Source organism: Microlunatus spumicola (assembly GCF_039536445.1).
GTDB classification, from domain to species: Bacteria; Actinomycetota; Actinomycetes; order Propionibacteriales; family Propionibacteriaceae; genus Microlunatus; species Microlunatus spumicola.
The window spans coordinates 1-57671 of sequence record NZ_BAAAYR010000006.1 but is presented as its reverse complement, the minus strand read 5'-3'; the positions used below and the strand labels follow the sequence as shown (position 1 = coordinate 57671).

Annotated in this window: 57 protein-coding genes (1 of these 57 running past the window's edge); 24 read left to right on the top strand and 33 right to left on the bottom strand. The window is 74.7% G+C overall.

Annotated elements, in window-relative coordinates; all coding sequences use genetic code 11:
• Nucleotides 1-349: the 5' portion of a VOC family protein gene (locus tag ABD665_RS19785; protein ID WP_204912863.1), read on the bottom strand. The gene continues 95 nt to the left of window position 1, outside the view; only the first 349 of its 444 coding nucleotides appear in the window; the start codon lies at nucleotides 347-349; the stop codon falls past the left edge of the window.
• Between the two features lie 63 nt (nucleotides 350-412).
• On the opposite strand from ABD665_RS19785, the gene ABD665_RS19780 reads away from it, so the two are divergent.
• Both ABD665_RS19780 and ABD665_RS19775 read left to right on the top strand, forming a co-directional pair.
• Nucleotides 413-1573, top strand: a complete 1161-nt coding sequence (locus tag ABD665_RS19780; protein ID WP_344742861.1) for a DUF3866 family protein — start codon at nucleotides 413-415, stop codon at nucleotides 1571-1573.
• Between the two features lie 11 nt (nucleotides 1574-1584).
• Complete coding sequence (locus ABD665_RS19775) at nucleotides 1585-2064, top strand: GNAT family N-acetyltransferase (protein ID WP_204912864.1); 480 nt, start codon at nucleotides 1585-1587, stop codon at nucleotides 2062-2064.
• A 247-nt stretch (nucleotides 2065-2311) separates the two neighbouring features.
• Here the strand turns inward: ABD665_RS19775 and ABD665_RS19770 are convergent, their stop codons facing one another.
• From ABD665_RS19770 to ABD665_RS19745, 6 genes are all read right to left on the bottom strand, one after another.
• Nucleotides 2312-3349, bottom strand: coding sequence for an FKBP-type peptidyl-prolyl cis-trans isomerase (locus ABD665_RS19770; RefSeq protein ID WP_344742858.1), 1038 nt, complete (start codon nucleotides 3347-3349; stop codon nucleotides 2312-2314).
• A 226-nt stretch (nucleotides 3350-3575) separates the two neighbouring features.
• Nucleotides 3576-4949: a Pup--protein ligase gene (pafA, locus tag ABD665_RS19765; protein WP_204912865.1), complete on the bottom strand. Its 1374-nt coding sequence runs from the start codon at nucleotides 4947-4949 to the stop codon at nucleotides 3576-3578.
• An 18-nt stretch (nucleotides 4950-4967) separates the two neighbouring features.
• Nucleotides 4968-5756: a pseudouridine synthase gene (locus ABD665_RS19760; protein ID WP_204912866.1), complete on the bottom strand. Its 789-nt coding sequence runs from the start codon at nucleotides 5754-5756 to the stop codon at nucleotides 4968-4970.
• A complete protein-coding gene (gene scpB / locus ABD665_RS19755; protein ID WP_344742854.1) occupies nucleotides 5753-6478 on the bottom strand; it encodes an SMC-Scp complex subunit ScpB in 726 nt (241 codons plus the stop codon). Before scpB ends, ABD665_RS19760 begins: the two co-directional genes overlap by 4 nt.
• On the bottom strand, nucleotides 6475-7350 hold the full coding sequence (locus tag ABD665_RS19750; RefSeq protein WP_425562190.1) for a segregation and condensation protein A: 876 nt from the start codon (nucleotides 7348-7350) through the stop codon (nucleotides 6475-6477). Before ABD665_RS19750 ends, scpB begins: the two co-directional genes overlap by 4 nt.
• Nucleotides 7341-8333: a ParA family protein gene (locus ABD665_RS19745; protein WP_204912867.1), complete on the bottom strand. Its 993-nt coding sequence runs from the start codon at nucleotides 8331-8333 to the stop codon at nucleotides 7341-7343. The genes ABD665_RS19750 and ABD665_RS19745 overlap by 10 nt, the downstream gene beginning before the upstream one ends.
• A 258-nt stretch (nucleotides 8334-8591) precedes the next feature.
• On the opposite strand from ABD665_RS19745, the gene ABD665_RS19740 reads away from it, so the two are divergent.
• The 11 genes from ABD665_RS19740 (at nucleotide 8592) to ABD665_RS19690 (ending at nucleotide 17709) form a co-directional block, all read left to right on the top strand.
• Nucleotides 8592-10190, top strand: a complete 1599-nt coding sequence (locus ABD665_RS19740; protein ID WP_204912868.1) for a molybdopterin-dependent oxidoreductase — start codon at nucleotides 8592-8594, stop codon at nucleotides 10188-10190.
• A gap of 181 nt (nucleotides 10191-10371) precedes the next feature.
• Nucleotides 10372-11034, top strand: coding sequence for a fasciclin domain-containing protein (locus ABD665_RS19735; RefSeq protein ID WP_204912869.1), 663 nt, complete (start codon nucleotides 10372-10374; stop codon nucleotides 11032-11034).
• Nucleotides 11035-11068: 34 nt separating this feature from the next.
• On the top strand, nucleotides 11069-11689 hold the full coding sequence (gene sigK, locus ABD665_RS19730; RefSeq protein ID WP_204912870.1) for an ECF RNA polymerase sigma factor SigK: 621 nt from the start codon (nucleotides 11069-11071) through the stop codon (nucleotides 11687-11689).
• Between the two features lie 11 nt (nucleotides 11690-11700).
• Complete coding sequence (locus ABD665_RS19725; protein ID WP_204912871.1) at nucleotides 11701-12441, top strand: anti-sigma factor; 741 nt, start codon at nucleotides 11701-11703, stop codon at nucleotides 12439-12441.
• 445 nt (nucleotides 12442-12886) lie between these two features.
• Nucleotides 12887-13294 carry a hypothetical protein gene (locus ABD665_RS19720; RefSeq protein WP_204912872.1) on the top strand — a complete coding sequence of 136 codons (408 nt, stop codon included), beginning with the start codon at nucleotides 12887-12889 and terminating at the stop codon, nucleotides 13292-13294.
• A 60-nt stretch (nucleotides 13295-13354) separates the two neighbouring features.
• The gene (locus tag ABD665_RS19715) at nucleotides 13355-13954 is read left to right on the top strand and encodes a hypothetical protein (RefSeq protein WP_204912873.1); all 600 of its coding nucleotides are present in this window, start codon (nucleotides 13355-13357) and stop codon (nucleotides 13952-13954) included.
• Between the two features lie 48 nt (nucleotides 13955-14002).
• Nucleotides 14003-14437: a hypothetical protein gene (locus ABD665_RS19710; protein WP_204912874.1), complete on the top strand. Its 435-nt coding sequence runs from the start codon at nucleotides 14003-14005 to the stop codon at nucleotides 14435-14437.
• A 78-nt stretch (nucleotides 14438-14515) separates the two neighbouring features.
• Entirely contained in the window at nucleotides 14516-15016 is a 501-nt protein-coding gene (locus ABD665_RS19705; protein ID WP_204912875.1) for an EVE domain-containing protein, read from the top strand.
• Nucleotide 15017: 1 nt separating this feature from the next.
• Complete coding sequence (locus ABD665_RS19700) at nucleotides 15018-15719, top strand: alpha/beta fold hydrolase (RefSeq protein WP_204912876.1); 702 nt, start codon at nucleotides 15018-15020, stop codon at nucleotides 15717-15719.
• Nucleotides 15720-15817: 98 nt separating this feature from the next.
• Complete coding sequence (locus ABD665_RS19695) at nucleotides 15818-16711, top strand: SDR family oxidoreductase (RefSeq protein ID WP_204912877.1); 894 nt, start codon at nucleotides 15818-15820, stop codon at nucleotides 16709-16711.
• Nucleotides 16708-17709 (top strand): SDR family oxidoreductase, encoded by a 1002-nt coding sequence (locus ABD665_RS19690; protein WP_204912878.1) that lies wholly within the window; start codon nucleotides 16708-16710, stop codon nucleotides 17707-17709. Before ABD665_RS19695 ends, ABD665_RS19690 begins: the two co-directional genes overlap by 4 nt.
• A gap of 35 nt (nucleotides 17710-17744) precedes the next feature.
• Here the strand turns inward: ABD665_RS19690 and ABD665_RS19685 are convergent, their stop codons facing one another.
• A complete protein-coding gene (locus tag ABD665_RS19685; protein WP_344742847.1) occupies nucleotides 17745-18110 on the bottom strand; it encodes an ArsR/SmtB family transcription factor in 366 nt (121 codons plus the stop codon).
• Nucleotides 18111-18190: 80 nt separating this feature from the next.
• Here ABD665_RS19685 and ABD665_RS19680 point away from each other — a divergent pair, with 80 nt between their 5' ends.
• The 9 genes from ABD665_RS19680 (at nucleotide 18191) to ABD665_RS19640 (ending at nucleotide 26280) form a co-directional block, all read left to right on the top strand.
• Nucleotides 18191-19225 (top strand): cation diffusion facilitator family transporter, encoded by a 1035-nt coding sequence (locus ABD665_RS19680; RefSeq protein WP_204912879.1) that lies wholly within the window; start codon nucleotides 18191-18193, stop codon nucleotides 19223-19225.
• A gap of 49 nt (nucleotides 19226-19274) precedes the next feature.
• Complete coding sequence (locus ABD665_RS19675; protein ID WP_204912880.1) at nucleotides 19275-20237, top strand: ATP-binding cassette domain-containing protein; 963 nt, start codon at nucleotides 19275-19277, stop codon at nucleotides 20235-20237.
• On the top strand, nucleotides 20234-21109 hold the full coding sequence (locus ABD665_RS19670; RefSeq protein ID WP_204912881.1) for an ABC transporter permease: 876 nt from the start codon (nucleotides 20234-20236) through the stop codon (nucleotides 21107-21109). Before ABD665_RS19675 ends, ABD665_RS19670 begins: the two co-directional genes overlap by 4 nt.
• 2 nt (nucleotides 21110-21111) lie before the next feature.
• Nucleotides 21112-21666, top strand: a complete 555-nt coding sequence (locus ABD665_RS19665; RefSeq protein WP_204912882.1) for a hypothetical protein — start codon at nucleotides 21112-21114, stop codon at nucleotides 21664-21666.
• 64 nt (nucleotides 21667-21730) lie between these two features.
• Nucleotides 21731-22417: a response regulator gene (locus tag ABD665_RS19660; protein ID WP_204912883.1), complete on the top strand. Its 687-nt coding sequence runs from the start codon at nucleotides 21731-21733 to the stop codon at nucleotides 22415-22417.
• Nucleotides 22414-23922: an ATP-binding protein gene (locus tag ABD665_RS19655; RefSeq protein WP_344742842.1), complete on the top strand. Its 1509-nt coding sequence runs from the start codon at nucleotides 22414-22416 to the stop codon at nucleotides 23920-23922. Before ABD665_RS19660 ends, ABD665_RS19655 begins: the two co-directional genes overlap by 4 nt.
• A 14-nt stretch (nucleotides 23923-23936) precedes the next feature.
• Nucleotides 23937-24500, top strand: coding sequence for a Chromate resistance protein ChrB (locus ABD665_RS19650; RefSeq protein ID WP_204912884.1), 564 nt, complete (start codon nucleotides 23937-23939; stop codon nucleotides 24498-24500).
• The gene (locus ABD665_RS19645) at nucleotides 24497-25000 is read left to right on the top strand and encodes a DUF2127 domain-containing protein (RefSeq protein ID WP_204912885.1); all 504 of its coding nucleotides are present in this window, start codon (nucleotides 24497-24499) and stop codon (nucleotides 24998-25000) included. The genes ABD665_RS19650 and ABD665_RS19645 overlap by 4 nt, the downstream gene beginning before the upstream one ends.
• Nucleotides 24997-26280: an MFS transporter gene (locus ABD665_RS19640; RefSeq protein ID WP_344742839.1), complete on the top strand. Its 1284-nt coding sequence runs from the start codon at nucleotides 24997-24999 to the stop codon at nucleotides 26278-26280. The genes ABD665_RS19645 and ABD665_RS19640 overlap by 4 nt, the downstream gene beginning before the upstream one ends.
• A 14-nt stretch (nucleotides 26281-26294) precedes the next feature.
• On the opposite strand, the gene ABD665_RS19635 is transcribed toward ABD665_RS19640, so the two are convergent.
• From ABD665_RS19635 to ABD665_RS19515, 25 genes are all read right to left on the bottom strand, one after another.
• On the bottom strand, nucleotides 26295-27251 hold the full coding sequence (locus ABD665_RS19635; RefSeq protein WP_204914712.1) for a tyrosine recombinase: 957 nt from the start codon (nucleotides 27249-27251) through the stop codon (nucleotides 26295-26297).
• Complete coding sequence (gene ald / locus ABD665_RS19630; protein WP_204912886.1) at nucleotides 27248-28363, bottom strand: alanine dehydrogenase; 1116 nt, start codon at nucleotides 28361-28363, stop codon at nucleotides 27248-27250. The genes ABD665_RS19635 and ald overlap by 4 nt, the downstream gene beginning before the upstream one ends.
• Nucleotides 28364-28483: 120 nt before the next feature.
• Nucleotides 28484-29770 (bottom strand): DUF6596 domain-containing protein, encoded by a 1287-nt coding sequence (locus ABD665_RS19625; RefSeq protein ID WP_204912887.1) that lies wholly within the window; start codon nucleotides 29768-29770, stop codon nucleotides 28484-28486.
• The gene (locus tag ABD665_RS19620) at nucleotides 29752-30126 is read right to left on the bottom strand and encodes a YciI family protein (RefSeq protein ID WP_204912888.1); all 375 of its coding nucleotides are present in this window, start codon (nucleotides 30124-30126) and stop codon (nucleotides 29752-29754) included. Before ABD665_RS19620 ends, ABD665_RS19625 begins: the two co-directional genes overlap by 19 nt.
• A gap of 106 nt (nucleotides 30127-30232) precedes the next feature.
• Complete coding sequence (locus tag ABD665_RS19615) at nucleotides 30233-31396, bottom strand: aminotransferase class I/II-fold pyridoxal phosphate-dependent enzyme (RefSeq protein WP_204912889.1); 1164 nt, start codon at nucleotides 31394-31396, stop codon at nucleotides 30233-30235.
• A gap of 78 nt (nucleotides 31397-31474) precedes the next feature.
• A complete protein-coding gene (locus tag ABD665_RS19610) occupies nucleotides 31475-32701 on the bottom strand; it encodes a glycosyltransferase 87 family protein (protein WP_204912890.1) in 1227 nt (408 codons plus the stop codon).
• Between the two features lie 191 nt (nucleotides 32702-32892).
• On the bottom strand, nucleotides 32893-33537 hold the full coding sequence (locus tag ABD665_RS19605) for an NUDIX domain-containing protein (RefSeq protein WP_344742900.1): 645 nt from the start codon (nucleotides 33535-33537) through the stop codon (nucleotides 32893-32895).
• 47 nt (nucleotides 33538-33584) lie between these two features.
• Complete coding sequence (pyrG, locus tag ABD665_RS19600) at nucleotides 33585-35252, bottom strand: CTP synthase (protein WP_204912891.1); 1668 nt, start codon at nucleotides 35250-35252, stop codon at nucleotides 33585-33587.
• Nucleotides 35253-35381: 129 nt separating this feature from the next.
• Complete coding sequence (locus tag ABD665_RS19595; protein ID WP_344742834.1) at nucleotides 35382-36314, bottom strand: phosphotransferase; 933 nt, start codon at nucleotides 36312-36314, stop codon at nucleotides 35382-35384.
• An 11-nt stretch (nucleotides 36315-36325) separates the two neighbouring features.
• A complete protein-coding gene (locus ABD665_RS19590) occupies nucleotides 36326-37558 on the bottom strand; it encodes a HipA domain-containing protein (RefSeq protein WP_204912892.1) in 1233 nt (410 codons plus the stop codon).
• A complete protein-coding gene (locus ABD665_RS19585) occupies nucleotides 37555-37857 on the bottom strand; it encodes a helix-turn-helix domain-containing protein (protein WP_344742832.1) in 303 nt (100 codons plus the stop codon). The genes ABD665_RS19590 and ABD665_RS19585 overlap by 4 nt, the downstream gene beginning before the upstream one ends.
• Before the next feature lie 329 nt (nucleotides 37858-38186).
• Nucleotides 38187-39920, bottom strand: coding sequence for a CDP-glycerol glycerophosphotransferase family protein (locus tag ABD665_RS19580; protein ID WP_204912894.1), 1734 nt, complete (start codon nucleotides 39918-39920; stop codon nucleotides 38187-38189).
• A gap of 86 nt (nucleotides 39921-40006) precedes the next feature.
• On the bottom strand, nucleotides 40007-41137 hold the full coding sequence (locus ABD665_RS19575; protein WP_344742830.1) for a glycosyltransferase family 4 protein: 1131 nt from the start codon (nucleotides 41135-41137) through the stop codon (nucleotides 40007-40009).
• On the bottom strand, nucleotides 41130-42728 hold the full coding sequence (locus ABD665_RS19570) for a lipid II flippase MurJ (protein ID WP_204912895.1): 1599 nt from the start codon (nucleotides 42726-42728) through the stop codon (nucleotides 41130-41132). The genes ABD665_RS19575 and ABD665_RS19570 overlap by 8 nt, the downstream gene beginning before the upstream one ends.
• Nucleotides 42725-43594, bottom strand: a complete 870-nt coding sequence (locus tag ABD665_RS19565) for a hypothetical protein (RefSeq protein ID WP_204912896.1) — start codon at nucleotides 43592-43594, stop codon at nucleotides 42725-42727. Before ABD665_RS19565 ends, ABD665_RS19570 begins: the two co-directional genes overlap by 4 nt.
• Nucleotides 43595-43598: 4 nt before the next feature.
• Nucleotides 43599-44537, bottom strand: a complete 939-nt coding sequence (locus ABD665_RS19560) for a copper transporter (protein WP_204912897.1) — start codon at nucleotides 44535-44537, stop codon at nucleotides 43599-43601.
• On the bottom strand, nucleotides 44534-45715 hold the full coding sequence (steA, locus tag ABD665_RS19555) for a putative cytokinetic ring protein SteA (RefSeq protein ID WP_204912898.1): 1182 nt from the start codon (nucleotides 45713-45715) through the stop codon (nucleotides 44534-44536). Before steA ends, ABD665_RS19560 begins: the two co-directional genes overlap by 4 nt.
• 89 nt (nucleotides 45716-45804) lie before the next feature.
• Complete coding sequence (recN, locus tag ABD665_RS19550; RefSeq protein ID WP_204912899.1) at nucleotides 45805-47517, bottom strand: DNA repair protein RecN; 1713 nt, start codon at nucleotides 47515-47517, stop codon at nucleotides 45805-45807.
• The gene (locus ABD665_RS19545; protein ID WP_344742825.1) at nucleotides 47514-48536 is read right to left on the bottom strand and encodes an NAD kinase; all 1023 of its coding nucleotides are present in this window, start codon (nucleotides 48534-48536) and stop codon (nucleotides 47514-47516) included. The genes recN and ABD665_RS19545 overlap by 4 nt, the downstream gene beginning before the upstream one ends.
• Nucleotides 48537-48579: 43 nt before the next feature.
• A complete protein-coding gene (locus ABD665_RS19540; protein WP_204912900.1) occupies nucleotides 48580-49350 on the bottom strand; it encodes a TlyA family rRNA (cytidine-2'-O)-methyltransferase in 771 nt (256 codons plus the stop codon).
• On the bottom strand, nucleotides 49347-49571 hold the full coding sequence (locus ABD665_RS19535; RefSeq protein ID WP_204912901.1) for a hypothetical protein: 225 nt from the start codon (nucleotides 49569-49571) through the stop codon (nucleotides 49347-49349). Before ABD665_RS19535 ends, ABD665_RS19540 begins: the two co-directional genes overlap by 4 nt.
• Nucleotides 49568-49936 carry a hypothetical protein gene (locus ABD665_RS19530; protein ID WP_204912902.1) on the bottom strand — a complete coding sequence of 123 codons (369 nt, stop codon included), beginning with the start codon at nucleotides 49934-49936 and terminating at the stop codon, nucleotides 49568-49570. Before ABD665_RS19530 ends, ABD665_RS19535 begins: the two co-directional genes overlap by 4 nt.
• Before the next feature lie 9 nt (nucleotides 49937-49945).
• Entirely contained in the window at nucleotides 49946-50956 is a 1011-nt protein-coding gene (locus tag ABD665_RS19525) for an HAD-IIA family hydrolase (RefSeq protein ID WP_204912903.1), read from the bottom strand.
• A complete protein-coding gene (locus ABD665_RS19520) occupies nucleotides 50957-52003 on the bottom strand; it encodes a tetratricopeptide repeat protein (protein WP_204912904.1) in 1047 nt (348 codons plus the stop codon).
• A gap of 1549 nt (nucleotides 52004-53552) precedes the next feature.
• Nucleotides 53553-54296, bottom strand: a complete 744-nt coding sequence (locus ABD665_RS19515; RefSeq protein ID WP_344742898.1) for a DeoR/GlpR family DNA-binding transcription regulator — start codon at nucleotides 54294-54296, stop codon at nucleotides 53553-53555.
• Nucleotides 54297-54579: 283 nt separating this feature from the next.
• Here ABD665_RS19515 and ABD665_RS19510 point away from each other — a divergent pair, with 283 nt between their 5' ends.
• On the top strand, nucleotides 54580-55440 hold the full coding sequence (locus ABD665_RS19510; protein WP_204912906.1) for a DeoR family transcriptional regulator: 861 nt from the start codon (nucleotides 54580-54582) through the stop codon (nucleotides 55438-55440).
• Nucleotides 55437-56849, top strand: a complete 1413-nt coding sequence (gene xylB, locus ABD665_RS19505; protein WP_204912907.1) for a xylulokinase — start codon at nucleotides 55437-55439, stop codon at nucleotides 56847-56849. Before ABD665_RS19510 ends, xylB begins: the two co-directional genes overlap by 4 nt.
• The last annotated feature ends 822 nt before the right edge of the window (nucleotides 56850-57671 follow it).

Here is a 57671-nt window from a genome sequence, read left to right as displayed (position 1 = left end):
CCCCGAGGGCGACGAGCCGGTCCGCGTCGGCCTCGAGTGCGGCCATGCGCTCGTCGCCGACCAACCCGGGCGCGACGCGGACGTCGAGGTGGACGCGGTTCTTGACCGACTTGCCCTCCGGGACCCGCTGGAAGAACAGCCGCGGTCCGTGGCCCCCGGCGGGCGGCACTGCGGCGTCGCGGGAGTCGTGCTCCGACGCCGGGACGCCCCACGCGTCGAGAGCCTCCTCCCAGGTGGCGAAGCCGGGCGGCGGTGCCTGGCGCTCGTAGCCGAGCACCGCGCTCCAGAAGGCGGCCAGCGCCCCCGGAGCGGCGCAGTCGAACGTGACCTGGACCTCTCGCATCTCCATGACGGCACGCTACGAGCCGCGTCCGACACTTTCACCGGCTCCGTGCCTCACTAGGGTCGGGGCGTGATCGTCTGGGCGTCCGGGACCGTGACCGCCGTGACCGGCGGGTGGCCGGGTGCGGTCGAGCTCACCGCCGCGCGCGACGACACCCACGTCCAGGTGCGGGCGCTCGCGTACACCGACCTCACCCCGGCCCCGTCCGCCGGCGACCGCGTGCTGCTCAACGTCGCGGCCCTCGACCGCGGTCTCGGCACCGGCGGCTACGCCCTCGTGGTCGCCGTCCTCGGACCCGACGGTTCCGTGGTCGCGCAGCCACCGCAGCCCGCCGGGCACCTGGTCAAGGCCCGCTACCTGCCGCTGCAGGCGATGGTCGCCGGAGCCGACGAGCAGGGGTCGCCGCACCACGAGCTGCTGGCCGACGCGGACTCGCTCGACGGCCTCCCGGTCGTCGTGGCCGACCTGCACTCCGCCCTCGCGCCCACCCTCCTCGCGCTGGCCCACGACCGGCCCGGCACGCGCGTCGTCTACGTCATGAGCGACCAGGGGGCGCTGCCCATTGCCTTCTCGCGCACCGTCGCCCAGCTCCGCGACGCCGGCCTGCTCGCCGCCACCGTCACCGTCGGGCAGGCGTTCGGCGGCGACCTCGAGGCGGTCACGGTCCACTCGGGCCTGCTCGCCGCCCGCCTCGCGCTCGGCGCGGACGTCGCCGTCGTCACCCAGGGCCCCGGCAACCTCGGGACCGGGACCCGCTGGGGCTTCTCCGGCGTCGGCGCAGGGGAGGCCGTGAACGCCGTGGCCACCCTCGGCGGCCGGCCCGTCGCCAGCCTCCGCGTCTCCGGGGCCGACGCGCGCCCCCGCCACCGCGGCGTCTCGCACCACAGCCTCACCGCATACGGGCGGGTGGCCCTCAGCCCCGCGGACCTGGCCGTGCCCGACCTCGCCGGCGCCGGGGGCCTTCACGGCGTCGCCGACCGCGCCGGTCTGGACGCGCTCGTCGCGATGGCCCCGGACGTCGAGGAGGCCGTCCGCGGCCTGACCCGGCACCACGTCGTCCGCGTCCCGCTCGACGGCCTCGACGACGCGCTGCTCGCCTCGCCGCTGCGCCTCTCGACCATGGGCCGCGGGCTCGACGGCGACCCCGCCTACTTCCTCGCCGCCGCCGCCGCGGGCCGCCACGCCGCGACCCTGCTCGGCCCCGTCCGGCAGGACCGCCCGGTCGCGTAGCGTCTGCCGGCGTGAGCAGCGTCGAGGTCGAGTTCCGTCCCGCCCGCGTCGACGAGGGCGACGGGCGACTGCTGGCCCGGGCCATGGCCGCCGAGATCGCCGTCCTCTACGACGGCCTCGACCAGAACGGCGCCGACATGCCCAAGGCCGGTCCGGCCGAGCTCGGCCCGCCCGGCGGCGGCTTCTGGGTCGGCTACGTCGACGGCTCCCCCGCCTGCTGCGGCGGCGTGAAGGACCTGCCCGACCCGGGCGCCTGCGAGCTCAAGAAGATGTACGTCGTCCCCGCCCTGCGCGGCCGGGGCCTCGCCCGCCGCCTGCTGGCCTTCCTCGAAGGTCAGGCCCGCGACCTCGGCCACACGGTCGCCCGCCTCGACACCGGCCACCGCCAGCCCGACGCGAAGCACATCTACGCGTCCTCCGGCTACGTCGAGATCCCCAACTTCAACGGCAACCCCGTCGCCACCTACTTCGCCGAGAAGACGCTCGCCTGACCGGCGACCCGACCACCGTTGCCGTCGCCCCCAGCGCGTCGAGGCCCGCAGGGGACGGAACGTCGAAGGAGGACCTGAGGCGACCGCGCCGAACGTGGATGGGTCTGGCGGTAGCCCGGGCGTACAAGATCGAGAGCGCACCGAAGAACGCGACGACGCCCGGGCGGATGGTTGTGAGGCGCGGTCGCCTCAGGTCCTCCGGCACCGAGCCGGACCCGCAGGGCCGCAGACGCAACCCCCGCGCTAGCTAGCTTGCGCTGCTCGTGAACAGCACGTCGACGACGAAGACGAGGGTCTCGCCCGGGTCGACCTTGGGCGAGGCGTTGCCCTGCGGGTAGCCCTGCTCCGGCGGCACGACGACGAGCACGCGGCTGCCGACCTTCTGGCCCTCGAGCGCCTTCTGCAGGCCGGGGACGAGCGAGGCGAGCGAGGCGGTCGCCGGCTGCGCGCCGTACGTCTGCTCGAGCACCTGGCCGCTGCTCCAGTCGACCCACGTGTAGTTCAGCGTCACGGAGTCGGCCTTGCCGACGGCCTTGCCCTTGCCCTGGATGAGCGGCTGGACGACGAGGTCCTTGGGCGGGTCGGTCTTCGGCACCGTCACGACGGGCTTGCCGTCGGTCTCCGCGACGGTCGGCAGGCCGGCCTTCGGGGCGACGGTCGTGCCGGCGGGCGCGGTGAGCGGCACCTCGACGATGTCGACGACGAAGAGCAGGGTGTCGCCGACGTTGATCCCGGCCTGCGGGCTGCCGCCGCTGGCGTCGTAGCCGTCGGAGCCGGGCATCGCAATCAGCACGCGGCTGCCCTGGTGCTGGCCCTGGAGGCCCTTGCTGAAGCCCGGCACGACCTGGTCGAGCGGGAAGGCGATGGACTGGCCGCGGCTGAACGAGTCGTCGAACTTCTTGCCCGTACGCCCGTTGACGCCGTAGTAGTTCACCTCGACGGTCGACCCGGGCTGGACGACCGCGCCCTTGGCGTTCGGCTGCAGCACCTCGGCCCGCGTCTGGTCGATCGCCCAGGGCGACTTGACCGTCACCTTGGGCGAGGTCCCGTACGCGCCCTCGACCTTGACCGCGTCGAAGTTCTTCGACGCCGTGACCGGGGCGGCGCTCGGGGTGGCCGAGGCCGACGGCGAGGGGCTCGCCGTGTCGGAGGCCGAGGTGGACGGGGCCGGGCTCGCCGAGGCGGCGGGGTCGTCGTCCGACCCGCACGCGCCGAGAGCCAGCAGGACCGCGCTGAGCCCGAGGCCCACGAGGGCACGGGTCAGAGGGACACGTCGGTTTCGCACCGGGAGAGGTTACAGGGGCCCGTCTGTGGACAAGGGTTCATCGGGTGTGACGACGCACCCGCGTCGGCCTCCTGGTTCGCCTCGAGTGCGCGCAGAACGCGCGGCGCACCGGCGTGTCCCGACGATCAGCGCGCACTCGACCCGCAGCTGTGCGCGTACGCACCCGACACTCCGAGCGCGAGGTGCGCGAGCGCACACCTGCGGTCGGCCCGGACGAACCCTGCCCTCAGTACGAGCGGCGCATGCTCGCGATCAGGCGGTCGACGCGCTCGTCGGTGGCGACGAAGGGGTCCTTGCAGAGGACCGTGCGCTGCGCCTGGTCGTTGAGCTTGAGGTGCACCCAGTCGACCGTGTAGTCGCTGCGGCACTCCTGGGCGGCGCGGATGAAGTCGCCGCGGAGCTTGGCGCGGGTGGTCTGGGGCGGGACGGACTTCGCCCGGAACACGGCGGGCTCGGTCGTGACGCGAGCCGCGGCACCGCGGGACTCGAGGATGGAGAAGAGCCCCCTCCCCCGCCGGATGTCGTGGTAGGCGAGGTCGATCTGGGCGATGCGCGGGTCGGCCAGGCTCATCTGGTGCTTGGCGGCGTAGCGGTCGAGGAGCTTGAGCTTGATCGCCCAGTCGATCTCGGTGTCGATCAGCTCGAGCTTGTCCTCGCCGACGGCCCGGAGGGTCCGCTCCCAGAGGTCGAGCACGCGGTCGACGGTCGGGGTGCGCAGGCTCTCCCGGCTGACGAACTCGGCGACCTTCTCGTAGTACTCGGTCTGCAGCTCGAGCGCGGAGACCCGGCGGCCGTTGCTGAGGCTGACCTTGACCTGGCCCGTACGGTCGCGGCTCATGTCGCGGATGGCCCGGATGGGGTTGTCCAGGGCGAGGTCGCGCATCGGGACCCCGGCCTCGATCAGGCGCAGCACGAGCTCCGCGGAACCCACCTTGAGCAGCGTCGTCGTCTCGCTCATGTTCGAGTCGCCGACGATCACGTGCAGGCGGCGGTAGCGCTCGGGGTCGGCGTGCGGCTCGTCGCGGGTGTTGATGATCGGCCGGCTGCGGGTGGTCGCCGAGGAGACGCTCTCCCAGATGTGCTCGGCCCGCTGGCTGACGCTGTACTCGGCGCCGCGCGCCGTGGTCAGCACCTTGCCCGCGCCGCAGATCAGCTGGCGCGACACCAGGAACGGGACCAGCACGTCGGTGATCTTGGAGAAGTCGCCGATCCGGCTGATCAGGTAGTTCTCGTGGCAGCCGTAGCTGTTGCCGTGGCTGTCGGTGTTGTTCTTGAACAGGTAGATGTCGCCGGCGATGTTCTCGCTGGCGAGCCGCTGCTCCGCGTCGACGATCAGGTCCTCGAGGATGCGCTCGCCGGCGCGGTCGTGGTTGATCAGCTGGACGAGGTCGTCGCACTCCGCCGTCGCGTACTCGGGGTGGGACCCCACGTCGAGGTAGATCCGGGACCCGTTGCGGAGGAAGACGTTGCTGCTGCGACCCCAGGTGACGACCCTGCGGAACAGGTAGCGCGCGACCTCGTCCGGGGTGAGCCGGCGGGTGCCCCCGGACGTGCAGGCCACCCCGTACTCGGTCTCCAACCCGTAGATGCGGCGATCCATGGACCGGCTCCGACCTCCCTAGTCCACGTCGACGAGGTCCAGCAGCGCGCCCAGCTCCTCGGAGGTGAGGTCGCGGACCTCGCCCACCTTGAGGGTGCCGAGCCGCACCGGTCCGATGCCGATCCGGGACAGCCGCCGGACCGGGTGCCCGACGTGCTCCATCGTACGGCGCACGATGTGGTTGCGGCCTTCGTGCAGCGTGAGGCGCACCATCGACTTGCCGCCGACGGTGGACACGAGCTTGAGCCCGCGCGGCCGTACGGGGCCGTCGTCGAGGGTGATGCCGTCCTTGAGCCGCTTGAGGGTCACCGAGTTCACGATGCCCTCGACCTCGACCAGGTAGGTCTTGTCGATCTCGAAGCTCGGGTGCGACAGCTTGTGGCCGAAGTCCCCGTCGTTGGTGAGGATGATCAGGCCCTCGGTGTCGGTGTCGAGCCGGCCGACGTGGAACAGCCGCTCCTTGAGCAGCGCCTTGCTGGCCCCCGACTCGACCACGGCGTCGGCGAGCGTGGGCCGGCCCTCGGGGTCGTGCAGCGTCGAGACGTAGCCGCGCGGCTTGTTCAGCACGATGTAGCGGTGCCGGCGGGGCGGCGGGATCCGCGAGCCGTCGACGCGGATGACGTCGCGCTCGGGGTCGACGCGACGGCCCTGCTCGCTGACGACGTGGCCGTTCACCTCGACGCGGCCCTGGTCGATCATGATCTCGGAGGCCCGGCGCGAGGCGAGGCCCGCCTGGGCCAGCACCTTCTGCAGCCGCTGGCCCTCCGGCTCCTCGGCGGCGGAGCCGCCCTGCTTGCGAGGGCTCATGCCCTCACCTCCTCGTCCTGCCCGGCGGGCGCTGCATGTGTCTGGGGGTCTGTCTGGTGGTCTGTCTCGTCCTCGGGGCCCCGCTCGGGAGCCTCCTCGGGCTGCGTCTCGGTCCCGACCCCGACGACGGGTGCCGCGAGGGCCGACAGCTCGGCCTCCAGCTCCTCGACGTCGGGCAGGTGGGGGGCCAGCGCGGGCAGGTCGTCGAGACCCGCGAGGCCCATCTTCTCCAGGAACTGCCGCGTCGTGGCGAAGACCGCGGCGCCCGTCTCCGCGTCGTGGCCGGCCTCCTCGACCAGCCCGCGCGCGAGCAGGGTCCGGATCACGCCGTCGACGTTCACTCCGCGGATGGCGGCGACGCGTCCGCGCGACACCGGCTGCTGGTAGGCGATGACGGCGAGGGTCTCCAGCGCGGCCTGCGACAGCCGACCGCTCTGCCCCGACACGACGTACGCGGCGATGACCTCGGCGTGCTCGACGCGCGTCCAGTAGCGCCAGCCGCCGCCGACCCGGCGCAGCTCGAAGCCGCGCCCGGTCTCGTCGTAGAAGGTCGCCAGCGCCTCGAGCGCCTCCAGCACGACCGCCTCCGGCGCCCCGACCGCCTCGGCCAGCGTCAGCTCGCCCATCGGCTCGTCGGCCAGCAGCAGCAGCGCCTCGAGCGCGCCGGAGATCTCCGCCGCGTCGGGGACGCGGACGTCGGGCTGGTCGATGGGAAGGGTCACGCGGGGTCGTCCTCGGGGCTGGGTGCAGGTCTCGGTTCGAGGGGGCTGCCGTTCTCGTCCGTCTCGGCGTCGAACTCGTCCGAGATGGCGAGGTCGCCGGAGTCGGCTCCCGTCCAGCGTACGGTCAGCTCGCCCAGGGCGGTGACCTGCTCGAAGCTCACCGCGCCCTCGCGGAACAGCTCCAGCAGCGCGAGGAACCGCGCCACCGTGGTCAGCCGGTCGGCGTCACCGGTCAGCGCGCGGAACGTCGCCACCCGCTGGCGCCGCAGCCGGTCGACCAGCAGGCCGGCCTGCTCGGTGACGCTGACGGCCGGCGCGTGCAGGTGGGTGAGGGACAGGACCTCGGCCGGGCGCGGCGCCATCGCCCGGGCCGCGAGCGCCGCGAACGCCTCCGGGGTGATCGTCAGCTCGACCTCGGGCAGCAGCCGCGTGAACTGCGGCTCCAGGCCCGCCGTGCGCGGCGCGCGGCGGGACTCCTGCGCCAGCGTCAGCTCGAGCCAGGCGGCGACCTGCTTGAAGGCCCGGTACGCGAGCAGCCGCGCGAAGAGGAGGTCGCGCGCCTCCAGCAGGGCCAGGTCCTCGGGGTCCTCCACCTCGCCGGACGGGATCAGCCGGGCGGCCTTGAGGTCGAGCAGCGTCGCGGCGACGACGATGAACTCGCTCGTCTGGTCGAGGTCCCAGGAGCTGCCCGCGGCCTTGAGGTGCGCGATGAAGTCGTCGGTCACCTGCGAGAGCGCGACCTCGGTGATGTCGAGCTGGCGCCGCCCGATGAGCTGCAGCAGCAGGTCGAAGGGTCCGTCGAAGTTCGTCAGGTGGACGTCGAAGGACCCGCGACGCGTGGCGTCCGCCGGTCCGCCCGACGTCACCGGCACCGGTCGAGCACCTCGCGGGCGAGCATCCGGTACGCGGCCGCGCCCGGAGAGGAGCTCGCGTAGCTGGTGATCGGCTCCCCCGCCACGGTCGTCTCGGGGAACTTCACGGTGCGGCGGATGACGGTGTGGAAGACCTGGTCACCGAAGGCCTGGACGACCCGGTCCAGCACCTCGCGGCTGTGCAGGGTGCGCGGGTCGTACATCGTGCCGAGGATCCCGAGCACCTTCAGGTCGGGGTTCAGCCGGTCCTGGACCTTGCCGATCGTGTCCGTCAGCAGCGCGATCCCGCGCAGCGCGAAGAACTCGCACTCCAGCGGCATCAGCACCCAGTCGGCGGCGGTGAGGGCGTTGATCGTCAGCAGCCCGAGCGACGGGGCGCAGTCGACGAGGATCACGTCGTAGTCGCCCTTGACCTGCCGCAGGACGCGGGACAGCGTCTGCTCGCGCGCCACCTCGCTGACCAGCTGCAGCTCGGCCGCGGCCAGGTCGATGTTGCTGGGCAGCAGGTCGACGCCCTCGGTGCTGGTCTTGTCGATGACCTCGCCGATGGTGACGTCGCGGGTCAGCATCAGGTTGTAGATGCTGTGCTCGAGCGTGTGCGGGTTGACCCCGAGGCCCACCGACAGCGAGCCCTGCGGGTCGAAGTCGACGAGCAGCACGCGCCGGCCCAGCTCGGCCAGCGCCGCACCGAGGGTGATCGTCGTCGTGGTCTTGCCGACGCCGCCCTTCTGGTTGCAGACGGCGACGACCATCGCGGGCGGGCGGGGGTCGGTCAGCGGCGGCGGGTCGCCCAGCTCGGGCCAGGGCCGTCCGGTCGGGCCGAGCTCGGCCTCTGCGACGCCGACGGTGGACAGGTCCGGCGCGGGCGGCAGCGGCCGCGCGAAGAGCGCCTCGCCGTCCTCGTCCGGCGCGCCGGCCAGGGCCGCGTCGAAGGGCGGCGGGTCGGCCGGCAGGGCCTGCGGCCCGTCCTGCTGGTCCACCATGTGCGCACTGCTCCCGGGGGTCGGTCGTGGGTCCCCCGAACCCTAGTACGCGCCCGGGGTCCGCCCCGCCACCCGGCCACCCCGCCGGCCACCCCGGGCCGCACCGCCGCCGACCGCGTCGGATGGCGCCACCCGGTGCGCGTACGCGGCGTGTCGCGCGTCGGGTGGCGCCACTCGCGCACACCGGGGGACGGCGGTCGCGCCCAGGCGGCACGGCCCCGGGACAATCTGCCGGGGCTCCGGTGACGAACTGGAGCCGTGACCCTCTCCCCCGTCCGTCCCCGCCCCGCGGCCGACGCGCCGCACCCAGCCGGTGCCGTCCGCGTGCCGGGCCGGACGGCGCGGGCGCTGACGGGGGTCGTGGCGGCCGGCGTCGCCGTCGGGGTCGGGCACCTGGTCGCCTCGCTGACGAGCCCGCCCGCGTCGCCGCTGATCGCCGTCGGTTCCGCCCTGATCGACGCCGCCCCGACGCCGGCCAAGACGTTCGCGGTCCGGCTCCTCGGGAACTACGACAAGCCGGTCCTGATCGGCGCCGTGGCCCTCGCGCTGCTGGTGTTCGCCGCGGTCCTCGGGCTGCTGGCCTGGACGCACCGCCGGGTCGCCGTCGCCGGCATCGCCCTGCTCGGGCTCGTCGGTGCCGCGACCGCCGTCTACCGCGGCGGGCCGGTCGACGCCTTTCCGTCGCTGGTCGCCGGGGCCGCCGGCGTCGCGGCCCTGCTGCTCGTCGTCCGCCGCTCGACCTCCTCCCCCCGTCCGGCGCCGGCCACCGCCACCGACCGCTCCCTCGGCACCCCGGACCGCCGCGGCTTCCTCGCGACCCTCGGCCTGACCGCTCTCGTCGCGGCGCTCGCCGGCGGGGGCGGCGTGGTCGTCGGCCGGGTCCGCAGCGCCAGCGCGCTCGCACGTCGCGGGGCGGGCCTGCCCACCCCGACCTCCCCGGCCCCGCCGCTGCCGGCCGGGGTGCAGCTCCCCGGGATGACGCCCTTCACCACCCCGGTCGACGACTTCTACCGGGTCGACATCAGCCTGGTCACACCCCAGATCGACGCGTCGGGCTGGAGCCTGACGATCGACGGGATGGTCGACACCCCGCTCACGCTCACGTACGACGAGCTCCTCGCGATGCCGATGATCGAGCGCGACATCACCCTCACCTGCGTCTCCAACGAGGTCGGCGGCTCGTACGTCAGCAGCGGCCGCTGGCTCGGCGTGCCGTTCAGCGCGATCCTCGAGAAGGTCGGCGTGCAGGCCGGCGTCGACCAGGTCTACTCGTACTCGCTCGACTCGGGCTACACCGCCTCGACGCCGATCCAGGCCGTCAGCGACGGCCGCGACGCGATGATCGCCGTGGGCCTCGACGGGAAGCCGCTGGCCGACGCCCGGGGCTACCCGGCCCGGATGATCGTGCCGGGGCTCTTCGGCTTCGTCGCCAACACCAAGTGGCTCGAGCGGATCGAGTTCACGACGTACGCAAGGCGGACGGCCTACTGGACCGAACGCAAGTGGGCGACCGACGGCCCGATCCTCACGCAGAGCCGGATCGACCTCCCCAAGTCGCTGGCCACGCTGCCCAAGGACAAGCCCGTGATCGCCGGGGTCGCCTGGGCGCAGCACCGCGGGATCGCCAAGGTCGAGGTCCGCGTCGACGACGGGGACTGGCAGGAGGCGAGCCTGGCCACCGACGGCGGGATCGACCTGTGGCGGCAGTGGTCGCTGCGCTACGACGGACCGGCGGGCCTGCACACGGCCGAGGTGCGCGCCACGGACGCGACCGGGGCGACGCAGCCCGAGGCACGTACGAAGGTCTTCCCCGACGGTGCCCGCGGGTGGCACCAGATCCAGTTCACCAGCGAGTAGCGCATACCTGTGAAAGAGCCTCCCTCGGGAGGCTTTTTCTGCGTTGCTGCATCCGTTTGCCCTAGTCAGAAAATTGTTGAAAGAACACCAATCCCGGGGCTGGGGGGTGGCGAACTGCTGGTGTCAACACCGTGGGGCCTACCAGAAGGACCCCCTCCTCGTGCCCTCAGAAAGGCCGATCATGAACCTCAAGTCCCGCGCCACCAAGATCGCCGCCCTCGCCGCCGTCGTCGCCTTCCCGCTGAGCCTCGCGGCCTGCGGCGACACCGCGAGCACCAGTTCCGCGCCGGCCAGCAGCGCCGCCGCCGCGCCCTCCTCGAGCGCCGCGTCCAGCCCGGCCATGACCCCGTCGGCCTCGGCCAGCTCCGCGGACGCCCCCTTCGGCGCCGGCTGCTCGGCCGTCCCGACCTCGGGCAAGGGCTCCTTCGACGGCATGTCGCAGGACCCGGTCGCCACCGCCGCCAGCAACAACCCGGCGCTGTCCACCCTCGTCACCGCGGTCAAGGCCGCCGGCCTGGTCGACACCCTGAACAACGCCGAGAACATCACGGTCTTCGCGCCGACGAACGACGCCTTCAAGAAGATCCCGGCCGCCGACCTCAAGAAGGTCCTCGCCGACAAGAAGACCCTCACCGCGATCCTGACCGGTCACGTCACCTCGCCGAAGCTGGCGCCGACGGACCTCGCCGGCAGCCACACCTCGCTCGCGAAGACCGACATCAAGGTCACCGGCAGCGGCGAGGACTTCACGGTCGACGGCACGTCGAAGGTCGTCTGCGGCAACGTGCAGACCGCCAACGCGACGGTCTACATCATCGACACCGTCCTGCTGCCGAAGTCCTGATCACCCACCGGGCACCGTCGAGCACGGATCGATCATGACCTTGTACGCGGTGCCCTCGGGGCCGGGAGACGACTCCCGGCCCTCGGGCGTCCCGGGGCTCCCGACGGAGGCGGAGGTGCTCGTCGAGCTCGTCCACCGCTCCGCCCGGGGCGACCAGGACGCCTTCGCCGAGCTCTACGACCTGACCTCCGGCCGGGTCCACGGGATCGTCTGGCGGGTCCTCCGCTCCACGGACCACGCCGCGGAGGTCACGCAGGAGGTCTACACCGAGGTGTGGCGCCAGGCGGCCCGGTTCGACACGGACAAGGGCTCGGTCCTCGCCTGGATCGCCACGATGGCCCACCGCCGCGCGGTCGACCGGGTCCGCTCGGTCACCCGCGAGGTGGCCCGCGACGACCACTACGCCGTGAGCGAGGTCGGCCGGGAGGTCGACCACGTCTGGGAGGGCGTCGAGCAGCGGCTCGAGGCCCAGCGGGTCCGCAAGGGGCTCGACTCCCTGACCCCGATCCAGCGCGAGGCCCTCACGCTCGCCTACTTCGGCGGGCTGACCCAGACCGAGATCGCCGCCCGGCTGCAGCTGCCGCTGGGCACGGTGAAGACCCGGGTCCGGGACGGGCTCATCCGGCTACGAGACGCGTTGGGGGTCGAGGCATGAGAGGGGGAACGATGGACGAGATCCACGGGGCGACGGGCGCGTACGTCCTGGACGCGCTGGAGGACGACGAGCGCGAGGCCTTCGAGGCGCACCGGGCGGTCTGCCCGACCTGCAGCCGCGAGGTGGCCGGCTTCTGCGAGACGGCGCCGCGGCTCGCGGTGCTCGCGGCGGCTCCGGCCCCGCCGGCCGGTCTGCGGCAGGCGATCCTGGCCGGGCTCGACGACGTCCGCCAGCTGCCCCCGCTCCACGGGGACGCGCTCCAGGTGCGTCCCGCTGCGGTCGACATGCTCGCCGTGCGGCGGGCGAGCCGCCGAGCCCGGGTGCTCTCGGTGCTCGTCGCGGCCGTGAGCGTCGTCGCCCTGGCGCTGGGCGGCACGGTCTGGTCGCTGAGCCGCGACCAGGCTCCGGTCGCCGGCGCCACCGCCGACTCGGCGCTGCTGTCGGCGCCGGACGCGCAGATCCTGCCGCTGGTGCTCGACAACGGGGCGCAGGTCTCGTTCGTGGTCTCGAAGAGCCAGAACCGCGCGCTGTTCGTCGGTGGCGACCTCCCGTCGCCGGGCCGGGGCAAGACGTACGAGCTCTGGACGCTGCGGGGCCAGGCCGTCACGCCGGACGCCCTCGTCGGTGGCGGCACGAACGTCTCGCAGTGGCTGCACGGACCCGTGAGCGGGGCGACGGACGTCGCCGTGTCGATCGAGGACGCGGGCGGCGCACCGCAGCCGACGGCCGTGCAGGGCGTCGTCGCGATCTGAGCAGACCACGGTCGCGGTCGAGCAGCACCCGCTCGGGACCGGGAAGACGGAGGGGCCGGCAGCCACAGGCTGCCGGCCCCTCCACGGTCTTGCACGCGCTGCGATCCCCCGACCGTCGCTCGGCAGTCCCGACCACCGCTCCGAAAAGTAGCGGCCCACGCCGTCGGCGGGAACCCGCCGCGGGCCGCTTGTCCACAACTGGTCGTGTCCTGAAGATGACACCTCACAGGGGTGGCGGCGGACGGCCGCAGGACCGTAGGTTCGTGCTCGAGCGGCGAGGGGATGAACCCCCGAGCATCCTCTCGCCGCTCGTCCAGCCTCCTGGACACCGCACGTGCCCACCCCGTGCCGCACCCCGAGTGCCCGTCACGTGAACACTTCGCCGGGCGGACGCCAATCCCCCGCGAACCGGACGCGGCGGGCGCGACACGTGCATGATCAACGTATGGATGACGTGCGGTTCTGGTCGGTGGTCGCCTCCCTCGGACCCGAGCTGGCACCCGCACGGCTCGCCCTGGTGCTCAACTCGCTGACGCGGGCGGACCTGGGCGAGTTCTGCGCCCACCTGGCCGACGCGGAGGGCGAGCTCGACACCCGCGACCACCGGTCCGAGGCCGTCACGGCCTTCGAGCTCGAGCCCTCCCGCGGACGTCGCACGGAGGCGGAGCAGCGGCCGGCCGACTTCGAGGAGCTGCAGGTGACGGTGGTCGCGCACGGCCTGGACGCCTGGCGGGCGGTGGTCGCCGTGCCGCCACTGCTCTCCGGCGGCTGGCCCACCGGGCTCGGCCGGCAGTTCCTGCTCGCCGTCGCCAACGCCTGGCGCCGCCTGGCCCCCGAGCTCCAGCCCGCCTGACGTGCCCTCCGCCCACCGGCACCACCCGCCGCACCCGACCACGTCCGACCGGGCCGGCCGATGACACCCCCGCTCGCGACCGTCGTCGTGGTCGCCGCGCTCGTCGTCTCCCTCGCCGCGCTGGTCGCGGCGGTGCTGGCCGTGCGCGACGCCCGCCGCGCACGTCTCGCGGTGGAGGAGATCGCGCTCGCCGACCGACCGCCGCTCGACGACGTCGACTGGCAGCTGGAGTGGATCGAGCCGGGCGTGTACTTCCTGGCGAACACCAGCCCCGCCTCCCCCGCGCTCCAGGTCGAGGTGTCCTCCGCCCTCACCCCCGTCGCCGGCGGTCCGGCCACCACGGCCACCGTCCACGCACAACGCGTCAACCCGGGGGCGTGGATCGAGGTCCGTCACCCCGCGATCAGCCAGGACGTCTTCGACGACCTGGAGCAGCTGCGGCGCAGCGCGGCCGTGCTCGACGAGCTCCGCCGCCGCCCGTCACCCCTCGACACCACGGAGCTCGCCACCCTGGCCGAGGCCGACGAGACGGTCTACGAGCTGCACGACCGGGTCGAGTACACGCTCGCCTACAGCGTCAGCTGGCGCACCAGCGCCGGGGCGTCCCGGCGCAAGAGCCCGCTCGAGCAGCGGCTCGTCCCGAGCCCCAGCGCCGTCTGAACCCGGCCCGCCCGATGAGTCCGCGCCGTCGCGGCGGTCGGGCCAGGCATGAGCGAGCACGACAGCACGGACGGCACCTCACGGCTCGAGAGCCTCGAACCCCTCGTGGGCGACTGGGACCTCGGCGAGGACACGACCGGCACGGTCACCTACGCCTGGCTGCCCGGGAAGCACTTCCTGGTGCAGCACTTCGACCTCGTCCTGCACGACCACCGGGTCACCGGCCTGGAGGTGATCGGCCACCTCCGCCCGTACGGCCAGGGGCCGACCCCCGAGATCTGGTCCCGCGCCTACGACGACGCCGGCAACACCCTCGACTACGTCTACGAGCTCGAGGGCCGGACCCTGACGATCTGGGCCGGCGGGCCCGGGTCTCCCGCCTTCTACCGCGGCACCTTCGCCCCCGACGGGCGGTCGGGCACCGGGGCCTGGACCTACCCGGGGGGCGGCTACCGGTCGAGCATGACCCGGCGCGACGGCTGAGGCCGCACCCGGGGTCGACGGACGACCGCGTCGTACGGTCGTGACCCGAGAGCGCGCGGGGCGGCGGGAGGAGGTCGGGTGGTCCAGGCGGTGACCCGGGAGACGCTGGGGGCGTGGCTGCTCAAGGCCAACCCGGCGGTGTGGGACGTCCGGCGCTTCCTCGCCGACGGCGAGACGCGGCTGACGTCCTGGTCGGTCCAGCGCGGCTACCGGGCCGCCCTGATGCGTCCCGGGGACAAGGTGGTCTTCTGGCTCTCCGGTCCCGGCACCGGGGGTCTGCCCCGTGGGGTGTGGGGCCTCGGGCACGTCGTCGCGGAGGCGGAGGCGTGGGAGGACGCGGAGCGCGGCTGGTGGCTCGACGACGCCGCCCGGCAGGCGCTCCGGGCCCGGGTGGAGGTGGACGTGCCGCTGCTCGCGCACCCGCTCCCGGTCGCCGACCTGCGGGCGGCGGGCATCACCGACCTCGAGGTCCAGCGCGTGCCGCAGATGGCGAACCCGTCCTGGGTCTCGCTCCCCCAGCTCGCCGCGCTGACCGACCTGCTGCCGGCCTGGCCGACACCGCCGACCACCCGGGCGTGACGTGACCGGTTTCGCGTTCGTCCACGGGGCCGGCGACACCGGGTGGAGCTGGCACCTGGTCGAGGCCGCCCTGCGCGCCCACGGGCACGCGACCGTGGCCCCCGACCTGCCGGCCGACGACGACGCCCTGACCCTGACCGACTACCGCGACGCCGTCCTCGCCGCCGTCGCGGACGTGCGCCCGCCTCCCGGCGGCTGGGTCGTCGTGGGGCACTCGTACGGGGCCTTCACCGCCCCGCTCGTGGCCGAGCGGCTCGACGCCGACGCGCTCGTCCTCGTGGCCGCGATGGTGCCGGCCCCCGGCGAGCGTCCGGACGACTGGTGGGAGCACGTGGGCTACGCGGAGGCGGTCGAGCGGGCCGCCGCGACGCACGGCCCGGTCCAGGACGGCGACGACGACCTGGCGACCTTCTTCCACGACGTCCCCCGGGCCCTGGCCCTCGAGGCGGCGGGCCGGGTGCGCGCCCACCCCTCCCCGGCGTCCGGGTCGACGCCGTGGCCGCTCGACGCCTGGCCACGGGCGCGGGTGACCTCGGTGGTCTGCACCCGGGACCGGTTCCTGCCGCCGGACCTGCAGCGTCGGCTGGCGCGGGAACGGCTCGGCGTCACCGGGGTGGAGATCGCCGGCGGGCACTGCCCCGCGCTGAGCCGGCCCGACGAGCTGGCCGCGGTCCTCGAGGCCGCGGCTCGCGTGCCCGCCTGACGCACGGGCTCCGGTCGGGCGGTCACCGCTCGGGGTGATGTCCCCGCTCCTCCGGCGCGTCCCGGTTCACCCCGGCCGGGCCCGGGTACGGGGCAGTCATGAGCGACCAGACGACGCAGACCGACCCGTCCGAGCAGTACGACCAGCCCGCGAGCGCCGGCGAGGAGATCGCCCACCCGGGTCTCACCTCCGACATGGGCGACCAGCCCGACCACGGCGAGGAGTCCTACCGCGGGAGCGACCGGCTGACCGGCAAGCGCGCGATCGTCACCGGTGGCGACTCCGGCATCGGTCGCGCCGTGGCCCTGGCCTTCGCCCGCGAGGGGGCCGACGTGCTGATCAGCTACCTCCCCGAGGAGGAGGAGGACGCCGCCGAGACCGCGCGGCTGGTCGAGGCGGCCGGCCGCAGGGCCGTGCGCTGCCCCGGCGACATCCGCGACGAGGAGCAGTGCCGGAAGGTCGTCGACACCGCCGTCGCCGAGCTCGGCGGCATCGACATCCTCGTGAACAACGCCGCGTACCAGATGGTGCAGATGGGCGGGATCGCCGACATCAGCACCGAGCAGTGGGACCGGGTGATGAAGACGAACCTCTACGCCATGTTCTGGCTGTGCAAGCTCGCGCTGCCGCACCTGCAGGCCGGGTCCACGATCATCAACACCGCGTCCATCCAGGCGACCTCGCCGTCGCCGGAGCTGCTCGACTACGCCACGACCAAGGCCGGCATCCACAACTTCACCAAGGCCCTCGCGGCCCAGGTCGCGGAGAAGGGCATCCGGGTCAACGCCGTCGCCCCGGGCCCCATCTGGACGCCGCTGATCCCCGCGACCATGCCCACGGAGAAGTCCGAGAGCCACGGCGAGAGCACCCCCCTCGGCCGCGCGGGCCAGCCGGCCGAAGTCGCCCCCGCGTACGTGTTCTTCGCCTCGCAGGAGTCCAGCTACGTCACCGCCGAGATGCTGGGCGTGACCGGCGGGAACCCGACGTCGTGAAGATCCGCCTCAAGCCCCTCGACGAGCAGGTCGTCGTCGTCCTCGGCGCGTCGAGCGGCATCGGCCGGGCCTCGGCCCTGCGCCTCGCGGCGCGCGGCGCGAGGCTCGTCGTCGGCGCTCGCAGCCAGCCCGGGCTCGCCAGCCTGGTGCAGGAGATCACGGCGGCCGGCGGCGAGGCCGTCCACCTGGTCTGCGACGCCGCCGACCCCGACCAGGTGCAGCGGCTGGCGGACCTCGCGGTCAGCCGGTTCGGCCGCATCGACACCTGGGTGAACGCCGCGGCGCTGTCGCTCTTCGCGACGTTCGAGGACACGACGCCGGCCGAGTTCCGCCGGGTGGTCGAGGTGAACTACCTCGGCCAGGTGCACGGCGCGCTCGCCGCGCTGCCGCACCTGCGGGCGGCGGGTCAGGGCGCGCTCATCTCGATCTCCTCGGTCGAGAGCCGGGTGGCCCTGCCGCTGCACGCCGCGTACAGCGCGGGCAAGCACGCGGTGCAGGGGGCGATGGACGCGCTGCGGCGCGACCTGATCGCCGACGGGGCGCCGATCTCGGTGACCACCGTGAAGCCCGCCACCATCGACACCCCGCTGTTCACCAACTCGCGGAACAAGATGGACCGCAGGCCGAAGGGTCCGCCGCCGGTCTACTCGCCCGAGGTCGTCGCCGCCTGCGTCGAGCACGCGGCCGAGCACCCCGTGCGCGACCTGCTCGCCGGCGGCGCCGCGGCGCAGATGCTCGCGACGGAGGCCCTGGCGCCGAAGGTCATGGACCTGCTGCTGGCCAAGGTCGCGATCCGCGCCGAGTCGACCCGCGAGAAGGTGCCGGGCGGGTCGCCCGGCAACCTCGACGCGCCGACCTCGGACGACCGCGTGAAGGCTGACCTCCACGGCCGGCCGAGCCTCTTCACGTGGCTCCAGCTGCACCCGCGGGCCCGGGTCCTGACCGCGGCGGGCGCGCTCGCCGCGCCGACGCTGGTGCGGCGGTTCAGACGGGCCTGACCAAGCTCGGCACAGGCTCGGGCCACCCGGCACCGTCAGTCGTGGACTGGTTCGCCGGTGACCTGGTGGTCGGCCTGGAACAGGGCCTCCTCCAGCAGCCGGCGGACGTGGCCGCCACGGATCCGGTAGACGACCCGCCGCCCGTCACGCTCGCCCTCGACCAGGCCGGCGAGCCGGAGCCGGGAGAGGTGCTGGCTCGCCGCCGTGGGGCTGCAGCCTGCGGCGGCCGCCAGGGTGGTCACGTCCGCGCCCTGCTCCCGGATGGCCCACAGCAGCCGGACGCGGGTGGGTTCGGCGAGCAGGCCGAAGGCCGTCACCGCGGCGCCGACCTGGGCCTCGCTCGGCTGCCGCGGGTGCGCGGCGGGTCGGGCCTGCCCACCCACGCGCTGCTCAGGACCCACCCGTGCAGCCTACGGACCGCCCGACACCTGCATGTTTGCGCAGGTAACGTGGTGTCGTTCCTCGACCAGAACGGCGTCCCATGAGCCACACCCGCGAAGCCCGCGAGCACGAGCACGACCTCCACGAGCGCGGGCACGAGCACGAGCACGACGAGCACGAGCACCCCACGAACCTGGCGGGCCGGGTCCGGCACACCGTCTCCGAGCTGTTCGGGGGGCACTCCCACGACACGGCCGACCAGATCGACGACGCGCTCGAGGCCAACCAGGCCGGGCGCCGGGCGCTGCTCATCAGCCTCGTCGGCCTGGGCGCGACCGCGATCCTCCAGGGGGTCGTCGTCGTCCTGTCGGGCTCCGTAGCCCTGCTGGGCGACACGCTGCACAACGTCGCCGACGCCCTCACGGCCGTCCCGCTGCTCATCGCCTTCGCCCTCGGGCGCCGGGCCGCGTCCAAGCGCTTCACGTACGGCTACGGCCGCGCCGAGGACCTCGCCGGCCTGTTCGTGGTCGCGATGATCGCGCTGTCGGCGGCGCTGGCGGCGTACGAGGCGGTCCGCCGGCTGCTCGACCCGCGCGACGTCACCCACCTCTGGGCGGTGGCCGGCGCGGCCGTGGTCGGCTTCCTCGGCAACGAGCTCGTCGCCCGCTACCGCATCCGGGTCGGGCGTCAGATCGGCTCCGCCGCCCTCGTGGCGGACGGGCTGCACGCGCGCACGGACGGCTTCACCAGCCTCGCGGTGCTCCTCGGCGCGGGCGGTGTCGCCCTGGGCTGGCGGTGGGCCGACCCCGTCGTCGGCCTGCTGATCACCGTCGCCATCCTCGGCGTCCTGCGCTCGGCGGTCGTCCAGGTCGGCGCGCGGCTGATGGACGCCGTGGACCCCGCGACGGTCGACCAGGCGCTCGCCGTGGTCGGGGCGGTGGACGGTGTGCGGGCCGTCCCGGACCTGCGCCTGCGCTGGATCGGGCACACCCTGCACGCGGAGGCCGACGTCACGGTGGACCCCGGGCTCACCGTCGTCGAGGGGCACGACCTCGCCCACCACGTCGAGCAGCACCTGATCGCGTACGTCGGCCGGCTCGGCTCGGCCACCGTGCACGTGAGCCCTGCGGCCTGAGCCGGCCGGTTCATCGTCCCTTCATGGAGGTCGGCCTAGCGTCGCAGGCATGACTCCAGCGCTGGCCGTACGGGCCGAGGGACTGACGAAGCGCTTCGGTGCGCTGACCGCGGTGGACGCGATCTCGATCCAGGTCTCGGAGGGCGAGGTCTACGGCGTCCTCGGGCCCAACGGCGCCGGCAAGACGACCTTCCTGCGGATGCTCTTCGGGCTGATCCGGCCCGACGCCGGGAGCCTCGAGGTCTTCGGCCGCACGTGGGAGCGCGACGGCACGGCCGCGCTGGAGGGTGTCGCCGGCTTCATCGAGAGCCCGCGCTTCTACCCCTACCTGACCGGTCGCCGGAACCTCGAGCTGCTCGCCGGCCTGGACGGCGGGACCGGTGCCCGGACCATCGCCGAGGTCCTCGACGTGGTCGACCTGACCGGGCGCGGGGGCGACAAGGTCGCCGGCTACTCCTTCGGCATGCGTCAGCGGCTCGGCGTCGCCGCCTCGCTCCTGCGCGAGCCCCGTCTGCTCGTCCTCGACGAGCCCGCCAACGGCCTCGACCCGGCCGGCATCCGGGACATGCGGGCGCTGGTCAAGCGCCTCACCTCCTCCGGGCTGACGGTCCTGCTGAGCAGCCACGACATGGACGAGGTCGAGGAGATCTGCGACAACGTCACGATCATGAAGCGCGGCTCCGTCGCCTTCCACGGCACCATCACCGAGCTGCGGCACCAGGCCCCGCCCCAGGCCCACCTGCTCTCGACCTCCGACGACGCCGCCGCGCTGGCCCTGGGGCAGGGCCGCGAGGGGCTGGGCGTCACCTCCGCCGACGGCCGGCTCGCCGTCCGCGGGAGCCAACCCGTGATCGACGCGTACGTGGCGGCCGTCGTGGGTGCCGGGGTCGCGGTCCGCAGCCTGACGCTCGGAGAGGCGCCGCTGGAGGCGCTGTTCTTCATGCTCACCGAGTCCGCCCCCGCCGACGCCGACCAGCTGACCCGCACCGACCTCGAGGAGACCTCGCGATGAGCGCCACGACCGACGACCGCGCCGTGACCCGCTCCCGTCCCGTCGGCGGCAGCCCCCGACGGGCGGGCTCCGCAGCGGCCTTCCGCTGGGAGGTCGTCAAGCTCGCCGCCCTGGTCCGCACGCGGGCGATGCTCCTCGGGTGCCTGGTCGCGCCGCCGGTCGTCGTCCTCGTGCTCCGCAGCCAGCGGCCGCCGGCCGACACGCTCTTCGGCCGCCACGTCCACGAGTCGGGCTACGCCGTGCCGCTGCTGCTGCTCGGCTTCCTCGTCCAGTGGGTGTTCCCGCTGCTGGCCAGCCTCGTCGCGGGCGACATCTTCGCCAGCGAGGACCAGCACGGGACCTGGAAGACGATCCTGACCCGTTCGGTGAGCCGCACCCAGGTGTTCTGGGCCAAGACCCTCGCCGCGGTCGCCTTCGCGGTGACCAGCTTCCTCGTGCTGGCGGCGAGCGCGATCGTCTCGTCGGTCCTCCTCGTCGGCACGCAGCCGCTCACGGGCCTGACCGGCCAGACCATCCCCCCGTCGCACGCCCTCGGCCTTGTCGTCGCCGCCTGGCTCTCGACCCTGCCCGCCCTGGTGGGCTTCACGGCGCTGGCGATCCTGCTGTCGGTCCGGACCCGCAACCCTGCGCTCGGGGTCGTCGGACCGGTCGTGGTCGGCCTCGCCATGGGGCTCCTCGGGTCCGTCAGCGGCATCGGCCTGCTGCGTCGCGCGCTCTTGAGCACCTCGCTCGAGTCCTGGCACGGGTTCTTCGCCGCCGCACCCTTCACCGGTCCCTTCCTGGACGGGCTGGTCGCCGCCGGTGTCTGGACCCTCGTCTGCCTCGCCCTCGCCTACTCGTCGCTGCGCCGCCGCGACATCATCGGAGGTTGATCGTGCCGAACCCCACCCGCCAGCACCCCCGCGAACACCAGCACCCCCGCGAGCACCAGGACGCCGGCGAGCGCCAGGAGACGGCCGGACGCCGGCGTCCCTCGGCGCTCCGCTGGCTGCGGCCCGCCGTCGGAGCGGCTGCCGTCGTCGTCGCCGCGTCCCTCCTGGCAACGGCCGGTGGCCCGGACGTCACGCGCCCCCGCCTCGAGAGCTCTCTCGACGCCGCGTTCGCCCACCTCTACGTGCAGCAGCAGCAGCTGCTCGGCCACCCCGGGGTGACCACCGCCTCGATGGGCACCAGCAGCACCTGCGACCGCGGCGGACCGACCGTGACCGACGTCGGGGCCGGAAGCGACTGGATCTGCATGGTCACCTGGGTCGACGACGCGGCCAAGAGCCAGACCGGCAAGTTCGAGCTGCAGGTCCACGCCAGCTCCTGCTACACCGCCAACGGTCCGGCCAGCCTGGTGGGCAGCTTCACCCTGACCGACACGTCCGGGAGGGAGGTCCAGAACCCGGTCAACGCGTTCGACGTCTGCTTCGACCCCGACGCGTGAGGCCCGACCGGTCCCGCAGACGGGGCATGACCACTAGGTTCGGACGGCGGAGGGGTGCGTCTCGATGAAGATCCTGGTGGCCGAGGACGACGTCCGGCTGGCCGACCTGCTCGGGCTGTCGTTGGCGGAGGCCGGGTGGGAGGTGGAGACCCACCACGACGGGCGGGCCGCGTACGACGCCGCGCTGGTGGGGGGCGACCTCGACGTCCTGCTGCTCGACCGGATGCTGCCCGGGCTCGACGGGGCCACCATCAGCCGCCGGCTGCGCCAGCACGGGGTCCGGACGCCGATCATGATGCTGACCGCGCGGACCAGCCTCGAGGACCGCGTGGGCGGGCTCGACGCGGGCGCGGACGACTACCTCGCCAAGCCGTTCGAGCTCGACGAGCTGCTCGCCCGCCTGCGCGCCCTGCACCGCCGCTCGGGCAGGGAGGACGCCGACGAGCTGCTGCGTGCCGGCGACCTGGTCGTCGACCCGCGGGCCCGCCGCGCCACGCGCGCCGGCGAGGAGCTGAACCTGTCGGCGCGCGAGTTCGCCATCCTGCAGCTGCTGCTGGAGCGCGCCGGTGAGCTGGTCACCCGCGACGACGTCCTGGAGGCGGTGTGGGACTCCGAGACCGACCTGCGCAGCAACGTCATCGACGTGCACGTCTCCAGCCTCCGCGCCAAGATCGACCGGCCCTTCGGCACCAGCACCATCACCACGCTCCGCGGGTCCGGCTACCGCGTCGAAGCAGACCCCCGCTCGTGACGCCCTCGCTGGCCCGGCTGCCGCTGCGGGTCCGGCTCGTCGCCGGCTTCTCCGCCACCATGCTGCTCGTGCTGCTCGCCGCGGGCGGGTTCGTCTACTGGCGCGTGCACTTCGCGCTGGACCGGCAGCTCAACGAGGAGCTCGCCGGCACGTCGGCGCGGCTGAGCCCGCTCGTCACGGCCGACGGCGGTCTCGGGCCCGAGGCCTCCGCCACCGACCGCAACGAGATCTACCAGGTCCTCGACGCGCAGGGCCGGATCCTCGCTGGCAGCGCCACCGCGGGCACCTCCCCGCTGCTGGACCCCGTCGACGCCCGCGCCGCGCGCGTGGCTCCCGTGCGCCGCGACATCGGCGCCCTGCTCCCGATCGACCAGCACCCGCTGCGCGCGTACGCGGTCCCGCTCGCCGCCGCGCAGGCCCCCGCCAGCGTCCTCGTGGTCGCCGTCCGGCGCGATCACCGCGACGAGGCGCTGCTCGAGCTGCTCGTCCAGCTCGGCATCGCGGGGCTCGCCGCGCTGACGGTGACCGCCGCCGTCGGTTATCTGCTCGCCCGGTCCGCGCTCCGGCCCGTCGAGCGCTACAGGGCGCAGGCGGCGCAGATCGCCGAGGGCATCCCGCACGTCCGCCTCGAGGTCTCCGAGGAGCGCGACGACGAGGTGACCCGGCTCGGCCGCACGCTGAACACCATGCTCGAGGCCCTCGAGACCGCCGTCGAGCGCGAACGTGACTTCGTCCGCGACGCCAGCCACGAGCTCCGGACGCCCCTCACCCTGCTGACCACCCGCGTGCAGCTGGCCCTGAGCCGCCCGCGCAGCGTCGCCGAGCACGAGTCCGTCCTGCGGGAGGTCCGGACCGACCTCGACCGCCTGAACCGGCTGGCCGAGCACCTGCTCCGGGCCGGCACCCAGCGTCCGTCGGACGGCGAGGTGGGCGAGGAGGACGCGAGGCTCGACGAGGTCGTGCGCCGCGCGGCCGAGGACCGTGCGCGCGGCACCGGCGACCCGCCCGGGAGCAGCCCCGCGCTCCACGTGGAGGCGGGGGTCCCGGTCGCCGTGCGGCTCGCGGAGGTGGAGCTCGCGCAGGTCGTCGGCAACCTGCTCGACAACGCCGCGCTGCACGGACGCCCGCCGGTCCGCGCCCGCGTCGACCGGCCGGCCGCGGGCGTCGGCCGGCTCGAGGTGGACGACGCCGGGTCCGGGATGGACCCGCACCTGCTGGCCACGGCCACCCTGCGGTTCACGCGGTCGCCGGAGTCCCGGTCGCGGCCGGGGTTCGGGCTCGGGCTCTCCGTCGTCGCGGCGACGGTGGCCCGCAGCGGGGGCGAGCTGCGGCTCTGCCACGACGGGCACCACGAGAGCCACGGCACGGCGCTCCCGGTCACCTGCGACCACGGCCCCGGCATGACGGTGACCGTCCTGCTCCCGACGTCCGGACGGGCGGTGGTCGCCGCGGACGCCGACGAGCCCGTGCAGAACGACGAACACGCCGAGGTGTCACACCTGTGACATATCCTGGTGTCATGGAAGAACCGACAGCGCGGGGCTGGCTCGTCCTGCTGGTCCGGGTCCCCGCCGAGCCGGCCCGTCACAGGACGGCCGTGTGGCGCGAGCTGCGGCGCTCGGGTGCCGTCGCGCTGGGCCAGGCGACCTGGGCGCTGCCGGACCTGCCGGCGGTCTCCCCCGTGCTCGACCGGGTGCGCGCGCTGGTGGCCACCGCGGAGGGCACGCTGCTCGTGCTTGCGGCGCGGGGGCACGCCGAGGCGGACGCCCAGCACCTCGACGGGCTGTACGCCGCGGCGCGCGAGGCCGAGTGGACCGAGCTCGTCGCCGACTGCGGGAAGTACCTGGCCGAGCTCGACCACGAGGAGGAGATCGGCAAGTACACCCTCGCCGAGCTCGAGGAGGAGGAGCAGAGCCTCGACCGCCTCCGCCGGTGGTACCGCGACCTGCGTGCCCGGGACCTGCTGGGCGTGCCGGCGACGCGCGACGCGGGTGCGGAGCTGAAGCGGTGCGAGGCACGGTTCGACGCGTACGCGGAGAAGGTCTACGCGGTCCTCGGCCAGACCGGCGGACCGGCGTCGTGACCGTGTTCCACCCCCGGGGCTGGCTCGATCGCGTGTTCCTGGTGGGGATCGTGGCCAAGGGGCTGAACGGCCTCGTCGAGGTCGTCGGCGGCGCCCTGCTGCTGCTCGTGACCCCGGCTACCCTCCAGCGGCTCGCGGCCTCGTGGACCCACGGGGAGCTGTCCGAGGACCCCCACGACCTCGTGGCGACGCACCTGCTGCACACGGCGAACGGCCTGACCGGGCACGCGGTGCTCTTCGGCGCCGTGTACCTCCTGGTCCACGGACTCGTGAAGGTCGTGCTCGTGCTGGCGCTGCTGCGCGACAAGCTGTGGGCCTACCCCTGGCTGATCGTCGTGCTGCTGCTCTTCATCGCCTACCAGCTCTACCGCATCGTCCTCGACCCGACCGCCGGACTCGTCGGTCTGACGCTCTTCGACGCGGTCATCGTCGCCCTGACCTGGCGCGAGTGGCGCGTGCAACGCCGCCGACGTGCGGCCCCGGTCGTGGTGGCCGCGTGAGCGCGTCAGAGACGCGCGAGGAGCGCGCACCCGGACGGACCTGGTCGCCCTGGCGGGCCGTCGTCGGCTTCGGCGTCGTCAGCCTGTCGGCCGACATGGTCTACGAGGGGGCGCGCTCGATCACCGGCCCGCTGCTGGCGTCCCTCGGCGCGAGCGCGGTGCTGGTCGGCCTCGTCACCGGCGTCGGGGAGGCGATGGCCCTGCTGCTCCGGCTCGTCTCGGGGCGCTGGGCGGACCGCAGCGGGCGCTACTGGACCCTCACGATCGTCGGCTACGGCATCACCGCGGTCTGCGTGCCCGCGCTGGCCGTCACCCCGTTCCTGGGCGGCGCCGGGCTGGCGCTCGCGTGCGCGCTGATCCTGGCGGAACGCACCGGCAAGGCCGTGCGCAGCCCCGCCAAGACCGCGCTCCTCGCCCACGCGGCCAGCGGGGTCGGGCTGGGCCGGGGCTTCGCGGTGCACAAGGCCCTCGACCAGGCCGGTGCGGTGGCCGGGCCGCTGCTGGTCGCCGGCGTGGCCGCGCTCGCCGGCACCCTCTGGCCGGCGCTGGCCGTCCTGGTCGTGCCCGGCGTCGCCGCCCTGCTCGTCCTCGGCTGGATCCGCCGCCGTACGGGCAACCCGGACACCCGTCCGGCGACCGCCCCCACCGCCGCACCGACGCAAGGACCCCCGGGACCCGCGACCCGTCGCGCGGGCTGGTGGAACCCCGGTGACGGGCTCCCCCGCACCTTCTGGCTCTTCGCGGCCGCGGCGGGGGCGGCGACCGCCGGGCTCGTCACCTTCGGCGTCATCTCCTTCCACCTCACCCGCGAGCACGTCGTGCCGGTGGCGGCCGTCCCGCTCGTCTACGCCGCCGCGATGGGCGCCGAGGCCGTCGCGGCGCTGGCGACCGGCTGGCTCTTCGACCGGTTCCGGGGGCGGGTGCTGCTCGTCCTCCCGTTCCTCGTCGCCGCCGTCCCGCCGCTCGCCTTCACCGGCTCCGTGGTCGCCGTGCTCGTCGGCGTGCTGCTCTGGGGCGCGGCGATGGGCGTGCAGGACTCGACGGTCAAGGCGCTCGTCGCCGACCTCGTGCCGCCGGCGACCCGGGCGTCGGCGTACGGGCTGTTCGCGGCGGTGCAGGGCGGCGCGGCGGTGCTCGGCGGGGTCCTGGCCGGCAGCCTCTACGAACGGTCGCTGCCCGCGCTGGTCGTCGTGGTCGCCGCGACGCAGCTGGTGGCCCTGGTCCTGCTCGTCGTCACGCTGCGGCACGTCCGCCGGGCACGGGTCGCCACGACCGCCTGACGCGTGGGGACGGCCTAGCGGGCCCGCGGGTGCGCGCCGGCGTAGACCTCGCGCAGGTGGTCGACGGTGACGAGGGTGTAGATCTGCGTCGTGGTCACCGACGCGTGCCCGAGCAGCTCCTGCACCACGCGCACGTCGGCGCCGCCGTCGAGCAGGTGCGTGGCGAACGAGTGCCGCAACGTGTGCGGGCTGACCTCGCCGGGCACCCCGGCCTGCTCGGCCACCCGGCGCAGGACCGCGTACGCGCTCTGCCGCGACAGGCGCGCCCCGCGGGCGTTCAGGAGCAGGGCGGGCGTGCCGCGACCGCGGGCGGCGAGGGCGGGCCGGCCGCGGACGAGGTAGGCCTCGACCGCGCGGCGGGCGAAGGAGCCGAGCGGGACGACCCGCTCCTTGCTGCCCTTGCCGAGGACGCGGAGGCCCGCGAGCTCGTCGGGCGGCCCGGACAGGGCCCGGCTCAGGTCGTCGACGTCGAGGTCGACCATCTCGCTGATGCGCCCGCCGGTGCCGTAGAGGAGCTCGAGCAGGGCAGCGTCGCGCAGCCCCTCGGCGGTCTCGGTGGAGGGCAGGTCGAGCATCAGCTGCACCTGGTCGAGGGTGAGCGCCTTGGGCAGCCGGCGCGCCGGGCGGGGCGGGTGCACCTCGACGGCCGGGTCGGTCGTCGCGAGCCCGTCGGCCACGGCGAAGCGGTGCAGGCTGCGGACCGCCACGACGGCCCGGGCGATGCTGGCCGGGGCGAGGGGCGGCTGCGCCACGGAACCCTCCGTCCCCGGAACCCCCTCCGCCAGCGTCGACGCGTACGCCCCCACGTGCGCCGGCGTGACGTCGGCGACGTCGGTCACCCCCACCCCCGCGAGGTGGTCGGTGTAGCGGGCGAGGTCGCGCCGGTAGGCCGCCACGGTGTGCGCGGAGACACCCCGCTCGACGACGAGGTGATCGAGGTAGGCCGTGACGAGCCGTTCCAGACCGCTCAGGCGAGCACCTCGGCCACGGGACGCGCGGTGGTGCCGTGCGCCGCGGCGACGGGCGCGTTCATGAGCTCGCCGTCGTGGGTGTTGAGCCCGAGCGCGAGGGCCGGGTCGCGGCGCAGCGCCTCGCGCCAGCCGCGGTCGGCCAGGCTGGCGGCGTAGCGCAGCGTGACGTTGGTGAGCGCGTACGTCGACGTGTGCGGGACCGCGCCGGGCATGTTCGCGACGCAGTAGAAGACCGAGTCGTGCACCCGGAACGTCGGGTCCGCGTGGGTCGTCGGCCGGCTGTCCTCGAAGCAGCCGCCCTGGTCGATGGCGATGTCGACCAGCACGCTGCCGGGCTTCATGCGCGCGACCAGGTCGTTCGTCACGACCGTCGGTGCCTTGGCGCCCGGCACGAGCACCGCACCGACCACGAGGTCAGCCTCGAGCACGGCGCGCTCGACCTCGAAGCTGTTCGAGGCGACGGTCTTGATGTGGCCGCGGTAGAGCCGGTCCGCGTCGCGCAGCTTGTCGATGTTCAGGTCGAGCAGCGTCACCTCGGCCTGCATGCCGAGCGCGATCGTCGCCGCCTCCATGCCCGAGACGCCAGCGCCGATGACGACGACCTTGGCCGGGTGCGTCCCCGGGACCCCGCCCATGAGGGTTCCGCGGCCGCCCTGCGAGGCCATCAGGTGGTAGGCCCCGACCTGCGGCGCGAGCCGGCCGGCGACCTCGCTCATCGGCGCGAGCAGCGGCAGCGACCCGTTCGGGAGCTGGACGGTCTCGTACGCGATCCCCGTGACCCTGCGGTCGACCAGGGCGCGGGTGCAGGCGCGGTTCGCGGCCAGGTGGAGGTAGGTGAAGAGGACCTGCCCGGGCTGCATGCGGTCGTACTCGACCTCGACGGGCTCCTTGACCTTGAGCACCATCTCGGACTCGTGCCAGACCGGCTCCCAGCCCTCGACGACCTTGGCGCCCGCCGCCCCGTACGCGTCGTCCGGGATCGAGGAACCGACGCCGGCGCCGGACTGCACGAGGACCTCGTGACCGCGGCTGGTGAGCTCGTGCACGCCCGAGGGCGTGATGGCGACGCGGCCCTCGTTGTTCTTGACCTCGGTGGGTACTCCGACCTTCACGCGTCACTCCTGGGTTGGAGACGGCGGAGGTGTCCGGCCCACCCCGGCGTCTGCGGCACTGCTCCGACGAGGCGAGCATAGACGTGGGGCAGCCGGTCGGTGGGTGCGCCACGAGGGACGTCACCGCAGGCCGCGTGCGGGGTGCGCGCCGCCGTCGGTGCGCGGCCGGCGGGAGCCGCCACCGAGCCGTTCGCGACGTGCGCGCAGGTGGGCGCGCACGGGCTCGTCGCCGGTCAGCGCGACCGCCCGCTCGTACGCGGCGGCGGCCTCGACGGGCCGGCCGGCGGCCTCGAGCAGGTGGGCCCGCACCGCCCACCAGGGCTGGAAGCCGGCGGTGCCCGGTTCGTCGAGCAGTGCGTCCAGCCGGGCGAGGCCGGCGTCGGGCCCGTGCCGCCGCCCGGCCACGCTCGCGGCGGCGACGTGGGCGCCGAGCGTGGGAGCCACCGCGAGCAGGGCCGCGTAGAGCACCTCCAGCGCCGACCAGTCCGTCGTCCCGGTCCGGGCGCGGGCCACGTGCACGGCGGAGATCGCGGCCTCGAGCCGGTAGCGGCCCGGGGTCCCGCCGCCCGCCCGGAGCAGGAGGTCCTCACCGGCCCGGAGGAGGCCCGCGTCCCAGCGCCGAGGGTCCTGCTCCTCGAGCGGCACGTAGGGCGTGCCCTCCTCCGGCGCCCGTGCGTCGTCGAGCGTGACGAGCGCGGCCAGCCCCCACGCCTCGGGCTCGTCGCGCAGCAGCTCGGCCAGCGTCACCGCGAGGAACCGGGCCTCCCCGGCCAGCGCGCCGCGGCCCACGGCGTGGCACCCGTAGACCGCCTCGAGGACCGCCGGCAGCCGTCCCGGCAGCGCCGCGCGCGGAGGCACCGCGAAGGGGATCCGGGCGTCGCGGATCCGGCGCTTGGCCCTGACCAGCCGCTGGGCCATGGTGGACGTCGGCACGGCGAACGCCGCCGCGACCTCCGCCGCCTCGAAGCCGAGGACGGCCTGCAGCATCAGCGGCGTCCGCACGGCCGTGTCGATCGCCGGGTGGGCGCAGACGAAGAGCAGCTCGAGGCGGCGGTCCGGCAGCGTCGCGTCGGCCGCCCCGTCCTCGAGCACCCCCGGCGGCGGCACGGGGTCACGCACGTCGTCCACCTCCTCCCACCAGGCCCGGCGCCGGTGCCCGGCCGAGCGCCACACGTCGCGCTGCCGGTTGCGCGCGACGGTCAGCAACCACGCCTCCGGGTTGCCGGGCACGCCGGTCCGCGGCCAGGTGGTGAGCGCCTGCTCGAAGGCGTCGGCGAGCGCGTCCTCGGCCAGGGCCAGGTCGCCGGACGACGTGGCCAGCAGGGCCACGAGCCGCCCGTACGACCGCCGCGCCGCCTGCTCGGCGACGGCGGCGGCCGGCGTCCCGCTCAGGCGTTCGGGCGCCACTGGCCGTCGGCGTAGAAGACCGCGCCGGGCCGCACCTCGACGCCGCCCCACGCCACGGCGGGCGCCTGGCCGGCCCACTCGAGGGCCGCATCGAGGTCGGGCACGTCGAGCACGAAGGTGCCGCCGAGCTGCTCCTTGGTGTCGGCGTACGGGCCGTCCTGGACCTGGAGCACGCCGTCGCGGACGCGGACCGTCGTGGTCGCGACCGACAGCTGCAGGACCTCGGCCGAGAGCAGCACGCCCGCCGCGTCCAGGGTGGCGGCGTAGCTGGTGAAGGCCCGCTGACCCTCCGCGAGCTCCTCGGGGCTCAGCGAGCCGGACTGCTCGGGGTAGTGCAGCAGCAACGTGTAGCGCATCGTGGACCTCCTGGTGCCGGGGCCCGCTCGTCGGGCTCCTTCGCCGTCATGACGATCCTGCCCGTCCCCGATCGACACCGGCACCCGTCGACCGTCCGGACCGGGGTCACTGCTCGGCGAGGACCCGCCGGACCGCGGTCCGGACGTCCGGCGGCAGCTCGGGGTAGGCGGGCACGTAGACGACGTGCCGCATCAGGTCGGAGCCCGGCCCGTCGGGCAGCAGCGCCACGAGGTTGCTCGTCGCGGCGCTGGCGTCGACCCCGGCGGCGCGCAGCCGGGCGACGAGCGCCTCCGGGTCGGCGCTGCGGACGGGGAAGAGCCAGTGCGTCCGGGACACCCGGGCGCCCGGCTGGCGCAGCGTGTCGGGCAGCACGGCCCGCAGCCGCTCCCCCGCCGCGGTCCGCGAGCGCACCCGCGCGGGGCTCCCGTCCTCCGCCGACAACCGGCGGGCCATCGTCACGAGCAGGGCGCTGGACGGGCGGAGCCGGGCGCTGCGGCCCGGGCCCGGGGCGGGCGTACGGGTGGCCCGCTCGAGGACCGCGCCGGGCGAGGCGCCGAGCACCCGGCAGAGCAGGAGGAAGGCCCCGTACGCCCCCGGCTCGCCGAGCAGCAGCAGGGCCAAGGCCCGGAGCAGCCGGGCGGCGTGGTCGAGCCGGCTCTGCACGGGCCAGGCGCGGTGCAGCCGGCGCAGCCGCAGCAGCAGGGCGGGGTCCGCGACCCGGACCAGCGCGCCGCCAGCCGCCGTCGCGGTCTTCAGCAGGCCGAAGCTCACCAGCGTCACGTCCGCGGCCGACCGCAGCGTCTCCGGGCCGGTCCACGCCTGCGCCGCGTCCTCCACGAGCAGCAGCCCCCGGCGGCGGCAGAGGGCGGCGACCACCGACAGGTCGGCCCGACCGCCGAACAGCTGCGCCACCAGCACCGCCCGGGTGCGGTCGGTGACGACGGCCTCGAGCGCCGCCACGTCGGGCAGCAGGGTGTCGAGGTCGACCTCGACCGGGACCGCGACGAGGCCCGCCTCGCCCACGAGGGCGGCCATGCCCGGGTGGGTGATCGCGGAGAGCACGACCTCGGACCCGGGCGGCCAGGCGCAGGCCGCCAGCAGCAGCTCCCAGGCCGCCCGGACGGACAGCGCGGCGAACCCGTCGTCGGCCGCGTCGACCAGGGCGAGCAGCTCGCGCTCGCGGCGGCGACGGCCGCGGGCCGTGAGGACCGCGAGGAGCCCGTGGCCGACGTCGGCCGGCCGCAGGTCGAGCCGGTGGCGCGGGTGCACGGGCACAGCCGACCACGGAAGGACCCCGCACCGCAGGCAGACCCGCCGGACGGCGGTTCACGGAGGGCTGCCGGGACCTCAGGGACCGGCGGCGTCCGGGTCGCCGCGTCGGTGCAGCAGGGCGACGGAGCTGCTCGCGCGGGCGGTTCGGGTCGCACCGAACGGCACCACGCAGGCGACCGCGAGGGCCAGCAGGACGCTCGACTCGCGCAGCAGCGGTCCCGGCGCCCCGACGTGCAGCAGCAGGGCCTGGACGGGGATGCCAGTCAGCAGCAGGACCGCCGCCGTCCAGGTCGCCGCGCCGACCCGTCCGAGCGCGGGACCGCACGCCGCCGCGAGGACCAGCGGCACCTGGTGGTGGCTCCACGACACCGGCGACACCAGCACGGCCACGGCCCCCACGACGACGGCGCCCGCCAGCACCTCGCCCCGGCGGTGCGCGAACCGGGCGCGCCGGTACCCCAGGACCATCACGAGGGCGACGACGACGAGCAGCGCGACGAGCACCGGCCCGCTCCCGGTGCCCAGGCCCGAGCGGGTGAGGAGGCCGACGAGCGAGGCGTTGTCGCCCTGCCCGAGGTCCTGGAACGGCCGGTCCTCGCCGAGCGAGGCGACGAAGCGGCGCGAGTCGGCGGGCGCGAGCCACCACCCGACGGCCGCGGCCGCCGCCCACGTGACGAGAGCGGTTCCTGCCGCGCGGCGCCGCCCGGTGAACCACAGGTAGGGGACGAAGACGAGCGGCGTGAGCTTCAGGGCCGCGGCCAGCCCGGTCGCGACGCCGGCGAACCGGCGCGGTGCGAGGTCCACGGCATCGACCAGCGCGAGCAGGGTGACGAGGAGGCTCACCTGACCGAGGAAGATCCCGCTGAACACCGGGTAGGTCAGCAGCAGCACCGTCGCGACGAGCGGGACCCGGACACCGGGCGCCAGGCGGGCGAGCGCGGGCAACCGGCTCCTCCGAACCACCACCCAGGCGAGCACCACGACCTGGGCGCACGACAGCAGCGTCCACACCACGCGGGCGACGAGGTCCGGCAGGACGGCGACCGGGACCAGCAGCAGCCCCGCGAACGGCGGGTAGACGAACCGGTCGCCGTTGGCCGCGGCGAAGCCGTAGAGGCTGCCGCCGTCGAGCGGCGCCCGGACGGCGCCCGTGTAGACACCGAGGTCCGACATCCCGTCGGGACCGGCGGGCCGGCGTACGGCGATGTGCACCAGCACGGCCGTGCACACCGCGAAGACGGCCCAGGCCGTGCGGGCGGGCCAGGTGCGGCGGAGCGGGAGGGTGGTGCGGGAGCGGGCCAACGCCGCCTCCTCGGGAGGTGGGCAGGTCGGCCCGCTGCTGGACCCCGGACCCGCTTACCTCCGGGCTGCCCGGCCAAACCGTTTCGTCGGGCAGGGAAGTTGCTCGATCGGACGACCGAGATCGACCAGGCGGTGCCGGCTGAGCGCGACGCAGACGACCCGCCGCCGTGTCGGGCGCCGGAACGAGCAGGTCAGTCGGGCAGCAGGCCCGCGGCAGCGAGCGCGTCGCGCGCGGGCCAGGGTGCGTCGGCGGGCCGCAGCGAGGCGAACCCGTCGCGCAGCCGCGCCGCACCCGCGGCGAGGACACCGCTGACCAGCGTCGGGTTGTGCAGGCGGCCGTCGAGGACCGCGTCGAAGAGGTCGTCCAGGGACGCCCAGACGGTGTCCATCTCGGCCTCCTCGCCCTCGGCCGTGAAGCCCTCGGGGCGGTCCGCCGGCGCCAGGTCGCGGGCCAGGTAGACCCGCAGCCCCTCGCCGATGATCCCGGGGGTGCTGAAGAGGTCGACGAGCACGTTCCAACGCCCGGCCGACAGCCCGACCTCCTCGGCCAGCTCACGCTGCGCCGCGACGAGCGGGTCCTCCCCGGCGTGGTCCAGCAGGCCGGCGGGCGGCTCGGTCAGGCGGTGGCGCACCGGGTGGCGGTACTGCCGCACGAGGACGACCTGCTCGTCGTCGTCGAGGGCGATGATGCCGACGGCTCCCGGGTGACGCAGGTACTCGCGCGTCATCTCGCCGCCGTCGGGCGTACGGACGACGTCCTGCGCGAACGTCGCGACGTGACCCTCCGCCAGCACCTCGGTGGAGAGGACGGGCCAGGCCAGCGGGAGGTCGGCCAGCTCGGCGGGCGCCAGGACCACGCGGTCGTCGCCCAGGGAGCGAGCGCTCACCGGCGCTGCTCCACCGGCAGCCGGGTCGACAGGCGCCGGTCCAGCGCCGCGTCGACGAGGCCGGCGAAGAGCGGGTGCGGCTTGGTCGGGCGCGACTTGAGCTCGGGGTGGGCCTGGGTCGCGACGAAGTAGGGGTGGACCTCGGCCGGCAGCTCGACGAACTCCACCAGCTGGGAGTCCGGGGAGGTCCCGCTGACGACGAGCCCGGCCTCCTCGAGGCGCCCGCGGTAGGCGTTGTTCACCTCGTAGCGGTGCCGGTGCCGCTCGCTGACCTGGGTCTGGCCGTACGCCTTCGCCACGACCGAGCCGGCCTGCAGCTCGGCCGGATAGGCCCCGAGCCGCATCGTCGCGCCGAGGTCACCCTCGCCGGACACGATCGCCACCTGCTCGGCCATGGTCGCGACCACGGGGTGGGGCGTCTCGGGCGCGAACTCGCTGCTGTCCGCCCCGCTCAGGCCGGCCAGGTTCCGGGCGACCTCGATGACCATGCACTGCAGGCCGAGGCACAGCCCGAGGATCGGGATCTGGTGCTCGCGAGCGTACTGGATCGCGCCGATCTTGCCCTCGGTGCCACGGATGCCGAAGCCGCCGGGGATGACGATGCCGTCCACGTCCCCGAGGTGGCTGGCCGCCCCCTCCTGCGTGGAGCACGCGTCGGACGGCACCCAGCGGATGCCGACCTTCGCCCGGTTCGCGAAGCCGCCGGCGCGGAGCGCCTCGACGACCGAGAGGTAGGCGTCGGGCAGGTCGACGTACTTGCCGACGAGCGCGATCACGACCTCCTCGCGCGGGTGGTGGACCCGCTCGAGCAGGTCGTTCCAGCGCGTCCAGTCGACGTCCCGGAACCGCAGGTCCAGGCGACGCACCACGTACGCGTCCAGACCCTCAGCGTGCAGCACCTTGGGGATGTCGTAGATGCTCGGCGCGTCGGCGCAGGCCACCACGGCCTGCTCGTCGACGTCGCACATGAGCGAGATCTTGCGCTTGACCGACTCCGGGATCTCCCGGTCGGAGCGGCACACGACGGCGTCCGGCTGGATGCCGACCTGGCGCAGCGCGGCGACCGAGTGCTGGGTCGGCTTGGTCTTGAGCTCGCCGCTCGGGCCGATGTAGGGCACCAGCGAGACGTGCAGGAAGAAGACGTTCTCGCGGCCGACGTCGTGGCGGACCTGGCGCGCGGCCTCGAGGAACGGCAGCGACTCGATGTCGCCGACCGTGCCGCCGATCTCGTGGATGACCACGTCGATGTCCGGACCGCCCATGGCGAGCATGGAGTCCTTGATCTCGTTGGTGATGTGCGGGATCACCTGGACCGTGTCGCCGAGGTAGTCGCCGCGGCGCTCCTTGGCGATGACCGAGGAGTAGACCTTGCCGGTGGTGATGTTCGCCTCGGCCGAGAGGTTCCGGTCGAGGAAGCGCTCGTAGTGGCCGACGTCGAGGTCGGTCTCCGCGCCGTCCTCGGTGACGAAGACCTCACCGTGCTGGAACGGGTTCATCGTCCCGGGGTCGACGTTGAGGTAGGGGTCGAGCTTCTGCATCGACACGCTGAGACCCCGCGCCACGAGCAGGCTGCCCAGGCTGGAGGCCGTCAGGCCCTTGCCGAGCGAGGAAGCGACCCCGCCGGTCACGAACAGGTGCTTGGTGAACTTCGCGCGTGGTCCCACGGGCCTCCAGCCTAGGCCATGACGCCAGCTCTGCGGTGCTCCTCGCTCCCCCGCGTCGACGCGGGACGCTCCTCCTGCCCGGAAAACGCTGGGCGGCGACAGAAGGAGGGGCGGTTCCAGGGGCCGGCGTCAGCGGTTCGTGGCGGCCTCGGCGCGCAGGATCCGGTCGAGCGTGCGGCGCCCGAGGGCGCTGAAGGCCGGGAGCGACGTCCGGTAGTACCAGACCAGGCCGACCGCCTGCTCGTACGCCCAGGCGACCCCGCGCGCCCACGTGGCGTCGTCGACCCCGAGCGTCTCCCGGAACACCGCGCGCGGCCCGTCCTCGAGCAGGTGCCAGGCGCCGACCAGGTCGAGCGCCGGGTCCGCCGGGCCGGTCCCGCCCACGTCGAGCAGCCCGACGAGCCGTGCGTCCGGGCCGGGACCGGCGACGAGGACGTTGCCGGGGATCAGGTCGCCGTGCGTGGTCACGTCGGGCTCGGGGCCCCGCGGAAGCACCCGGAGCCGCTCCCACAGCGCCGCCAGCGCGGGCACGTCGAGCAGGCCGGTGCTGCGCCCCAGGCAGGTCCGCACCCACGCGTCGTGGTCGGCGACCGTGCCGCCACGGCCCGTCCGCCGTTCCGCCGCGAACGTGCGCCCGCAGGTCGGGACCGCCCGCAGGTCGGCGACCAGCGCGGCCAGGTCGCGCGCGAAGGCGTACGAGGCACCCGGGTCGACGACCGAGCCGTCCGTCTCCGGCAGCCAGGTCTGCACCGTCCACGGCAGCGGGTAGCCGCGTCCGGGCCGGCCGATCGCGACGACCTCCGGCACCGGGACCCGCAGGCGGCCCACCAGCGACCCGGCCGCCTCCGCCTCCCGCTCGAGGACGCGACGCACCTCGTCCGGCGGTTCGGGCCGCAGCGGGAACCGGGCCGCGAGCCGGTCCCCCAGCCGCACGACCGCGTTGACCGTCCCGGCCGGCGGGAGCATCCGGACGGGCAGCCCGGCGAGCTCCGGCAGCTGGTCGGCCAGCAGGGCCCGTACGGTCTCCGCGTCGAGACGGAGCTGGTCCTCGTGCACGGCCACCGGTGCGTCGCCTACCGCGGGAACCGGTCGAGGGCGGGCGCGAACCGGCGGAGCTCGCCCTCGACCACGCCGTTGCCGCGGGCGACCTCGCGCCACGCCGCCGTGCCGGCGAGGACCTCCGCGAGCACGGCCGCCGCCCGGTCGCGGGTCAGCCGGAAGGCGCCCGCGTTCGCCACCAGCTGCTCGAGGGCACCCTCGGCGTCGTCCACGAACCCGATCGTGGTGATGCGGGCGGCACCCGGGTCGGGGTCCGGGTTGAGGTCGAAGGCGGGCGACAGCGTCCACCCGGACGCCGAGCGCAGGAAGCCGTGGTTCCGCAGGTGGTCGTCGACGTTGTTGACGACCAGCATGAAGGCGATGCGCCGCCACAGCCGGGCGAGGTCGGCCACCACCGCGCCGCCGTGCTCCGCGAGCGCCTCCGCGACCTCGAGGTAGTCGGCCGCGACCCCGTCGGAGGACCGCAGGAGCGTCATGGCGCTGATGTAGCCGACCCGCGTGGTCCCCCGGCGGTCGAACCGGTCGAGCAGCAGCACGTGCCGCTGACCGACGCGGACGAGCCGGCTCCGCGGGACCTCGATCCCGCAGCGGTCCGCCAGGTCGAGCGCGGTCTTCTCCCACGCCATCACGTCCCACGCGTCGCTTCGGTGCGGGAACTTGGCGATCAGCAGCTCGTCGCCGTCGCGGACCGACGCCTTGGGCCGGGCCCCGCCGAGGGAGCCCGAGCCCGCGACCAGCAGCTCCTTCACCGCGGCCAGGTCGTCGGCGGCGTCGTCGGCCACCGCGTCGGCCGCGCGCAGGAGCCGGGGCAGCGCGACCAGGCGCGGCACGTCCGACCCCGTCCCCAGCCAGGGCCCGGCGTCGTCGAGGGCGAAGCGCAGCGCGCCCTGCCGGGTCTCGTCGGCGACCCCGAGCAGGTAGTCGACCTCGCGGACCGTGGTCGCCGCCTGCTGCCCGGGTGGTGCCTGGGTGCGGAGCCGCTTGGCGATGAGGTTGCGGCCCCAGCGGTCCGGGGCGCTGTCCGCGAACGCGCCGGGCAGCCCGCCGGTGACCTGGTGCCGCGTCGCGAGCAGCGGGAGGTCCGGGCTCAGCGCGTACGCGGCGGGCGCGGCGGTCCAGGCGGGGTCGTAGGTCAGGGTCGTGGAGACGACGCCGCGACGTTCGCTGACGTGGGCGGTGGCCACGGGCACCGTGCCGCTCGCGCCGTCGACGCCGACCCGGAGCCGGGTGGACGGCGCCGGGCTCACCGGCGCACCCGCTCGGGCAGCACCTCCTCGGCCCGCGCGCGGCCGAGGTCGGTGTCGTAGGGGTCGAGGACGTCCACCACGCGGTCGAGCTGACCCAGCGCCCGCGCGACGCGCAGGAAGACGTCGAGCCCGACCCCGGGCTCGCCGTGCTCGAGGCGCCGCAGCGTCGTACGCGTCACGTCGGCGCGCTCGGCCACCTGCTCGGCCGTCAGGTTCTGCAGCTTGCGCCACGTGACGAGGTGCCGCCCGATCTCCTCGGCACCGCGTCGAACCCGGACCGGCGACTCCCGACGCGTCACGGTCTGCTCCTCACGGTCAGTGGGCTGCTCGTTAACAACGCTAATGAGCAGTCTCGTTGACCATTGTGGCACGTCCGCGGTACCCGTCCCGCGCGATCCGGCACCGTCGGCACACCCTGCCCACGTCGGCACCCCCTGCTGACGTCGGCACACCGTCCTGACCAAGGCACACCCTGCTGACGGAGGCACACCCTGCAGGGTGTGCCGACGCACGCTGGGTGTGCCGATGTGGCCTGGGTGTGCCGATCTGGCCAGGGTGTGCCGCGGTCTGCGCATCGACCTCGCCGAACCCTCGCCCCGCGCCGCCCGAAGACGCGCGGAGCGAGGCCTCAGGCGATCTCCCGGCGCCCGGCCTCGAGGAACGCGTCGGCGTACGTCTCGGCCGGGAAGTCGCCCAGGTAGTAGGTCTTGAGCCGGCGCCGTTCCGCGTGCTGCGGGTCGGCGCCGAGCAGGTCGTCGAGGACCGCGTCCAGGTTGCCGGCGTCGCCCGAGAGGACGTAACCGCCGCGGGCGACCGGCATCTCGGCGAAGAACTCCTCGACGCTGCCGCCCATCGCCGCGACGGCGAAGGGCTTCTCGGAGTAGAGGAAGTCCGGCACGACGCTGGAGACGTCGGAGACCAGGGCGTCGGCGGCGTTGAAGCAGTCGACGATGCTCCACACCTGCTCGGCCTGGGCACCGAACACGTGCTCGGTGCCGGTCTTCGCGCGGTCCTCGGCGAGCAGCGCCAGGATCCGCTGCGAGGCGGCGACGAGCTCGGGGTTGCGGCCCGTGTAGGGGTGCGGGCGGTAGATCACCGTGCACCCGCGCGCGACCAGGCCCTGCACGATCTCCGGCCCGATCGGGAGCGAGCTGTAGGCCGAGTCGGCGTGCATGCCGGCCCAGGTCGGGGCGTAGAGCACGCGACGCACCGGCGTGCCCGGCACGGCGACGGCCACGTCCTCGACCTGCGGGCGGCCGACGATCTCGAAGAAGTCGGGCGCGGTGGAGATCCCGTGGGCGCTGAACCGGTCGATCGCGGCCTGGCCGGCGACGAAGTTGCGGTCGAACATCCGGAACACCGGGTTGTAGCTCGTGGCCTTGTCGCTGTCGCCGTGGTTCAGCTGGACGTGCCGCAGCCCGGCGTAGCGGACGACGTGGACGTTGCGCAGGGCGTTGTTCACGTAGAACACGCAGCGCAGCGTGCTCACCATGACCGGGTCCATCTCGCGCGCACCGCGCCGGACGAGGACGGGCTGGTCGGTCATCCGCTCGGCCTCGGCAAAGCTGTTCGGGTTGCGCACGACGACGACGTACGGCACCCCGAGCCGGTCGAGGTAGGGGATCCAGCGCCCGATCTGGTAGCCGGTGCCCGGCTGCGCGTCCCAGTGCAGGGCGAAGCGCGGCCCGTACGCGGTGAGCGTCTTGGTCAGGCGGCGCTCCGCGCGGCGCCGCTGCAGGACCCACAGGGCGGCGTCGGCCAGGCCCGCCAGGGCCAGCACGAGCGCGGCGAGCGCGAACACCCACGACAGCCAGGCCGGCACCGGCGTCAGCGCGGACACCAGCACGAGCGCGGCCGCCACGGGACCGGCGTAGCCCAGCCAGCGCGGCTGCAGCCGGGCCGACGGCCGGACGTCGATCCCCGGCAGGTGGCTGCTGAAGGGCACGGCGACCCGGACGACGCGCGCGTAGCCCACCTCGATCACGACCGCCGCGGACAGCAGCACCAGCGGCAGCCAGTGCACCGGGCCCTGCGGCAGGACGACGACGAGGGCCGCCGCCAGCACGAGCAGCCGCCCGACGCCCGCGAGCCCGGCCACGGGCTGGGCGACCTGGGCCCGGACGGCGAGGGCGAGCAGCACGGCGAGCACCAGGCCGAGCACGAGCACGACGAGGTCCGGGGCGCCGAGGGCGGCGACGAGCAGGGTCACCAGCCCGACCCCGCCGAGCACCAGGTCACCGACGCCGAGGCCCCACGCGATCCGGGCCGGGGTGGGCGCGGTGGCGCCCTCGATGGCGAAGGCGGCCTGCGGCGCGCCCGGCTCCGGAGGGGTCTCGGTCGTCTCCGGAGTGGTCTCGGTCATGGGTGCTCGCTGCTTCGGCTGGGGGCTCGGACGGTGGTGCTGCGGTTCCGACGGGACTCGGACGAGGTCGGCCGGAACGACCCATCCTAGGAAGCGGAGCGGCCCCGGCCCGTGAGGACGTGCCGGTAGACGAGGCCGAGCTCGTCGGCCACGTCGTCCTCCCCCGGCCAGGTGGCGGCCTGCCGCAGGCCCGCGTCGGCGAGCGCGCGGCGCGCCGTCGCGTCGTCGGCCAGGCGTCGTACGGCGTCGGCAGCGGCCCCGGCGTCGTCCGGGTCGACCAGCACGGCGGCCTCCCCCACGAGCTCGGGGATCCCGCCGACCCGGGTCGCGACGAGCGGGACGCCGGCGAGCATCGCCTCCTGCGCGACGAGCGCGCGGGCCTCCCACCGCGACGGCAGCAGGGCCAGGTCCGACGCCCGGAACCAGGACGCGACGTCGTCGCTGGCCCCGACCAGCGTCACCCTCAGACCCTCGTCCACGACCCGGCGGGCGAGGGCGTCGTGCAGCGGCCCGGACCCGACCAGCGCGTACGCCAGGTCGGCCCGGTCGCGGGTGCGGGCGGCGACGTCGAGGAGGAGGTCGAGGTTCTTCTGCGGCGCCAGCCGGGTCACCGTGACCACGAGGACGTCGTCGGGGGCGAGCCCGAGCGTGGCCCGCCGGGCGTCGCGCGCCAGGACCGGCAGGGCGAGGGCGGGCGCGGCGACGGGGGCCAGCCGCGCCTCCCGTGCGCCGAGCGCGACCGCCTGCGCGAGCAGGTCGCTGCTCGCCGCCAGCACGACGTCGGCGCCGCGGGCCACGACGCGCTGCAGGATCCGCCCGGCCCGCGCGCCGCCGCCGGAGTCGAGGACGGCGTTGTGCCAGGTGACCACGAGGGGCACCCGCCGCACCCGCGCGTACGGGAGGGCGAGGGCGGCGGCCTTGTAGCCGTGGGCGTGCACCACGTCGGCCGCGGCGACCCCGCGGGCGAGGGCGACCGCGTCGAGCGGGACCGCCGGCACCCCGACGTCGTGCGCGGCCAGGGTGACCGGCGAGGCGTACACCGTGACGTCGAACCCGCGCGCCGCCAGCCGGGGGGCGACGCTGGCCACGTGCCGGCCGATGCCGCCGGTGCTCGCGGTGAGCACCATGGCCACGCGAGTGCGGCCCGCAGGCCGCGAGGGGTCGGGCTCGAAGCCCGGCGGCGGTCCGGGGCGGAGCTCGGCGTCGGGGTCAGGCACGGGCGGGCTCCGTCCGGTCGTGGGGCTCGGGGTGCCGCAGCGCCAGCGTCGCCCGCAGCAGCGGGCGCCGGACGAGCGCGAGGACCCCGACGAACACGGCGGTGGTCACCAGGGCCGCGGCGACCGCCAGCCCCGCCGCGGCCAGCAGCCCGGCCCGGGAGGCGAGCCGGGCCAGCGCTCCCCCGGCGACGACCGCGGGGACGGCAGCGGCGGCGCTGGCGAGCAGCGCGGGGACGACCCCGGGCCGCGCACCGGTCGGGCGGACCAGCGCCACCCACCCGACGACCGCGCCGACGGCCAGCCCGAGCGAGACGCTGCCGGCGAGGGCGACGACCAGCGCGGGCGCCGGCACGACCGCGGCGGCGACCAGCGCGCCGAGCGTCACGGTTCCCCAGGCCAGGGCCGTGGTCGTGCCGGCGGCGAGCGCGCGGTGCTGCGCCAGCAGGGTTCGCGTGGCCAGGCCCATCAGCGCGAAGGCCAGGACCGCCGGGGCGAGGGCGACGACCGGCCCGGCGAGCGCCTCCGTGCGGCCCGACCCCGGGCCGAGCACGAACACCCGGGCGACGGGCACGGCCGTCGCGGCCAGCAGGGCCGCCCCGAGCCAGGACAGGACGACCAGCGGCGGCGCGGTCCGCCCGAGGACGCCCGCCACCTCGGAACCGCCGCGCTCGGCCGCCGCGGCGAGCCGCGGGAACGCGAGCTGGAGGACGGGGGCGGCCAGGACCGCGTACGGGAGGAGGTAGAGCGCGTTCGCCCAGGTGAAGCGGGTCAGCGCGCCGGGGTCGGGGCTGCGCTGGGCGGCGAGGTTCACCACGAGGACGCTCACCTGCTGCAGCACCAGACCGGCCAGGCCGGCGGCCCCGATGGCCGCGACCACGCGGGCGTCGCCGGTCGCGAAGCGCAGGCCGGGGCGCACCCGGGAGCCGAGGCGGCCGAGCGGGACGGCCGTGCACAGGGCCAGCGCGACCACGCCGGCCGTGGTGCCCAGGCCCAGGGCCAGCAGCGCCGACCGGTCCAGGAGCCCGAGGTCGGAGGCGGCGCCGGGCGCGGCGACCGCGGCGTAAACGAGGTAGGCGGCGACGACCACGACGCTGGACAGCAGCGGCGCCGTCGCGGCGGCGAGGAACCGGCCGTGGGCCTGCAGGACGCCCGCGCTGACCACGGCGACCCCGTAGAACCAGACCTGCGGCACGAACATCACCACGAGCGCCGTGAGCACGCCCGTGCTGCCGGCGCAGTCCGCCTTCGCGTACGCGCGGGCGTAGAGCCCGGCGCCGAGCAGCGCCGCGACGGCGACCACGGTGAGCACGAGGAGGGTCCAGGAGAGCAGCGCGGACGCGGTGCGGTCGGCCTCGGCCCGCCGCCCGGCGCCCAGGTGCCGGGCGACGACGGGCACGACGACGCCGGCGAGCACGCCGCCGGCGGCGACCTCGAAGAGCACGTTGGGCAGCGCGTTGGCCGCGTTGTAGACGTCGCCGAGGCAGGTGTCGCCGACGGTCTTGGAGAAGACCAGCGAACGCCCGAAGCCCACCACCCGGGCCGCGAGGGTCAGCCCGCCGACGCCGAGCAGCACCGAGCCCCGCCCCCTCACCCCGGTCCCGCTCCCGTAGCCGGCGGCGTACGCCCGAGGCCGTCCAACCACGCGAGCGCGGGCGTCCGGGCGATGACGGCGGTGAAGCTGACGCGCTCGCTGGCCGCGTTGAGGGCGACCACGAGCGCCAGGGCGGCGAGCCGGGCGGGACGCCCCAGGGCACCCGCCGCGGCGGCGGCAGCGGCGGCCCCGAGCGCGTTCGCCCCGCAGTCCCCGAGCATCGAGCGGGCCGCGAGGTCGGTGGGCAGGCTCCCGGCCGCCGCCCCGAGGGCCGGGCCGCCGCCCGCTCCGGCGAGGCCGCCGGCGAGCAGCACGACGACCTTGGCCGCCCGCCCGGGACGGAGGTCGAGCAGGTTCACGAGGTTGGCCGTTCCGGCCACGAGCGCGGTGTCCACGCCGACGTCGACCAGCGCAGCGGTGAGCGGCCGCCCGGTCCCCCGGCGGTCCCGCTCGAGCAGGACCGCGGCGACGAGGCCGCTCAGCCCGACGCCGACGATCTTGACCGTGCCGCTGGTGACGGTCCCCCGACGCAGCGCGGCGAGGTGCCCCCGGAACCCCCGGGCCTGCGCGCTGCCGCGCAGGTCGTCGTACGCGCCCACGACCCCCGACCCGAGCCCGGCCACGGCGACCGCCAGCACCCGCGCGCGCGGTGCGCCGAGCAGGCCTTCCACCAGGCAGCCGACGAGCAGCGCGCCGGTCGCCGCCGGTCCCTCGAGCAGGGTGACGGGCGCGCCCGCATGGTTGGTGCGGAGCCAGCGGCGGGCCCACGGGGCCTCGGTCGCGCGGGTCAGCGCGGTCCCGGCGAGCAGCGCCGTCCCACCCGCGGTCGTAGTGGCCGCGAGACCGCGGACGGACGCGGACGTCACGGTCTCAGCGCACCGGGACGGCGGGCAGCGCGTCGTCGGCCCGGGCGAGCGCGCCGTAGTGGCCCTGCCGGCCGAGCATCTGCTCCTTGCCCGCCAGGACCGTCGTGACGACGCCGCTCGGCAGGTCGGCCACGTCGACGGTGCTGAGCTCGGACGACGCCGCCGATGTCGTACGGATCGCGCCCACGTCGGTGCCGTCCAGGCCGTCGCTGTTGGGACCGGCGACCACGACCGCGACGCGGTCCGCGGTGCCGCCCTGCTCGCGGATCCCGGCCTCGAGCTGCACGTGCGCGGTGGTCACGTCGGTCGCCGGCGCGGGCACGACGGTCGGCGCGGTCACGACGATGACGAGCTGCGCGGCGTCCTCGATGTCGCTGCGGACGTCGACCAGCCCGGCGTCGGAGAGCGTCCGGCCGACCGTGCGCGCGTAGTCGTCCCGCGCCGACGTGGACTTCGAGCCGAGCGTCCGGGACAGGCACCACCCGACCTTCGTCGCCGGGGTCATGTCCTCGGTCAACCCCAGCGGGCCGAGGTCGGCGAGCGCGGTGTTCACGGTCGCCGCCTGGTCGGGGTCGAAGACCTCCTCGCTCACCTTGACCTGGCTCACGACCCGGCCGCCGGACTGCGCGACCGCGTCGCCGATCGCCGTCACGACGGCCGCCGGCGCGTCGGGCATGACCACCAGGGACACGCGGGCGTCGGGCATCTCGCCGGCCAGCACGAGCTGGCCCGTCCGCTGCTCGTAGGTGCTGCGGTAGGCGTCCAGGCTGTTGCGCCGGGTGAGCTCGTTGCGCAGGTCGGTGACCTGCTTCCGGTCCTGCTGGGCCTGCGCCAGGATGCCCTCGTCGACCGACGGGCTGAGCGTGACCCCGACCGCGATGCCGACGGCGAGCGCGAGGAACACCGCCATCAGCGACACGATGTGGTAGCGGAAGTTGATCACGTCAGCAGTTCCTTGATCCAGTACGCGAGGTCGCGCAGCCGGGCGAGCAGCAGGTCCCCGACCGCCCCGCCGACGTCGGTCATCGCGAGCGCGGTGACCAGCGCGACGACGCCCGAGAGCACGAGCAGCGCGAGGTGCCAGCCCTTGACCTGGCTGCGGTAGATCCGGGACACGCCCTTGGCGTCGACGAGCTTCGACCCGACCCGCAGGCGGGTCAGGAACGTCGACGCCATGCCTTCGCGTCCCTTGTCCAGGAACTCCACGAGCGAGTAATGGGTTCCCACGGCGACGAGGAGGCGAGCCCCGTACGAGTCCGCGAGCAGCATGGCGGCGTCCTCGCTGGTGCCGAGCACCGGGAAGACGACGGCGCTCAGGCCGAGGGACTCGACCCGCTCGACGCCGGGCGCACGTCCGTCGCGGTAGGCGTGCACGACGAGCTCGGCACCCGACTGCAGCGCGGCGTCGGAGCACGAGTCCATGTCGCCGATGATCATGTTCGGCTTGTAGCCGGCCTCCAGCAGCGCGTCCGCGCCGCCGTCGACGCCGATGAGCAGCGGCTTGTACTCCGAGATGTAGGGCCGCAGCACGTCCAGGTCGCCGCGGTAGTTGTAGCCGCGCACGACGATCAGGACGTGCCGGCCGTCGATCTTGGTCCGGATCTCGGGGACGCCGACGCCCTCGAGCAGCAGCTCCTTCTCCTCGCGGAGGTAGGTCATCGTGTTGAGCGTGAAGGCGTCGATCTGATCGGACAGGCCGGCCCGCGCCTGCTCCAGCTGCTCCTCGAGCACGTCGGTCGTCACGAGCGTCCCGCTCACCACGACCGCACCCTCGGTGTCGAGCAGCCGGTCGCCGTCGACGACGAGCCGGTCACCCTCGGTGACGAGGGTGAAGACGTCCTCGCCGACGTCGTCGATCAGCGGGATGCCCGCCTCGAGCAGGATGCTCGGCCCGAGGTTGGGGTAGCGGCCCGACACCGAGCGCACCGCGTTCACCACGACGCCCGCGCCCGAGGCCACGAGAGCCTCCGCGCTAACGCGGTCGAGGTCGGAGTGGTGGATGATCGCGACCTCGCCGGGGTGCAGCCGCTTGGTGAGGTTCTTGGTCCGCCGGTCCAGCCGCGCGACACCACCGACCTCCGCCGGTTCGGCGCGGCGACGCAGGAGGGCGGGGAGTTTCATGGCGGGCGCCATCCTCCCACGGGTGACGCGCCCCGGGCCCGATCGCGCGGGCGCCGGGTGCGCGAGGCGCGCCCGGCCGCCGAGGGGGGTCAGCGTCCGCCGGAGCGGGCCGACGCCGCCAGCTCCACGAGCTCGCCGGCGTGCGCGAGCGCGGAGTCGGTCGTGTCCAGCCCGGCCATCATCCGGGCCAGCTCCTCGGTGCGCTGCTCCTCGCGGAGCAGCACCACGCCGCTCGTCGTGACCTGGCCGTCGTCGGCCTTGACCACGACGTAGTGCCGGTCGGCGAAGGCCGCGACCTGCGCGAGGTGGGTGACGACCACGACCTGGCTGTGACGGGCCAGCTCGGCCAGCCGGCGGCCGATCTCGACGGCCACGCGGCCGCCGACGCCGGCGTCGACCTCGTCGAAGACGAGCGTGCCGCCCGGCCGGTCCGCCGCGAGCACGACCTCCAGCGCGAGCCGGACGCGCGACAGCTCGCCGCCGGAGGCGACCTTGCCGAGGCTGCGAGGCTCGGTGCCCGGGTTGGCGGCGAAGAGCAGGTCCACAGCGTCGGCCCCGTACGGCCCGAGCCCGGTCGGCGTGAGGGCGAAGGTGAGCCGGGCGTGCGGCATGGCGAGCGCGGTGAGCTCGGCGGCGACGGCGGCGGCGAAGCCCTCGGCCGCCCCGCTGCGCAGCGCGGTGAGCCGGGCCGCCCGGGCGTGCAGGTCCTGCTCCTGGTCCGCGACGGCGGTCGTGAGCTCGCCGATCCGCTCGTCGCCGCCCTCGAGCTCGGTCAGCCGGACGACGGCCCCGGCCGACCAGGCCAGCGCGTCGTCCACGGTCGGCCCGTACGACCGGGTCAGGCCGGACAGCTGCGCGCGCCGCTCGGACACCCACTCCAGGCGGCGGGGGTCGGCGACGAGGTCGTCGACGTAGCGGGCGAGGTCGGAGGCGACGTCCGCGACGAGGTAGGAGGCCTCGGCCACCCGGACCGCGAGCGCCTCCAGCACGGGGTCGGCCGAGGCGTGGTCCAGGCTGCGGCGGGCGTCGGCCAACGAGGCCATCGCCCCGCCGCCACCGGCCGGGTCGTCGGGGTCGCCGGACAGGCCGGCCAGGGCGCCGCCGACGGACAGCCGCAGGTCGTCGGCGTGCTGCAGGCGGGTCGACTCGGCCGCCAGGGCCACGTCCTCGCCGGCCTGGGGCGCGACCTGCTCGATCTGCTCGAGCCCGAACCGCAGCAGCTCGACCTCGCGGGCCCGCTCCGCGCTCGCGGCGACGAGCGCCTCCAGCTCGGCGCGGGCGGCGCGGTGCTCCGACCAGCGCTGCCGGTAGGCCTCCAGCTCCGCGGCCAGCGCGGGACCGGCGTACGCGTCGAGCAGCTCGCGCTGCCGCCCGGCGCCGGAGAGGCGGACCTGCTCGGACTGGCCGTGGATCGCCACGAGCTCGGTCGTCACCTCAGCGCAGACGGAGACGGGGACCTGGGCGCCGCCGAGGAAGGCGCGGGAGCGTCCGGCGGCGGTGATGTGGCGGGCGACGACCAGCTCGTCGTCGTCCAGGTCGCCGCCGGCGTCGCGCACCCGGGCGGCGAGGTGCTCGGTCTGCGGGCCGGCGGGGACGGTGAGCCGACCTTCGACGACGGCGCGCTCCGTGCCGGACCGCACCGACCGTGCCTCGGCGCGGTCACCGAGCAGCAGCCCCACGCCGGTCACGATCATCGTCTTGCCCGCGCCGGTCTCACCGGTCACGCAGGTCAGCCCGGGGTGCGGCGCCAGGACCGCGTCGTTGATGACCCCGAGGTCGCGGATCCGCAGCTCCTCGATCACGTGCGCGCCCGGCCGCAGCCGTCCTCGGGCCGGTCGTCGTCGTCCGGGTTCTCGCCGGAACCGAGCGAGACCGCGCGGTCCTCGTGCTGGACCCGGTCCTCGGCCTCGCCGCGCCAGCCCTCGACCCGCAGGCCGAACTTGTTCACGAGCCGGTCGGTGAACGGCGCCTCGGAGAGCCGGGCCAGCAGCAGCTTGTGCCGGCCCTGCTGGACCTCGACCTGCAGGCCGGAGCGCAGGTCCGCGGAACGGCGGCCGTCGCACCACACGACGCCGTCGGTCTGGGAGCGGTCGATGAGCTGGAGCACGACGCGGGAGCTCGGGCCGAGCACCAGCGGCCGCGCGAACAGCGCGTGCGCGCTCAGCGGCACGACCATCATCGCGTCGACGTTCGGCCAGATCACGGGACCGCCGGCGGAGAAGGCGTACGCGGTGGAGCCCGTGGGCGTGGACAGCAGCACCCCGTCGCAGGCCCAGCGCGACAGCGGACGGCCGTCGACCTCGACGAGGACCTCCAGCACGCGCTCGCGCGACGCCTTCTCGATGGAGACCTCGTTGACCGCGTACGAGGACCAGGCCACCTCGCCGCTGGCGCACTCGCGCAGCACGACCTCGATGGTGGAGCGTTCCTCGACCGTGTAGGACCGCTGCACGATGCGCGTGACGATGCTGTCGATCTCCGAGGACTCCGCCTCGGCGAGGAAGCCGACGTGGCCCAGGTTGACCCCGAGCAGCGGGACGTCGGCGAAGAGCACCCACTCGGTGGCCCGCAGGATCGAGCCGTCGCCACCGAGCACGACCATCAGCTCGATGTCCGAGGTGGTCTCGTCCGGCGGCGCCAGCGTCACGACGGCCTCGGCCAGCTTCGGGGGCAGGCAGTCCGCGTCGCCCGCGGGCAGCGCGCTGGTGATGCCGGCCTCGAGCAGACCCTCGATCAGCCGCGTCGCGGCGGCGATCGCGGTCGGTCGCCCCATGTGGGTGAGGACGGCCACGCGTCGCTGGGATTGGGGTGCGGTCGTCACCGCGTCAGCATAGGGAGGGCGTCCTCGCCGTGGCCGGGTCGACTCACGGGCCCGCGGTCGTCCCCGTGGTCGGCGCCGCGTCGGGCGACGGCTGACGCGTCAGGTGGACGAAGAACTCCTGGTTGCCGGCCGGCCCGGGCAGCCGGCTCGCGACCACGGCCTGCACGTGCCAGCCGAGGGCCGCGGCGGCCGCGGCCACCCCGTCGACCGCCTGGCGGTGCAGGGCGGGGTCCCGGACGACGCCGCCCTTGTCGAGCGCGGCCTTGCCGACCTCGAACTGCGGCTTGACCATGAGCAGCCAGGTCCCGTCGGGCGCGGTGACCTGGTCGAAGGTCTCGAGGAACTTGGTCAGCGAGATGAAGGACAGGTCGGCCACGACGAGGTCGACCGGGCGGTCGTCGAGGTTCGCAGGCGTCAGGTCGCGGGCGCTGGTCTGCTCCTGGACGTCCACGCGTGGGTCGTCGCGCAGCAGGTCGGCCAGCTGGTCGGTGCCGACGTCGACCGCGTACACCTGCGTCACGCCCCGCTCGAGCAGGACCTGGGTGAAGCCGCCGGTCGACGAACCCGCGTCCAGCGCGCGACCCCTGGGGACGAGACCCAGGTCGTCCAGGGCGCCGGCCAGCTTGTGGGCGCCGCGGGAGACGTACGGGTCGGTGCGCGCCTCGATCAGGGCGGTCTCCTCGACGAGGTCGGACGCCTTGAGCGTGGTCCGGCCGTCCAGGGTCACCCGGCCGGCCTTGATCAGCTCCTGCGCCTGGCCGCGTGACCGGGCGAGGCCGCGGTCGACCAGGGCGCGGTCAAGCCGGACCGTCACGGCCGGGGCCCCGTGGGAGGACGGGGGCCGGCGGGCGGCCGGGGCGCCGCAGCAGCCTCGGCGGGCGTCCGGAGCACCTCCTGCAGGGCGTTGTGCGCCGTGGAGAGACGTTCCGCGTGCTCGTCGACGGGCGCGGCGGCGAGGTCGTCCACCCCGCGCAGGGCCGCGTCCACCCGCGGGTCCCCCGTCTCCGGGGCGCGGTCGACGGTCGGCTCGCTCACGGGCGGACCCCCGCGGCACCGGTCTCGTCGCCGGGCAGGTCGGGTTCGTCGACCACGGGAGCGTCGAGGTCGCCCGGCTCGTCGTCGACGAGCGCGGACTGCGGCGACGCGGCCTCCAGGGTCGCGACGCGCAGCTGCAGGTCGTCGAGCTCGATGCGGAGGACCTCCAGCTCGTCCTCGGCCGTCTCGAGCCGCTCGCGGGCGTCGCTCAGCTCGGCCGCGGGCACGACGCCCAGGCGGGCGGCCACCCGGCCGACCTCGGCGGCCACGAGCTGTTCGAAGATCTCGCGGTTGGCGCGGCCGGCCTGGCCGACCTCCTCGGCCAGCTGGGCGAACCCGGCGAGCACGGACCGGTAGGCAGGCATCTGGCGATCCTAGGCCGCGGGCGTGGACAGAGCCGGCAGCGCGCGCGTCAGGTCGAGGGGACGACCGGCGTCCTGCGCCCGCCACGCCAGGTGCGCCGCGGCCCAGACGGCCGCGACGAGCGCGTCGGTGGTGCCCGGCACCCCGCCGTCGAGCACCAGGGCCCCGTCGACCACGCGGGCCGTCGCCGGTCCGCACCGGGCCGTGTCCGCGGTGAGGTCCACGTCCAGCGCCGGGAGGAGCAGCGCCCCCACGTCGTAGCCGAGGTGCGTCGGACGGGACCCCGCCCCGGCCGTCAGCAGGTCGGCCGCGCCGTGCGAGCCCGTCAGCACGAGCATGCTGCCGAGACCGGCGTTGACGGCCCCGGCGATGTCGGTGTCGAGGCGGTCGCCGACGAAGATCGGGTGTTCCGCCCCCAGTCGCGCCACCGTCTCGTCGAGCAGGGGGCGGTAGGGCTTGCCCGCGATCTCCGGGTCGACCGGCACCGCCATCCGCACCGCGGCGACGGCGGCACCGTTGCCCGGCACCAGGCCGCGGTCGGTCGGGCGGGTGGGGTCGTCGTTCGTCGCGACCCACCGCGCGCCGTGGTGGATGGCCACGGACGCCTCGATGAGGTGCTGCCAGGTGAGCTCGATCCCGTAGCCCTGCAGGACGGCGACGGGCCCGTCCTCGGCCGAGTCCACCCCCGTCAGCCCGGCCTCGGTCAGCGCCTGCCGGACGCCCTCGCCGCCCACGACCAGCACCTTGGTCCCGGGCGCCAGGTCACGGGCGAGGAGCTGGGCACCGGCCTGGGCCGACGTGACCACGTCCGCCTTCGCGGCCGGGATCCCGAGCTCGGTCAGGTGCGCGGCCACGGCCTCCGGCGTACGGGCGGCGTTGTTCGTCACGAACCCGACCGGCACACCCCGCTCCCGCAGGCCCGCGATGGCCGGCGGCGCGCCGGGCACCGCGACCGGGCCGAGGTAGACGACCCCGTCCAGGTCGAACAGGACGCCGTCGTAGGCGTCGACGAGCGCCGCCACCTAGCCGCGCCCCGGCTCGTCCGACGTGGACGCCTCGTCGTCGTCCTGGTCGTCGTCGTCCTGGTCGTCGTCGGACTCGTCGTCCTCGTCGTCGCCCTCGTCGGACTCGTCGCCCTCGTCGTCCTCGTCGTCCTCGGTCTCGGTCTCGGTCTCGGTCTGGTCAAAGTCCTCGTCGGCGGAGTCGTCCTCCTCGGAGTCGTCCTCCTCGTGGACCTCGTCGTGGACCTCGTCGTCGATCCGGTCGGCGGCGTCGTCGTCGGAGTCGGAGGCGTTCTCGTCGGTCTCGTCGTCCTCCTCCTGGACGTCGTCCTCCTCGTCGTCGGAGTCGTCGGACTCCGCCGAGACCAGCTCGAAGTCGTCCAGGTCACCGAGGTCGAGGGTGAGGCCGTCCATCTCCTCGAGCCGCTGCAGCGCGTCGGTCAGCTGCTCCGGGTCGCGCTTGGCCGCCTCGGAGAACATCCGGCGCGCCTCGTCCGTCTGACCGGTGGCCAGCAGGGCGTCCGCGTAGGCGTACCGCAGCCGCGCGGCGGCCTGGTGCTCCTGCTCCACGGCCTGCGCGGCCGCGCCGCGGGTCAGCGCCGGGCCCGTCCGACGCGGCGGCGGCGAGGTGACGGCCTCCCGGAGCATCCGCACGGCCTCGGCCTCCTGGCCGAGGTCGGCACGGGCACCCGCCGCGACGATCGTCATCTCCGTCCGCAGCGCCGGCTCGAGGTCGAGGTCGGCGGACTCGCGCGCCAGCTTGAGCGCGTCCTGCGGACGGCCGAGGGCGCGTTCGCAGTCGGCCATCACCGGCAGGTAGTCCGAGGACCCCGTCATCCGGCGCAGGGCGCGGAACTCCGACAGCGCCGCGGCCCACTCCCCCGCCGCGTACGCCGTCTCCGCCGCCGCCTCCCGCACCACCGGCAGCCGGGCCGCGCGTCGACGCGCCGCCTCGGCGTGGGCGTACGCGAGCTCGGGGTCGGTGTCGATCAGGTTCCCGGCGGCCACGAGGTGGCCGGCGACGATCTGCTCCAGCTCCTTGGGCAGGCTGCGGAGCTCCGCGCGCACCGCCCGGTGCAACGACGACAGGTCGACACCCTCGGGGACGCGGGGTTCGTCGGGACGGGCCGCGAGGCCGGGGCGCGGCGGTTCGCCGCGGCCGACACCACCCCGCGTCTCGTGCCGCCCGCCGCGCGAGTCGTAGCCGCGCGGAGCAGGACCACGGGAGTCCGAACCCCCGCGCGAGTCGTAGCTCCGCGGACCGGAGCCGCTGCGGGAATCCGAGCCACCACGGGAGTCGTAGCTACGAGGACCCGAACCACGGGAGTCGGAACCACCGCGGGAGTCGTAGCTGCGCCCACCGGAACCGCCGCGGGAGTCGGACCCACCACGCGAGTCGTAGCTGCGCCCACCCGAGCCGCCGCGGGAGTCGGACCCACCGCGGGAGTCGTAGCTGCGCGGAGCCGAGCCACGCGAGTCCGAACCCCGCGAGTCAGACCCACCGCGCGAGTCGTAGCTCCGCGGACCAGAGCCGCCACGCGAGTCGGAACCACCACGCGAGTCATAGCTGCGCGGACCCGAACCACGCGAGTCCGAACCCCGCGAGTCAGACCCACCGCGTGAGTCGTAGCTCCGCGGGCCCGAACCGCCGCGCGAATCCGAGCCACCACGCGAGTCGTAGCTACGCCCACCGGAGCCGCCGCGCGAGTCAGAGCCACCACGCGAGTCGTAGCTACGCCCACCCGAACCGCCGCGCGAGTCAGAGCCACCACGCGAGTCATAGCTACGCCCACCCGAACCGCCGCGCGAGTCAGAGCCACCGCGCGAGTCATAGCTGCGCCCACCCGAACCGCCGCGGGAGTCAGAACCACCACGCGAGTCGTAGCTGCGCGGACCCGAACCACGCGAGTCCGAACCCCGCGAGTCAGACCCACCGCGGGAGTCGTAGCTCCGCGAACCGGAACCACCGCGGGACTCAGAACCACCGCGGGAGTCATAGCTGCGCGGACCCGAACCACGCGAGTCCGGACCCCGCGAGTCAGACCCACCGCGGGAGTCGTAGCTGCGCCCACCCGAACCACCACGCGAGTCAGAACCCCCGCGCGAGTCATAGCTGCGCCCACCCGAACCACCACGGGAGTCAGATCCCCGGGAGTCCGAGCCACCGCGCGAGTCGTAGCTGCGCCCACCGGAACCGCCGCGGGAGTCCGAGCCCCCGCGCGAGTCGTAGCTACGCCCACCGGAACCGCCGCGGGAGTCCGAGCCCCCGCGCGAGTCGTAGCTGCGCGGACCCGAACCACGGGAGTCGGAACCACGGGAGTCGTCGCGACGCGGTCGGTCGTCGCCGCCGGAAGCGCGCGACCCGCCGCGGTCGTCCGGCCGGCTGCTGCGGGGCGGCCCGTCACCACGGGGCGGACGGCTCCCGCCACCGCGCCGGTCGTCGCCGGGGCCGCCGCTGCGTCCCCCACCACGGCCGTCCCCGCGACCGCTGCTGCGCCCGTCGCCTCGTCCCTGATCGTCCGGACGTCTCGCCTGTTCCACCGCACCATCCTCCCCGATCGCGCGCGCCCGGGCGACCGCAGCCGCGCGGCCCGTGCGCGAGGCACGGTGGGAAGGTTCAGCCGACGACGACCACCTCGGGGCCGGCGGCGACCAGCTCGGCGATGATCGGGTCCGGCGCCGAGGCGTCGGTGACGATGAGGTCGAGCTCGGAGAGCGCCGCGAACGAGCAGAACGAGTTCCGCCCGAGCTTCCCGGAGATCACCGGCACGACCCGCCTTCGCGCGCTCAGCAGCATCGCGCGCTTGGCCGACGCCTCCTCGGGGTTCGTCGTGGTCAGGCCCTGGGCCGCCGTCATGCCGTTGACCCCGACGACGGCGATGTCGACGGTGAGGGACTGCAGGCGCCGGCTCGTCCAGGCGTCCACGGCGGCGCTGGTGAGCCCGCGGACCATCCCGGGAAGGGTGATCACCCGGACGTTCGGGTAGTCGGCGAGGTGCCGGGCGGCAGGCAGGTTGTTGGTGACGACCGTGAGCACGGCATGCCGCGGGACGGCCTGCGCGGTGAAGAGGGTCAGCGACCCGGAGTCCAGCACGAGGACGCCGTCGTCCGGCAGCTCCTCGATCAGCCGGGCCGCGATCCGCCGCTTGTCCTCGAGCTGCTCCGCGTGGCGTGCCGCGAGGGCGACCTCGAAGGGCACGGCGTCGAGCAGCTGCGCCCCGCCACGGATCCGCCGCAGCAGCCCGCGGCGTTCGAGCGTGTCGAGGTCGCGGCGCACGGTCTCGGTGGTGACCTCGAGGTGCTCGCTGATCTGGGTCACGGTGGCGCGCCGGTCGTCCTGCCCGAGCAGGAAGTCGGTGATGGCCCGCTGCCGTTCCGGTGGGTACCTGGTCAGCGCCGTCGCCTCCTCGTCGTCCGCCCTGCGCGCGGCGTCATCCTCGCAGGTCCGCGACGCTCCCGGCGGACCTGGCGTCCGCCGACCGCTCCCGCTTCCCGTCGTCGATCGGGCGTCCGGTCAAACGAACCGGGCACGCGGGCGGGACGCATCGGGCAGCCGACGACCGCGCGGGCGTACGCTCGTGCTCGCGCGACGGCCCTCTGGACCCGGCCCGCGCACCGTGACGAGGCTCGAGGAGGCGCCCGTCTTGACCACGCGACGAGCGGGCGACGGCACGGCCCCCGTGCTGACGCCCGGCCAGCGCTTCGAGCGGCTGCTCGCCTGGCTGGACGCGGAAGGCCGGATCGACGTCAGCGACGCCGCCGGACGCCTCGGTGTCGCGCAGGAGACGGTGCGCCGCGACCTCAAGCTGCTGGAGTCCCAGGCCAAGCTCGTCCGCGTCCACGGCGGGGCCGTCGAGGTCGAGCCCGAGGGGCTCGGGTCCGCGGTGCCCGGCCTCGTGGTGCCGCCCGGCAGCGGTGCGGTCGTCTCGGAGGACCGCGGGCTACTCGAGGGCCTGTGGGCCGAGCTGCCCCACAGCGGGACGCTGCTGCTGGGCACGGGCCGCTTGAGCCTCGAGCTCGCGCACGTGATCGTCCTGGCCCCGCCGGACGACGACCTGACCGTCGTCACGAACTCGCTCGACGTCGGCCTCGTGCTGTCGCGGGTGTCCCGGCTCTCCGTCTACAACATCGGCGGGACCGTCAGCCCCCGTACGCGGGCCCAGGAGGGCGACTGGGCCCTCACCGAGCTGCGCCGCGTGCACACCGACGTCAGCGTCGTCTGCCCGACCGGCATCAGCGTGGAGCACGGGCTCAGCCAGCCGACCCCGGCCGCGGCCGCCGTGTCGCAGGCCGAGGTGGCCGCCGGCTCGCGCGTCCTCGCCCTCGTCGAGGCCGCTGCGCTGGGCCGGCCGTCGTTCGTGACCTTCGCCGGGCTCGACGAGATCGACCAGATCGTGGTCGGCGGAGACCCGCCGCTCGCGGTCGTGCAGGAATTCACCGAGAGAGACGTGACTTGCACCGACCATCGCTCGATGGCGGGCACCGTGAGAGGACGAAGAAGTTGACGCTGGTCGCAGGGGTGGACTCGTCCACGCAGTCGGTCAAGATCGTGGTCTGCGACGCCGAGACGGGCGAGGTCGTGCGCTCCAGCCGCGCCCCGCACCCGGACGGCACGGAGGTCTCGGCCGCGGCGTGGTGGGACGCCTACCGCAAGGCGGCGGACCAGCCCGGCCTCCTCGACGGGGTCGAGGCGATCGCCGTCGGTGGCCAGCAGCACGGGATGGTCACGCTGGACGAGGACGGCGCCCTCGTCCGGGACGCCCTGCTGTGGAACGACACCCGCTCCGCCCGTGACGCCCAGGACCTCGTCGCCGAGCTCGGCGGACCGCAGGCCTTCGCGGACGCGACCGGGACGGTGCCGCTCGCGTCGATGACGATCACCAAGCTGCGCTGGCTCGCCCGCTCGGAGCCCGAGGTCGCGAAGCGCGTCGCGTCGGTGATCCTCCCCCACGACTACCTGACGTGGGAGCTGGGCGGCCGGTCGTTCGCCCCCGTCACCGACCGCGGTGACGCGTCGGGCACCTGCTACTTCGACCCCGCGACGAACACGTACAACGACGACCTCGTACGGCTGGCCTTCGGGCGCCTGATCGACCTCCCCCGCGTGGCCGCTCCCTCCGAGGTCGTCGGGCACACCCCGGACGGCATCGCCATCGCGGCCGGCACCGGCGACAACATGGCCGCCGGCCTCGGCCTGGGCCTCGAGTCCGGCTCCGCCGTCGTCTCCCTGGGGACCAGCGGAACCGCCTTCACCCGCAGCACCACGCCGACGCACGAGCCCACGGGGACGGTCGCCGGCTTCGCGGACGCCACCGGCGCCTTCTTGCCGCTCGTCTGCACGCTCAACGGAGCCCGCAACCTCGTCGCGACCGCCGACGTCCTGGGCGTCACGCTCGACGAGCTCGCCCGCCTGGCCCTGACCGCGGAGCCCGGCAGCGGCGGCCTCGTGTTCCTGCCGTTCCTCGAGGGCGAGCGCACGCCGTCCCTCCCCGACGCCAAGGGCGAGCTGGTCGGGATGACGCTGTCCAACATGAAGCCCGCCAACCTCGCCCGGGCGGCGATCGAGGGCGTCCTCTGGAGCCTCGCGTACGGGGTCGACGTCCTCCGGGACCAGACGGGCACCATCTCGGCCATCACGCTGACCGGCGGCGCCTCGCAGTCCGAGGCCGTACGCCGGATCGCCACAAGCGTGTTCGGCCTCCCCGTCGTGGTCACCGAGGCCTTCGAGAGCGTCGCCGTGGGTGCCGCCCGCCAGGCCGCCTGGGCCCTCACCGGCAACCTTCCCGACTGGGCCGTCCCCGTCGCCGGCCGCTACGAGGCCACCGACGCCGACGTCTCCGCTGCCGACTCCCTGATGGAGCGGTACACCGAGGTCCTCGGCCAGCACTTCGACGTGCCGTCCTTCGGCCACTGACCCTTTTTGGCTCCGCCAGAACGACACACGAGCGGTAGGCCACGCCTCTCCTTTTCGACCAGGAGAAGGCGCGACCTACCGCTCGTGCCGTCTGTGGGTCCCTAGAAAGCCGAGGCCCCACCGTTCGTCAGGGCTTACTAGCGCGCCTGCCTTTCCTCTCCACACCGCACCTGCAGCGTCTCGAGTCCGTACGGATGCTGCCCGCTCGGTCACTGTGACGTTTGCGCGTGTTCATTCCCGTGCAGGTGACACGAAGCCGAGCAGCTACTCGGCCGGCCCGATCAGCCCGTTTCTCAGTGGACGACAAGAACGCAGCAACGACAAAGGCACCGGCGAGAGAGACCACCCCGTCCCTTACGGGATCCCAGTCTGGGCGGGTCAGTGTCGTCTGCTCGATGTTGTGTCGTCTGCGCGTGTTTGAACCCGCGCAGATGACACAAACGCGAGCAGACGCACGGCTGGCCGACGAGCCAGTCCACAGTGGACGACAAGAACGCATCAACGAGGGACCGCGGCCAGCGATCGCCTGCATGCCGGCGCTAGAGCTAGCCAGGGAGCCTTCCGTGCTGTCTGCTCGACCTTGTGCCGTCTGCGCGGGTGAGAACCCGTGCAAACAGCACCGAAGCGAGCAGACGAGTCAGAAACCTCGCCCCATCTCCCGCCTGGCGCCGGCCGTTGACCATTCCAGCGAGGCACCGACACCTTCGCCAGATTCTCACCAGCTCGCCATGAAGGGAGTGGTCGGGAAAAGGGTCTGGATGCACAAACACCTCAGGGTCGACCACGAATGGTCGACCCTGAGGTGTTGTGTGTTGTCCGGCG

Excerpts from the sequence above, each read along its gene's own strand:
- ABD665_RS19650 (WP_204912884.1), top strand. The coding sequence starts at position 23,937 with ATGGAAGAACCGACAGCGCGGGGCTGGCTCGTCCTGCTGGTCCGGGTC.
- ABD665_RS19675 (WP_204912880.1), top strand. The coding sequence starts at position 19,275 with ATGACTCCAGCGCTGGCCGTACGGGCCGAGGGACTGACGAAGCGCTTC.
- ABD665_RS19720 (WP_204912872.1), top strand. The coding sequence starts at position 12,887 with ATGGATGACGTGCGGTTCTGGTCGGTGGTCGCCTCCCTCGGACCCGAG.
- sigK (WP_204912870.1), top strand. The coding sequence starts at position 11,069 with ATGACCTTGTACGCGGTGCCCTCGGGGCCGGGAGACGACTCCCGGCCC.
- ABD665_RS19710 (WP_204912874.1), top strand. The coding sequence starts at position 14,003 with ATGAGCGAGCACGACAGCACGGACGGCACCTCACGGCTCGAGAGCCTC.
- ABD665_RS19760 (WP_204912866.1), bottom strand. The coding sequence starts at position 5,756 with ATGAGCCCTCGCAAGCAGGGCGGCTCCGCCGCCGAGGAGCCGGAGGGC.
- ABD665_RS19620 (WP_204912888.1), bottom strand. The coding sequence starts at position 30,126 with ATGCGCTACACGTTGCTGCTGCACTACCCCGAGCAGTCCGGCTCGCTG.
- ABD665_RS19735 (WP_204912869.1), top strand. The coding sequence starts at position 10,372 with ATGAACCTCAAGTCCCGCGCCACCAAGATCGCCGCCCTCGCCGCCGTC.
- steA (WP_204912898.1), bottom strand. The coding sequence starts at position 45,715 with ATGAAACTCCCCGCCCTCCTGCGTCGCCGCGCCGAACCGGCGGAGGTC.
- ABD665_RS19680 (WP_204912879.1), top strand. The coding sequence starts at position 18,191 with ATGAGCCACACCCGCGAAGCCCGCGAGCACGAGCACGACCTCCACGAG.
- ABD665_RS19580 (WP_204912894.1), bottom strand. The coding sequence starts at position 39,920 with ATGACCGAGACCACTCCGGAGACGACCGAGACCCCTCCGGAGCCGGGC.
- ABD665_RS19715 (WP_204912873.1), top strand. The coding sequence starts at position 13,355 with ATGACACCCCCGCTCGCGACCGTCGTCGTGGTCGCCGCGCTCGTCGTC.
- ABD665_RS19745 (WP_204912867.1), bottom strand. The coding sequence starts at position 8,333 with ATGGTGGACCAGCAGGACGGGCCGCAGGCCCTGCCGGCCGACCCGCCG.
- ABD665_RS19530 (WP_204912902.1), bottom strand. The coding sequence starts at position 49,936 with ATGCCTGCCTACCGGTCCGTGCTCGCCGGGTTCGCCCAGCTGGCCGAG.
- ABD665_RS19695 (WP_204912877.1), top strand. The coding sequence starts at position 15,818 with ATGAGCGACCAGACGACGCAGACCGACCCGTCCGAGCAGTACGACCAG.
- ABD665_RS19670 (WP_204912881.1), top strand. The coding sequence starts at position 20,234 with ATGAGCGCCACGACCGACGACCGCGCCGTGACCCGCTCCCGTCCCGTC.
- ABD665_RS19725 (WP_204912871.1), top strand. The coding sequence starts at position 11,701 with ATGGACGAGATCCACGGGGCGACGGGCGCGTACGTCCTGGACGCGCTG.
- ABD665_RS19660 (WP_204912883.1), top strand. The coding sequence starts at position 21,731 with ATGAAGATCCTGGTGGCCGAGGACGACGTCCGGCTGGCCGACCTGCTC.
- pafA (WP_204912865.1), bottom strand. The coding sequence starts at position 4,949 with ATGGATCGCCGCATCTACGGGTTGGAGACCGAGTACGGGGTGGCCTGC.